General features: G+C 59.1%; 48 protein-coding genes and 1 pseudogene (1 of these 49 running past the window's edge). 28 read left to right on the forward strand and 21 right to left on the reverse strand.

What is annotated here, in order from left to right; genetic code table 11:
* The 9 genes from FZE95_RS16745 to FZE95_RS16790 form a co-directional block, all read left to right on the forward strand.
* A partial coding sequence (locus FZE95_RS16745; RefSeq protein WP_190324595.1) for a T6SS phospholipase effector Tle1-like catalytic domain-containing protein occupies positions 1-2,025 on the forward strand: 2,025 nt, incomplete at its 5' end.
* Positions 2,018-2,674: a DUF2931 family protein gene (locus FZE95_RS16750; protein WP_150302030.1), complete on the forward strand. Its 657-nt coding sequence runs from the start codon at positions 2,018-2,020 to the stop codon at positions 2,672-2,674. The genes FZE95_RS16745 and FZE95_RS16750, both read left to right, overlap by 8 nt.
* Before the next feature lie 565 nt (positions 2,675-3,239).
* Positions 3,240-4,436 carry a type VI secretion system-associated FHA domain protein TagH gene (tagH, locus tag FZE95_RS16760; protein ID WP_150302031.1) on the forward strand — a complete coding sequence of 399 codons (1,197 nt, stop codon included), beginning with the start codon at positions 3,240-3,242 and terminating at the stop codon, positions 4,434-4,436.
* A gap of 5 nt (positions 4,437-4,441) precedes the next feature.
* Positions 4,442-4,903 carry a type VI secretion system lipoprotein TssJ gene (tssJ, locus tag FZE95_RS16765; RefSeq protein WP_150302032.1) on the forward strand — a complete coding sequence of 154 codons (462 nt, stop codon included), beginning with the start codon at positions 4,442-4,444 and terminating at the stop codon, positions 4,901-4,903.
* A 3-nt stretch (positions 4,904-4,906) separates the two neighbouring features.
* Positions 4,907-6,241, forward strand: coding sequence for a type VI secretion system baseplate subunit TssK (gene tssK / locus FZE95_RS16770; RefSeq protein ID WP_150302033.1), 1,335 nt, complete (start codon positions 4,907-4,909; stop codon positions 6,239-6,241).
* A gap of 1 nt (position 6,242) precedes the next feature.
* Positions 6,243-7,124: a type IVB secretion system protein IcmH/DotU gene (gene icmH / locus FZE95_RS16775; RefSeq protein ID WP_150302034.1), complete on the forward strand. Its 882-nt coding sequence runs from the start codon at positions 6,243-6,245 to the stop codon at positions 7,122-7,124.
* A gap of 1 nt (position 7,125) precedes the next feature.
* A complete protein-coding gene (gene tssM / locus FZE95_RS16780) occupies positions 7,126-10,617 on the forward strand; it encodes a type VI secretion system membrane subunit TssM (protein WP_150302035.1) in 3,492 nt (1,163 codons plus the stop codon).
* 2 nt (positions 10,618-10,619) lie between these two features.
* Positions 10,620-11,348 carry a PP2C family protein-serine/threonine phosphatase gene (locus FZE95_RS16785; protein WP_223825110.1) on the forward strand — a complete coding sequence of 243 codons (729 nt, stop codon included), beginning with the start codon at positions 10,620-10,622 and terminating at the stop codon, positions 11,346-11,348.
* 59 nt (positions 11,349-11,407) lie between these two features.
* Positions 11,408-12,343 (forward strand): serine/threonine-protein kinase, encoded by a 936-nt coding sequence (locus FZE95_RS16790; protein ID WP_223825113.1) that lies wholly within the window; start codon positions 11,408-11,410, stop codon positions 12,341-12,343.
* A gap of 134 nt (positions 12,344-12,477) precedes the next feature.
* Here FZE95_RS16790 and FZE95_RS16795 read toward each other — a convergent pair whose 3' ends face one another.
* On the reverse strand, positions 12,478-13,155 hold the full coding sequence (locus FZE95_RS16795; protein WP_150302038.1) for a type 1 glutamine amidotransferase domain-containing protein: 678 nt from the start codon (positions 13,153-13,155) through the stop codon (positions 12,478-12,480).
* 257 nt (positions 13,156-13,412) lie between these two features.
* The gene (locus FZE95_RS16800) at positions 13,413-13,931 is read right to left on the reverse strand and encodes a DUF2141 domain-containing protein (RefSeq protein WP_150302039.1); all 519 of its coding nucleotides are present in this window, start codon (positions 13,929-13,931) and stop codon (positions 13,413-13,415) included.
* A 297-nt stretch (positions 13,932-14,228) separates the two neighbouring features.
* On the opposite strand from FZE95_RS16800, the gene FZE95_RS16805 reads away from it, so the two are divergent.
* Positions 14,229-15,869: a VRR-NUC domain-containing protein gene (locus FZE95_RS16805; protein ID WP_150302040.1), complete on the forward strand. Its 1,641-nt coding sequence runs from the start codon at positions 14,229-14,231 to the stop codon at positions 15,867-15,869.
* On the forward strand, positions 15,866-18,196 hold the full coding sequence (locus FZE95_RS16810) for an ATP-dependent DNA helicase (RefSeq protein WP_150302041.1): 2,331 nt from the start codon (positions 15,866-15,868) through the stop codon (positions 18,194-18,196). Before FZE95_RS16805 ends, FZE95_RS16810 begins: the two co-directional genes overlap by 4 nt.
* Positions 18,197-18,202: 6 nt before the next feature.
* Here the strand turns inward: FZE95_RS16810 and pelG are convergent, their stop codons facing one another.
* The 7 genes and pseudogenes from pelG to FZE95_RS16845 all read right to left on the reverse strand — a co-directional run bounded on the left by pelG (position 18,203) and on the right by FZE95_RS16845 (position 30,248).
* On the reverse strand, positions 18,203-19,573 hold the full coding sequence (gene pelG, locus FZE95_RS16815) for an exopolysaccharide Pel transporter PelG (protein WP_150302042.1): 1,371 nt from the start codon (positions 19,571-19,573) through the stop codon (positions 18,203-18,205).
* Positions 19,574-19,584: 11 nt separating this feature from the next.
* Positions 19,585-21,099: pseudogene (gene pelF / locus FZE95_RS16820) on the reverse strand (GT4 family glycosyltransferase PelF); the annotation flags it as partial.
* Positions 21,099-22,103 carry a HEAT repeat domain-containing protein gene (locus FZE95_RS16825; protein WP_150302043.1) on the reverse strand — a complete coding sequence of 335 codons (1,005 nt, stop codon included), beginning with the start codon at positions 22,101-22,103 and terminating at the stop codon, positions 21,099-21,101. The pseudogene pelF and the gene FZE95_RS16825, both read right to left, overlap by 1 nt.
* A complete protein-coding gene (locus tag FZE95_RS16830; protein WP_150302044.1) occupies positions 22,081-23,445 on the reverse strand; it encodes a PelD GGDEF domain-containing protein in 1,365 nt (454 codons plus the stop codon). The genes FZE95_RS16825 and FZE95_RS16830 overlap by 23 nt, the downstream gene beginning before the upstream one ends.
* On the reverse strand, positions 23,445-23,963 hold the full coding sequence (locus FZE95_RS16835) for a penicillin-binding protein activator LpoB (protein WP_150302045.1): 519 nt from the start codon (positions 23,961-23,963) through the stop codon (positions 23,445-23,447). Before FZE95_RS16835 ends, FZE95_RS16830 begins: the two co-directional genes overlap by 1 nt.
* 20 nt (positions 23,964-23,983) lie before the next feature.
* Positions 23,984-27,529 (reverse strand): tetratricopeptide repeat protein, encoded by a 3,546-nt coding sequence (locus tag FZE95_RS16840; protein WP_150302046.1) that lies wholly within the window; start codon positions 27,527-27,529, stop codon positions 23,984-23,986.
* Complete coding sequence (locus tag FZE95_RS16845; protein WP_223825111.1) at positions 27,507-30,248, reverse strand: bifunctional glycoside hydrolase 114/ polysaccharide deacetylase family protein; 2,742 nt, start codon at positions 30,246-30,248, stop codon at positions 27,507-27,509. The genes FZE95_RS16840 and FZE95_RS16845 overlap by 23 nt, the downstream gene beginning before the upstream one ends.
* A 543-nt stretch (positions 30,249-30,791) precedes the next feature.
* Between FZE95_RS16845 and dusA the strand changes: the two genes are divergently transcribed.
* Both dusA and tal read left to right on the forward strand, forming a co-directional pair.
* On the forward strand, positions 30,792-31,826 hold the full coding sequence (gene dusA, locus FZE95_RS16850; protein ID WP_150302048.1) for a tRNA dihydrouridine(20/20a) synthase DusA: 1,035 nt from the start codon (positions 30,792-30,794) through the stop codon (positions 31,824-31,826).
* A 48-nt stretch (positions 31,827-31,874) separates the two neighbouring features.
* Positions 31,875-32,825: a transaldolase gene (gene tal, locus FZE95_RS16855; RefSeq protein WP_150302049.1), complete on the forward strand. Its 951-nt coding sequence runs from the start codon at positions 31,875-31,877 to the stop codon at positions 32,823-32,825.
* On the opposite strand, the gene rssC is transcribed toward tal, so the two are convergent.
* From rssC to FZE95_RS16870, 3 genes are all read right to left on the reverse strand, one after another.
* Positions 32,814-33,299, reverse strand: a complete 486-nt coding sequence (gene rssC, locus FZE95_RS16860; protein WP_150302062.1) for an anti-sigma factor antagonist RssC — start codon at positions 33,297-33,299, stop codon at positions 32,814-32,816. The two genes, tal and rssC, sit on opposite strands and share 12 nt — an antisense overlap.
* The gene (locus FZE95_RS16865) at positions 33,299-34,489 is read right to left on the reverse strand and encodes a SpoIIE family protein phosphatase (protein WP_150302050.1); all 1,191 of its coding nucleotides are present in this window, start codon (positions 34,487-34,489) and stop codon (positions 33,299-33,301) included. Before FZE95_RS16865 ends, rssC begins: the two co-directional genes overlap by 1 nt.
* Before the next feature lie 163 nt (positions 34,490-34,652).
* The gene (locus FZE95_RS16870; RefSeq protein WP_150302051.1) at positions 34,653-35,381 is read right to left on the reverse strand and encodes an MlaA family lipoprotein; all 729 of its coding nucleotides are present in this window, start codon (positions 35,379-35,381) and stop codon (positions 34,653-34,655) included.
* Between the two features lie 542 nt (positions 35,382-35,923).
* Here FZE95_RS16870 and FZE95_RS16875 point away from each other — a divergent pair.
* A complete protein-coding gene (locus FZE95_RS16875; RefSeq protein ID WP_150302052.1) occupies positions 35,924-36,202 on the forward strand; it encodes a DUF4404 family protein in 279 nt (92 codons plus the stop codon).
* A 56-nt stretch (positions 36,203-36,258) separates the two neighbouring features.
* Here the strand turns inward: FZE95_RS16875 and queF are convergent, their stop codons facing one another.
* From queF to FZE95_RS16890, 3 genes are read right to left on the reverse strand one after another with little or no spacing between them, the layout of a single operon-like run.
* Positions 36,259-37,095, reverse strand: coding sequence for an NADPH-dependent 7-cyano-7-deazaguanine reductase QueF (gene queF, locus FZE95_RS16880; protein WP_150302053.1), 837 nt, complete (start codon positions 37,093-37,095; stop codon positions 36,259-36,261).
* A gap of 60 nt (positions 37,096-37,155) precedes the next feature.
* Positions 37,156-37,932: an ABC transporter permease gene (locus FZE95_RS16885; RefSeq protein ID WP_150302054.1), complete on the reverse strand. Its 777-nt coding sequence runs from the start codon at positions 37,930-37,932 to the stop codon at positions 37,156-37,158.
* Positions 37,932-38,864, reverse strand: a complete 933-nt coding sequence (locus FZE95_RS16890; RefSeq protein ID WP_150302055.1) for an ABC transporter ATP-binding protein — start codon at positions 38,862-38,864, stop codon at positions 37,932-37,934. The genes FZE95_RS16885 and FZE95_RS16890 overlap by 1 nt, the downstream gene beginning before the upstream one ends.
* A 430-nt stretch (positions 38,865-39,294) precedes the next feature.
* On the opposite strand from FZE95_RS16890, the gene FZE95_RS16895 reads away from it, so the two are divergent.
* The 3 genes from FZE95_RS16895 (at position 39,295) to FZE95_RS16905 (ending at position 43,767) form a co-directional block, all read left to right on the forward strand.
* Positions 39,295-40,608, forward strand: coding sequence for a spinster family MFS transporter (locus FZE95_RS16895; protein ID WP_150302056.1), 1,314 nt, complete (start codon positions 39,295-39,297; stop codon positions 40,606-40,608).
* A 180-nt stretch (positions 40,609-40,788) separates the two neighbouring features.
* Positions 40,789-43,245: an acyl-CoA dehydrogenase gene (locus FZE95_RS16900; RefSeq protein WP_150302063.1), complete on the forward strand. Its 2,457-nt coding sequence runs from the start codon at positions 40,789-40,791 to the stop codon at positions 43,243-43,245.
* 108 nt (positions 43,246-43,353) lie between these two features.
* Entirely contained in the window at positions 43,354-43,767 is a 414-nt protein-coding gene (locus FZE95_RS16905; protein WP_150302057.1) for a PA2817 family protein, read from the forward strand.
* A 369-nt stretch (positions 43,768-44,136) separates the two neighbouring features.
* Here FZE95_RS16905 and arsH read toward each other — a convergent pair whose 3' ends face one another.
* Genes arsH through FZE95_RS16935 form a run of 6 tightly spaced genes read right to left on the reverse strand, consistent with a single transcriptional unit; the run spans position 44,137 to position 48,409 of the window.
* Positions 44,137-44,874 carry an arsenical resistance protein ArsH gene (gene arsH / locus FZE95_RS16910; protein ID WP_009876562.1) on the reverse strand — a complete coding sequence of 246 codons (738 nt, stop codon included), beginning with the start codon at positions 44,872-44,874 and terminating at the stop codon, positions 44,137-44,139.
* Positions 44,852-45,274, reverse strand: coding sequence for an arsenate reductase (glutaredoxin) (arsC, locus tag FZE95_RS16915; RefSeq protein ID WP_009876563.1), 423 nt, complete (start codon positions 45,272-45,274; stop codon positions 44,852-44,854). Before arsC ends, arsH begins: the two co-directional genes overlap by 23 nt.
* Positions 45,271-46,503 carry an MFS transporter gene (locus FZE95_RS16920; RefSeq protein WP_009876564.1) on the reverse strand — a complete coding sequence of 411 codons (1,233 nt, stop codon included), beginning with the start codon at positions 46,501-46,503 and terminating at the stop codon, positions 45,271-45,273. The genes arsC and FZE95_RS16920 overlap by 4 nt, the downstream gene beginning before the upstream one ends.
* Before the next feature lie 2 nt (positions 46,504-46,505).
* Positions 46,506-47,528 (reverse strand): ACR3 family arsenite efflux transporter, encoded by a 1,023-nt coding sequence (gene arsB, locus FZE95_RS16925; protein ID WP_009876565.1) that lies wholly within the window; start codon positions 47,526-47,528, stop codon positions 46,506-46,508.
* A 58-nt stretch (positions 47,529-47,586) separates the two neighbouring features.
* Positions 47,587-48,081: an arsenate reductase ArsC gene (locus FZE95_RS16930; protein WP_009876566.1), complete on the reverse strand. Its 495-nt coding sequence runs from the start codon at positions 48,079-48,081 to the stop codon at positions 47,587-47,589.
* Positions 48,082-48,085: 4 nt separating this feature from the next.
* Positions 48,086-48,409: an ArsR/SmtB family transcription factor gene (locus FZE95_RS16935; RefSeq protein WP_009876567.1), complete on the reverse strand. Its 324-nt coding sequence runs from the start codon at positions 48,407-48,409 to the stop codon at positions 48,086-48,088.
* Between the two features lie 725 nt (positions 48,410-49,134).
* Here FZE95_RS16935 and FZE95_RS16940 point away from each other — a divergent pair.
* The 11 genes from FZE95_RS16940 to FZE95_RS16990 all read left to right on the forward strand — a co-directional run.
* Positions 49,135-49,881: a hypothetical protein gene (locus tag FZE95_RS16940; RefSeq protein ID WP_011871432.1), complete on the forward strand. Its 747-nt coding sequence runs from the start codon at positions 49,135-49,137 to the stop codon at positions 49,879-49,881.
* A gap of 118 nt (positions 49,882-49,999) precedes the next feature.
* The gene (locus tag FZE95_RS16945; protein WP_009876569.1) at positions 50,000-50,212 is read left to right on the forward strand and encodes an AlpA family transcriptional regulator; all 213 of its coding nucleotides are present in this window, start codon (positions 50,000-50,002) and stop codon (positions 50,210-50,212) included.
* Positions 50,213-50,254: 42 nt separating this feature from the next.
* Positions 50,255-51,130 carry a ParA family protein gene (locus tag FZE95_RS16950; protein WP_011871433.1) on the forward strand — a complete coding sequence of 292 codons (876 nt, stop codon included), beginning with the start codon at positions 50,255-50,257 and terminating at the stop codon, positions 51,128-51,130.
* On the forward strand, positions 51,114-51,374 hold the full coding sequence (locus FZE95_RS16955; RefSeq protein WP_009876571.1) for a hypothetical protein: 261 nt from the start codon (positions 51,114-51,116) through the stop codon (positions 51,372-51,374). The genes FZE95_RS16950 and FZE95_RS16955 overlap by 17 nt, the downstream gene beginning before the upstream one ends.
* The gene (locus FZE95_RS16960) at positions 51,367-53,031 is read left to right on the forward strand and encodes a ParB family protein (protein ID WP_009876572.1); all 1,665 of its coding nucleotides are present in this window, start codon (positions 51,367-51,369) and stop codon (positions 53,029-53,031) included. Before FZE95_RS16955 ends, FZE95_RS16960 begins: the two co-directional genes overlap by 8 nt.
* Before the next feature lie 15 nt (positions 53,032-53,046).
* Positions 53,047-53,607, forward strand: a complete 561-nt coding sequence (locus tag FZE95_RS16965) for a DUF2857 domain-containing protein (RefSeq protein WP_009876573.1) — start codon at positions 53,047-53,049, stop codon at positions 53,605-53,607.
* 3 nt (positions 53,608-53,610) lie between these two features.
* Complete coding sequence (locus FZE95_RS16970) at positions 53,611-54,861, forward strand: STY4528 family pathogenicity island replication protein (RefSeq protein WP_011871435.1); 1,251 nt, start codon at positions 53,611-53,613, stop codon at positions 54,859-54,861.
* Between the two features lie 331 nt (positions 54,862-55,192).
* Entirely contained in the window at positions 55,193-55,972 is a 780-nt protein-coding gene (locus FZE95_RS16975; RefSeq protein WP_011871436.1) for a PFL_4669 family integrating conjugative element protein, read from the forward strand.
* Positions 55,969-56,496 (forward strand): DUF3158 family protein, encoded by a 528-nt coding sequence (locus tag FZE95_RS16980; RefSeq protein ID WP_011871437.1) that lies wholly within the window; start codon positions 55,969-55,971, stop codon positions 56,494-56,496. The genes FZE95_RS16975 and FZE95_RS16980 overlap by 4 nt, the downstream gene beginning before the upstream one ends.
* Positions 56,497-56,569: 73 nt before the next feature.
* The gene (locus FZE95_RS16985; protein ID WP_009876576.1) at positions 56,570-57,010 is read left to right on the forward strand and encodes a single-stranded DNA-binding protein; all 441 of its coding nucleotides are present in this window, start codon (positions 56,570-56,572) and stop codon (positions 57,008-57,010) included.
* Between the two features lie 279 nt (positions 57,011-57,289).
* Positions 57,290-57,671: the 5' end (the start) of a DNA topoisomerase III gene (locus FZE95_RS16990; protein ID WP_009876577.1), read on the forward strand. It continues 1,640 nt past the right edge of the window; 382 of the gene's 2,022 nt are visible here — the first part of the coding sequence; it begins with the start codon at positions 57,290-57,292; the stop codon falls past the right edge of the window.

The raw sequence follows: 57,671 nt of genomic DNA on the forward strand, positions 1-57,671 counted from the left end.
AACGAAGAACAGATCTTCATCCATGCCCAGCGCGACTGGGATCAGAACATCCAGCACAACCAGAGCATCCGCGTCGGCAACGAACGCCACGACCGCGTCGAAGCCAACAGCTACACCGAGCTGCTCGCCGAAGAACACCACACCACCCACAGCGACCGCCGCACTGAAATCAAGGCCGAGGATCACCTGACGGCCGCAGGCAGCCAGCATGTAAAAGTCGGAGCCGGCCAATTCATCGAGACCGGACACGAGATCCACTATCACGCTGGGAACACAGTCGTCATAGACGCCGGCATGGAGCTTACGGCAAAAGGTGGCGGGAGTTTCCTGAAGCTCGATCCCAGCGGAGTGACACTGAATGGAGCGAGCATAAAGATCAACTCCGGGGGCAGCGCCGGTAACGGAGCAGGGGTTGGCGTTCTGGGAGCAGCGCTGCCTTTCATGGCTGCGGTCGATCAGCCAGGCCACATTCTGGCGAAGCCCGCCTTTTTCGCCAAGTTTCCTGAACCAGAGCTTGATATGCGGGCCACCCCTGTCATCGAAGCCGAAACGGTCGAGGATGAAGAAGAGGAAGAAGAAACCGAGCTACCTCTCACGCAACTAATTACCTTGAGAATCGGCGTATTCTTCGATGGCACCGGAAATAACAAGGACAACAGCCAAAGCGTCGCTGGATGCCGCGCAGAAGATGTTGGCCTGGAAAGTATCGCTGAAGATATTCGGCAACATTGTGCTAGCCACGGTTTTGATGGCCAGGGTAGTTCACCTGACAACAGCTACGGCAACGATGTGACCAATGTGGCGCGATTGTACGATCTTTATCGGGATGAGAGCGGTACTGAAATCGAACCTCACGCACAAGAAGCATCCGTGAAAGTGTACCTGGAAGGAATCGGCACGCGCAGCGGAAGTTTGGACTCTATGTTCAGTCAAGGAACAGGACAAGGCGGCACTGGGGTGCGTGCGAGGGTTGAAGAAAGCCCAAGCAAAATATTAAGCGTCATACGCAGACTTTTCGAAGAGAACCCGAATGTGCTAATCGAGAACATCGAATTTGATGTCTTCGGCTTCAGCAGAGGCGCGGCCGCCGCCCGTGACTTTGTCAACGAACTGAAGAAAGGTAGCGACAGTTTGTTTGCCGCTGCTTTGCCACCAGGTTCATCCGCATTGATACCTTCCTTCAACTGGCGTTTCAACGCTGACATACGAATAGGATTTGTCGGCCTTTTCGATACCGTCGCTGGTATCGTATCGCTTGGCGGGTTGGATTTCAGTCCTCACAATGGCAGGAACCCAGGACTCAAGCTGGAGTTTGCACCAGACGTAGCGAAGAAAGTGGTTCAACTCGTAGCGCGCGATGAGCTCCGGCACAATTTCTCCTTGAACAGTGCGGGTTCAGCCGACCTAGTAGTGCCTGGAGTACACTCAGACATAGGCGGAGGCTATATGCCCCTCGCCCAGGAGAAAGTTTTGTTAAGTCGCCCTAGAAGCAGCCGGGTACGACGCACTACGCCCAACGAAGAAGCTAACGCATGCGTTCTGACGGTCGCGGACATGAACAAGCACCTCAGCCACCTCCAGCGATATGGTACGGCGATATCCGTGGAGAATTGGGCGATCGACCTCCCCTATAATCGACGAAACGACCTTTACCGAGAAAAGCGAGTCTTTTGTGCCATTAAAAGCGAACGCGAAGTGTCAGGAGCCCTATCTCTAGTTTACTTCCACGTCATGAGAGAGTTAGCCGTCCAGGAAGGCGTACCCATGGATGAGATTCCTGCCGCGCCACAGTTTGCTTTGCCTCAAGAATTGGAATCGATCTATGCCAAAATTTTGGACTTTGCAAGAGGGAAGACTGCGGCCCTGCGGTTAACTGACAAAGAGGAGGCGTTATTGTATAGACGCTATATACATCTCTCGGCCAATTGGAACGCCGCCAATGGCTGGAATAACAGCAGTCTCGATATTTTGTTTATCAACCGTCCAGCTCAGAATGGTAAGCGCGTGGAGTATCAACATGATTAAAATCCGGTTCATTGCGCTACTGACAGGTTTGATCATGAGCGGCTGCGTCTCTGGGTTGGACAAACCATTACCTTATGATGCTTGGTTTCTAGGCTTCTTTGCTCCCAACTATATGGAGGTCTGGATTGAAACTGCAGATGTGGTGGATATTGACGAGCGTGTATACCGACAAGCCATGAGCGGCTTCGCCTCGATACGGACTCCACCCGAAAACCGTGGAGACTCTAAGGGTTGGCCGAAGCGACCCGGCATGGGCGCAGGCAAGGATGTCATTGGAGCCAAGGTTCCCAGACTTGTCTATGTACGCTGGCAGTCACTGGCCGAACCCCAAACCTACGATGCTTATATCGAGATTTCGCAGCCGATCAGAGATCTGATGACGGAGCCCACTAAAACTTTCTGCAATGCAGACGGAAAGTGGATAACTGATTACCGCAAGATGCTAACCATAGGTCTAGCTCCAGGAGGCATAGCAAAAGCATGGGTTGCTGGGCCTTGCCTGGCGCCCTTCGAAGTCGCCCGGGTCAAAGGAGAAATAGTTACACGCGGGCCCTATCTGGGCGAAATGAACGGCGTGTATGCCGCCAAGCTGAGGCCCGAGTCCCAGGCTTACGTGGATGAATTCGGTATCCCTTTTGGCTCCTGGTAACAAGCCAGGCACAGCCAAGAGTAGCAACATGCTAAGGACGCAGCTCTTCTATTCTTGCTGGCTGCAAGCTCAGCAAATTCTGCAGTGCTGAGCGTAGCCAAGTCGAAAAACGTGCATATCGGTACTCCTTGGCAATTGCAGTGACTCGGAATCTGTAATCTGCGACCTGCGTCGCAGGCTTGGGCTGCAGGTGCCTTGGCCCGGTATGGCGTGGGTTGCTTAGAAAGTACTATTGGGCCTTCACGAATGATCGTGCGATGGATACTTTGGGATGGTCAACCTGGCCTCCCCTGACAGGGAAGTACAGCCATGAATCTGGCTATGAACACGGATGTAATGCCATCAGTCACAAGCGCTGTCGGCACGTTACAGACGGCTGTATCCCGACTGGTCTCCAACTCCCGTCTTTACCTTCCGGTTCGACTTCGTCGAGCCGCTTTTTTACTGGCAATGGCAATATCCGTTGCAGGTTGCAGCAACCACCGATTCAACGATGACGACTACCGCCCTCTCGGAGAGTCGCAAACGGTACAGCGCAGCAGTTAAGCGTAAGGAGCAAGAAACCATGGAATTGGTATTCGATGTGGTCAGCGCCCAGCCATTAACCGCTGGTTTTACCGCCACCATGACCTTCAGGAAAGCCGGAGGGATAATCGGCCGGGCCGAGACCTGCGACTGGGTTATTCCCGACCGCAAGCGTGTGGTATCGGGCCGTCATGCGTTGGTGACCTTCGAAAATGGTGCCTTCCATCTGACCGACACCAGCAGTAATGGGATACTGGTAAGGGATTCGGGGGCCCGCCTGCAGAAAAACGAGCCCCATCGTATCGAACATGGGAGCGTCTACTCTTTGGGCGAGTTCGAGATCCGCGCGCGCCTGATACAGGATCCTGCGGTATACGAATCAGACCTCGGCCGCCCCGAGGCGTCAGGCAGCATCATTCCGGACGATGCATTTCTGGATCTGGATCCGCTGAATGCGTTGGATCAGCAGGAAAGCGCCTATGCGCAGAAAAGCGATCTGGATTTATTCGATCCCCTCTCTCCCGACCATGACATCCAGCAGGACTACGCACGCATCGATATGGAAAGCCTGCTGGTGCCCGAGATGGTCGCTGCGCCCACCCCGCCATCGCAGCCCGAGCCCGTAACACCACCACCGCGCATGCCGTCGCGCTTCTGGGAGAAATACAGCGAAGCGCTCGGCGTGAACATGGACGATTTGGGCGATGATGAGAGAGAAGCGCTTGCGCTGGCCGCCGCGAAATTGCTCAAGCAAAGCATTGGTGGACTGCAGCAGAGCCTGAAAACCCGAAGCGATCTCAAGAGTGAGATGCGGCTGGCGTTGACTGCCGTTCAGGGCGCCGACACCAACCCGCTCAAACACGCCAGTGAAACCAGTGAGGCTCTGACCGGCATGTTGCGTAACCCGAAGCCGGGGCAAATGTCCGCCTCCCGAGCAGTCAGCCTGGCCTTCCGCGACATTCAGGCGAACCAGGTTGCACTTATTGCAGCCAGCCGGGCCGTGGTGAAGGCTGTGCTGGATCAACTGGCACCCGACCAGCTTGCCCTCCGTTTCGAAAGCGAAAACAAATCGCTGCTGCGCACAGCCGGCGGAAACTGGCGTGACTACAGTCGCCTGCATCATTCCATGCAGCGCGATGACGAATGGAGCAAGCGCCTGTTTGCCCGTGATTTCGCTATGGCCTATGAAGAACAAGTCCGCCTTATTGCCACCCTAAATACCGATATTCAAGGATGAATCCCATGCCCCGCCTCGCCACACTTGCTTTAATTTCCGCCCTTGCCCTGCTCGGCGGCTGCTCTGGACTCACCAAGATCGATCTCTCACTGGAGAGCAGCAACAAGCTCAATCCGGACCTGAACGGCCGGCCCTCCCCGGTGGTACTGCATTTGATCGAACTCAAGCACCCGGTGGCTTTCGAAAACGCTGATTTCTTTTCGATTTATCAGCATCCGCGAGAAACCCTCACACCCGACTTCGTTCGCCTGGAGGAGCTGGAAATGCGTCCGGGGGAGCGCCGCAACGTGAAATTCTCGGTGGCAGAGGACAGTCGTTACCTTGGCGTTCTGGCCGCCTATAGAGACCTGTCTGGTGGTGAATGGCGAACCGTGATTCCGCTTCGCGCCAAGAAAAAACACAAGGTTTCGCTGTATCTGGACGAACGCGGAATACGGGGTTCGGGCAACACTTCGGGCAGGGACTGAGCCATGAGCACACAGAAAGTCGTCTGGCAGGAAGGCATGCTGCTACGCCCGCAGCATTTCCAGCAGAACGATCGATATTTTGACAACCAGATCAAATCGCGCACCCAGCGCTTGGACATTTACCCCTGGGGGTTCTTCAGTCTGGAGATCGATATCCAGTTTCTCAGCATGGGTAAGCTGGTTGTCAGTCATGCCAGCGGCGTACTGCCTGACGGTAGCCTGTTCGAGCTGGGCGCCGAACGCGAGCCATTGGCGCTGGATATTCCGGCCAACACCTCTGACAAGCCGGTGTATCTGGCCTTGCCGCTGGTCACCGGTAACCACGTCGAAACCCGTCGCCCGGAACAAAAGGACGTACTGGCCCGCTTTACCGCGTATGACGCAGAAGTAGCCGATTCCAACGCGGGCGATACCAGCAGCAGTCAGGTGAGTTGCGGCTCGCCGGATTTTCGCTTGCTGCTCGGTGAGCAGCAGAGCGGCCAGGCCTATGTAAAACTCAAGTTGTGCGATGTCCTGGATACAACCCCCGACGGCGTAATCAGCCTGGACCCGGAATTTGTCCCGACCTACATACACTTCCAGGCCAGCAGCTTCCTGCAGTCGTGCATGAAGGAAACCATCAGCATGCTCGCCCACCGCGGCGATATCCTCGGCGAACGCATCCGCGCCACGGGTAAAGTGGGCAGCGCCGAGTTTGGCGACTTTATGATGCTACAGCTAATCAACCGCTATGAGCCCATCCTGCGGCATTACATGTGCATCGAGCAGATCCATCCGGAGCAGATCTATCGGGAATTGCTCGGCCTGTTGGGCGAGTTATCGACTTTCGCCAGCGAAACCAAGCGTCCACGGCTGGACAGCCGTTATCAGCATAGCGACCAGGGCTCAAGCTTCCGCAAGCTGCTCGATGCGATCCGCCAGGTGCTGTCGATGGTGCTGGAGCAGCACGCGGTTGAATTGCCTCTGCAGCAGCGACAGTACGGTATTCAGGTATCCCCGCTGCACGACCACAAATTGCTGGCCTCGGCCTCGTTTGTACTGGCCGCCAGCGCGCAGTGCGATTCGGAAGAGCTGCGCAAGCGTCTGCCAGCGCACCTGAAAATCGGTCCGGTCGAGCGTATTCGGCAACTGGTCAACCTACATCTGCCAGGCATCAAGGTCAAGCCGCTGCCCGTGGCGCCGCGCCAGATTCCCTTCCATGCCGGCAAAACCTACTTTGCGCTGGAGCTCGGCTCGGAAGATCTGGCGCAACTCGAGCGCTCCGGGGGCTTCGCATTCCACGTGTCGGGCGAGTTCTCCGCACTCGAGTTGAAATTCTGGGCGATAAGGAATCAATAACATGAACAACGAAATGGACTACCGCCAGGACGACCAGACCGTCATTCTCAACCGCAATGGCAACCTCCCAGCGCAAACGCCGCTGACTGATTTCGATGCCCCGCCGAAGTACGAGAAACTTGAGCAGCGCATGATCTATGCCGCGCGGATACGCCCGGCTGAAAGCTACAACTTCAGCCTGAATCCGCTGGTTGCGATGGCTTCCGGATTGCTGTCGGAGGTTGTTCGGCTCAAGCACAGCTACGACCGCGAAGACCTGCATGCGCTCAAGGAACGGCTCAGCGCCGAGATCAAGCTGTTTGAGCACCGCGCCCTGCAGAGCGGTGCCGAAAGCACCGAAGTGATGGCCGCCCGCTACGTGATATGCACAGCCCTGGATGAAGCAATTGTCACTACACCCTGGGGTAACGAAAGCGAATGGTCGCAGATGAGCCTGCTCAGCAGCTTCCATAACGAAACCTTTGGCGGTGAGAAATTCTTTCAGCTTCTGGAACGCCTGTCGCGCAACCCGGTGAAACACCTTGCCATGCTCGAATTGATGTATCTGTGCATTTCCCTCGGCTTTGAAGGCAAGTACCGCGTCATGCCACGCGGCATGATGGAGCTGGAGGTCATCCGTGACAGCCTGTATCGCCAGATTCATCAGATCCGCGGCGACATTCCCAGGGATATATCGCCGCATTGGGAAGGTCTGAAAGACGCCCGCCGCAACCTGATTCGCATCGTGCCCTGGTGGCTGGTCGTACTGTTCACCGCCGTGTGTCTGGCAACCCTGTTCACCGGCTTCAGCTGGGTGCTCAGCGAGCAGCGCAGCGCGGTGCTACAGCCATTCGAACAGCAGGATGCTGCTCCGCTCGTCACGCCGTTTTCAGGGATGAACTGACATGAAATCGCAACTGTTTCGCTTTGCCCGCTTCGCGCAAATCAACCAGCTATCGCGCCTTCCAAAAATATTTCGCCGCGGCTGGGCTCTAAGCCTGTGTCTTGTACTCGCACTGGCTGCGATGGTGTGGTTTGTCGGCCCCCTGCTGGCGGTCAATGACAATAAATTCTGGGCATCGGCCAGCAGCCGGCTGGTGACCATCAGCGTGCTGTTTCTGGTCTGGGGTCTGTCGTTGGTGTACTTCAGCTGGAAAGCAGGCCAGCAGAAAAAAGCCGACGAGGATAATGAGGACGCTCAAGAACGCCTGCGCCGTGAAGGGTTGATCGTCGAAGAGCAGGTTGAACTGCATAGTCGCTTCAAGAATGCGCTGCGAACCCTGCGCCGTTCGAACCTCTACCAGGGACGCAGCGAGCGGTGGCGTAATGAATTGCCCTGGTATTTGCTGATTGGCCCGGAAGGCAGCGGCAAGACCAGCTTGCTGGATTTTTCCGGCCTGGAGTTTCCGCTTAACCAGACCGGCCAGCAGCGCCTGACCCGTGACATCAACGGCACCCGTTATGCTGACTGGTATTTCGCCGAGCACGCGGTACTCATCGACACGGCCGGGCGCTACCTCAGCCAGCCGGCCGAAGACATCGATGGCATGGGCTGGCAAACCCTGCTCGGCCTGTTGCGTCGCCGCCGCCCTCGCCCACTTAACGGCGTGCTGGTGAACGTCCCGGTTGAACAACTACTGCAGGCAAGCGAGCAGGAGCTCGAAGTCCTGGCCCGGCAGACCCGGCAGCGCCTGCACGATATCAATCAACGACTCGGCGTAGATGTGCCTGTGTATCTGGTGCTCAGCAAGGCCGATCGTATTCTCGGCTTCGATGAGTTTTTCGATCAGTTGAGCCGTGAGGACAGTGACCAGGTGTTCGGCACCAGTTTCCGCAAGGAACAGGACGGCACCGATACCCAGGTGGTTCGTCGAGAATTCGAGGAGCTGTTACATCAGATCAACAGCCAGGTCATCATGCGGATGCATCAGGAGCGCGATCATCAGCGCCGCGGCCGCATCATGGATTTCCCGCATCAGCTGAGCCAGATTGGCGAGCCGCTGAGCCTGTTCATCGAGCTGGCATTCGCCGGCAATCGCTATCAGCGTGCCAGCCAGCTTCGCGGTTTTTACCTGACCAGCGCACCAGAGCTGCAGCATGGTCTGGACCCGCTCACTGCCAGCATCGGGCGCAATTTAGGTCCCGCCGGCAATGACCTGCCCACCTTCCGCAACGGTCGCGCGCGCTTCATTCACAATCTGATGAGCAGGGTGATTTTCCCCGAAGCCGAGCTTGCCGGTCTGGACGACCGCGAGGTCAAACGCATCGGTTGGGGGCAACGCTCGTTGTATGCGGCTGCGGTGGTATGCCTTGCCGTATTCGGCTTGAGCTGGGCCGTGAGTTTTTCGAGTAACCACGACCGCCTGGAACAGCTGCGCGATCTGGCCCAGGCCCTGAAAGACCAGCGGCATCAGGCCCGGGACCGACAGGATGCGCTGGACACCCTCGATACGCTTGATACAAGCTTTGCCGCTACCCAGGTATTTCCGCCCAGCGAAGGCGTCAGCTGGTTTCAGCGTGGCGGGCTTTATCAGGGCGAACCGGTGAACAGTATCGTCTATGGCACTTATAGCGATGATCTCGAATCCGTGTTACTGCCGCGGGTGGCACAGCAGATTGAGGAGCAGATTCGCGCCAGCCTGGATAACCGTGAAGGCCTGCTGGCCAGCCTGCGCGCCTACCTGATGCTCAACCTTGAAGGTCGGCGTGACCCCAAGTATCTGCAGGAATGGATGGCTGCCGACTGGTCGCTGCGCTACGCCGGCAACAGCGAAGCCCAGCAAGGTCTCAGCGCGCATTTCAGGCGGTTGCTGGAAGGCTCGTTCAAGCCCTATACCCTCAATAACCGGCTGGTCGCCGATGCCCGCCAGCAGCTGCGTAGCGAATCACTCGCCACCGTGGTCTATCGCATGCTGCGTGAACAGGCACGCAATCTGCCTGACTACCGGCTCGAACAACACCTGGGGCCGCAGGCCGCGCTACTGACCAGCAGTAATAACATCATCCCCGGTTTTTATACCAAACGCGGATACGAAAGCATGTTCGTCGCCCAGGGTGGGGATCTGGTCAAGAATATTCTGCGCGACAACTGGGTGCTGGGTGGCAGCGATACGCTAAGCCGCAATGATCTCAACCGTCTGATGGTCGAAATGGAAGAGCTGTATTTCCAGGACTATGCGGGTTACTGGACGGACGCACTGGCGAGGCTGCACCTGGAACCGCTCGGCGACACCGCGCAGGGTTCCCTGCAACTGGCCAGGCTGACCGCCTCCAACTCGCCCATCCTCGAGCTGCTGTCACAAGTGAAGAAAAACACATCCTTCAGCGAAGCACCGGAACCGGTCGATTCGCTGCAAGCCAAGGTCAATCTGTTGCAAGCTGAAAACGCTCGCAAGACATTGGAACGGCGCTTCGAACCCCTGCATCGGTTACTCGACATGAATGGCGGCCCCGCACCGGAACTGGCGAGCAGTCTGCAGGCTCTTGATGCCTTGCAGCTTCAACTCACCAGTCTGGCTCAGGCGAGCGTGCCGCAGCAGGCTGCCTTCGACATGGCCCGAGCACGTATGGACGGCCAGCGCGACGCTATCAACCAGGTACGCGCCAGCGCCGCCCCGCTGCCCCAGCCGGTGGGCAAATGGTTCGAGGCTCTGGCGGCAGACAGCTGGATGATGGTACTGACGGATGCGCACAGCTTCCTCAATCAGCGCTACCGCAGTGAGCTCTATGCCGCGTACAACGATTCACTGCATCAGCGCTATCCATTCAACGTGCAGAGCGAAAGCGATGTGGCGCTGACGGACTTCCGCGAGTTTTTCAGAGCTCAAGGGATTGCGGACAGTTTCTATGAGCGTTACCTGAAATCGTTTTTGAGCGATGCCAACGGAAGCTACCGCGTACGACAGATCGACGGCAGAGGTATGCCCATGTCACGGCAGTTCCTCGCACAGATGGGCAACATTCTCACTATCCGCAAAAGCTTTTTCGCCGAGAACCCGAACGAGCCGCAGATTCTGTTCAAGCTCGAACCCTACTCGCTGGATTCCAGCCTGGGCCGCGCCAGTTTCCGCTTTGGCTCCCAGCAAATGGAATACCGTCACGGTCCGATCATGCAGACCGCCTTTCAATGGCCGGCGCAGACAGAAGACGGTCGTGTGACCCTGCAGTTGGAAGATCTTGGTGGACGGCGTGTGAGCCTCGACGAAGAAAGCGGGACCTGGTCGCTGTTCCGCATGCTGGACCAGGTGGAAGTCGGCAAGCACTCAGAGCGAGATGTGCTGATGCTCAAGGCAGACCTGAGCGGTCTGCGGGCGAACTATCTGTTGCATAGCCAGCGCTCGCCCAACCCTTTCGAGACAGGCTCGTTACGCTCGTTCAACCTGCCCGCGAGGCTCTGAGAGTGGCGCCTGGCCGTTCCTGGCGCAGCGCAGGCCGTACCGATACCGGAAAGGTCCGCGCGCGCAATGAGGATGCCTTTCTGGCGCAACCCGAGAAGCGATTCTGGGCCGTGGCGGATGGCATGGGCGGACATCAGAACGGCGCGCTCGCCAGCAGACTGATTGTTGAGCACCTCGCAGAGCTGCCGCATCGGGACGACGTGGACCAGCGCGTCAAGGATGTACGGCGTTGCCTTCACCTGCTCAATCGCAGGCTCACTCAGGAACTCACGGTTACAGCTGAGCAGCCAGACCCGGTTATCGGCAGTACCGTTGTCGTGCTGTTGATTGAAGGGGACCACGCTGTGTGTCTCTGGGCGGGAGACAGCCGGTGCTATCTCTGGCGCGGGGGCACGCTGTTTCAGCTATCCAGAGACCATTCGTTCTATGAAGAACTGATACAGGAAGGCCGAATCGCTCCTGCTCAGGCGGCTCAGCATCCTTCAGCACGTGCGCTGACCCGCGCAGTGGGTGCCAACGAGACCCTGACGCTGGATCTGGTGGAGTTCACCGTTTATCCCGGCGACACGCTGCTGTTATGCAGTGACGGGCTCTACCAGGAGATGAGCACTGACACCATCGGGCGGGGGCTGAGTCAGCCCTCAGTCCGCCTGGCATTACAGCAATTATTTGAGTTGGCCTTGAATGGCCCTGCACGCGACAACCTGAGCGCTGTAGTGATACGTCAATAAACGAGATGGAGTTCTGTATGGATACCCCCCTCATGGACGAGGACGCTGACCTCACTCATATGGTCGGCGGCGCCCCGTCTGCGCTGGCAGATAATCAATCGGTGTCGCCCGTTGCGGCCTTACCGGAAGTGTTATGCAAGCGCTACAAAGTCGAACGGCTGCTGGGTGTTGGCGGAATGGGCGCGGTGTACCGTGCACGTGATCTGTTGCGCGAGCAATACGGCGATCCCGAACCCTATGTCGCACTGAAAGCGCTGAATGAAGAGTTCGCCCAGTATCCCGATGCCAGCGCCCTGCTCTACAGCGAGTTCGCTCTGACCAGCCGGCTGCGAAATTCAAACGTAATCCGGCTGTACGCCTTCGACATAGATCCGCCGAGCCAGCGCGCGTTCATGACCATGGAACTGCTCAAGGGCCCGACGCTGGATCAACTGTTGGCCGAGCGCCCGGACGGCCTCCCCTGGGTCGAATGCCAATCCATTGCGATACCCCTGCTTGAAGCGCTGGAATGTTCGCACAACCTGGGCGTGCTGCATGGCGACCTCAAACCCAGCAATGTCATGCTCGCCGCCAATGGCTTGCGGCTGTTCGACTATGGTCTTGGCCAGCCCACCAAAGGCCTGTTGACCAGCCTGCCCCGCCTCAGCCGCTCGCGCATCGCCGCCTGGACGCCACGTTATGCAGCATTGGAACTATTGAATGGCGAAGCCCTGGCTGCCCCGGCAGATATCTATGCGGTGGCCTGTGTGTTGTACGAACTGAGCAGCGGCCATCACCCGTTCAGCCGCCTGACCGCCAGGCAAGCCAAGGCCATGGAGCAGGACAAAAGCTTGCGATGCCCAGCTAACCTGCCACCGCATTGCTGGCCAGCATTACAACGCGCCCTCGCCTTCGATCCGGAGCAGCGTGATATTGACGCTAGCGGATTGCTGGATGCATACCGCGCTCCTGAACCGAGCCTGTTTGGGCGCATGTTTGGCCGTAAGCGGGGATAACGACCCGCTGGGTCGGAGCCGCGAAGCCTGTCCATCTTGGACAAGAGCCGGCGCCGAGAGAGACATAACGATCAAGCCCAGCGGCCGTTTATTGATCGCCATCGACATGACCTTCTATCCGCAGGCGGAGACCGTCAGCCCAGCAGTTTCAACAGCTTTTCAGCCACAGCGGCGGAACTGGCGGGATTCTGACCAGTGACCAATTGTCCATCAGCCATCACGTGCACCTGCCAATCGCCAGCCTTGGAGTAGCGTGCACCCAGACGCTGGAACTCGTCTTCAATCAAAAACGGCACCACGTCCGTCAGACCCACTGCGGCTTCTTCGCCGTTGGTGAAACCGGTTACTTCGCGCCCCTGAATCAACGGCTTGCCATCGGCGCCCTTAGCGTGACGTAGAGCCCCGGGACCATGGCAGACAAAACCATGCGGTTTGTTACTGCGAGCGAAGGCTTCAATCAGCGCGATTGAATGTTTGTCCTCGGTCAGATCCCAGAGCGGACCGTGGCCGCCGGGGTAAAACACCGCATCGAACGCCTCAGCGGTCACGTCGGCCAAGCGTCCGGTATTTGCCAGCGCCTGTTGCGCCTCAGCGTCATTGCGGAAGCGCTCCGTGTCGGCAGTCTGAGCATCCGGCTCATCACTTTTAGGGTCGAGCGGCGGTTGGCCGCCGGCAGGCGATACCAGCGTCACGTCGACTCCGGCATCCTTGAATGTGTAGTAGGGAGCGGCAAATTCCTCGAGCCAGAATCCGGTTTTGTTGCCAGTGTTACCGAGTTGATCGTGTGACGTCAGAACCATCAAGATTTTCATAGAGCACCTTAGGTTTGCCAGTTGTTGTCGGACTCACTCGTTTCGACACCCCGGGGAAAAACGATGAGCGTCCTGGGTTCAGGCTAAACTAGCCACCCGGCGAGAGCTCAGCCTTGCTCATTCAAGAGACAGAAACTGCTGCCCCCAGGAAATATGCGACTAGCTTATTGATTGGGGGTTCACCTCCGTGACCACGCCTCGATTTCAGGCACCTAATGGCCGCGCCCCGCTGGGGAGGCAGAAAAATGCAGCGTCGCTCAGTAATGTAGCTTGATAGCCATGTTCAGATTCTGACCATCGTAGGAAAAGCTCGCCTCCTCGAATGACGGCGCACTCATTGAGGCCCTGGCACCGCTTGAAAAACCCAAGCCTTCCCTGGGAATCCCGAGCCAGTTTCTGGCAAGCTTTCCATCTCTATCTTCATCATGAATAACGGCCAAAGCGTAGGTACCAGGAGAAATATCCAGAAAGCTGCAACGTGCCTGCGTATCTCGGACTTCCATCATCGTGATATGCGTTGCGGATCGCAAAAACTCGGTAGGGAAACCTTTTGACGATTCGAAAAGCGCGCAAGCTACCGTCCCGGTGCTGTTTCTGATATCCGAAATCCTCCCGTGAATTCCGGGACATGGTGGCTGGGCCAGTACAACGGCGGGAAAGCTGGCTAACGCCAGCATTAACCAGAACGCTACGCCGTAACGCCCCTTGAAGAGCAGCGCCAGCAGCTGCCGGACAGTGCGGAGTAACGCCGACAGCCAGTTAACTGGCTCACTCATGATCTTTCTCCTTTGGTTCCGAGGACGAATTCCGCAACTAGAACCAGGAACAGCTAAAAACTCGTCGCGCCCCTGTTCATGACGCTTACCGGCTGGTTCAGCCTGTAGGTCATTTTCAGTATAGATTCACCGAGACAGAGTCTGCCAAGATGGTTGGCGTAGCAGTCATCGCCTTCGACCGCTCGGAGCGCCGGGTTCGTCCCGCCACCGAAACCACCGGTCCAAAATCCTTCCCGCGGCTTGAACCCCGTACAGTCGGCGGGCAGAATACTGTATATATAACTAGCAAGTGGCTCTATGCAGACTCCCTCCGGCCCCGCATTTTACTATCTGGCCAATTTCCACACCGCGATTGACTGGGTCTCGTCACGCTATGACGACTTGCTTGATGAGCAGGAACGCCAGTTCATCGCGGATTTCCGCGCACTGGCGTTACCCGCCCAAGCACTGCTGGTGCGTTTGGTCATGCGTAAAGGTCCGCACTTTCGTCGTAGCAAGCTGGATTATGCCGAGATCGGTGACATCAACGTCGCTGCCGAACCCCTGCTTGAGCTCGGCTGGGTTAAACAGGACACCGCGCTGACCATTGAGGAAACACTGAGGTTGCTGCGCCGGGATGAAGCGGTCAGCTGTTTTGGAGAGCTTGCTCCGTTACGCTCGGCGCCAAAAAATGCAATGCATCAGCTGCTCGCGGATATCTGCCCTGACCGTCGTGCATTCGCTGAATGGTGTCCGACCCTGACTGATGCGCTGTACACGCTCGTCATCGGCGAGCTCTGTGACCGGCTGCGGCTAATCTTTTTCGGCAATCTGCGCCAGTCGTGGTCCGAGTTTGTTCTGGCGGACCTGGGTATCTTCCGCTATGAGCAGGTGCCGATCTCGCAGCATTCGCGCGGGTTCAGTTGCCGTACCGATATCGAGCAATACCTGCATATTCATCACTGCCGCGAGGATTTTGACGGTGGCGTGCCGGTGGCACAGGTGCTCGAGCGCCTCGGCAACCCTGACTGCGCTAATCCCTATGTTCACACCCGCTACGCCAAGCTGTTATTTCTGATAGCGCGCCAGCTTGAGCGGACAGATGATTGTGAGTTGGCACTTGAGATTTATCAGCGCAGCCAGTACAGCGGCGCGCGCCAGCGCCGTGTGCGCATTCTGGAGAAGCGCGGGCACAACACAGAAGCCCATGCGCTTGCGCAGCAGGCGCTTGCTGCACCGGAGAGTGATACCGAACAGCAATTGGTTGAGCGCGCGTTGGCCAGAATATCCCGCCGGCTCGGGCTCGCAGCCTCGGCGCGAAGCACCCTTCAAACCGAGCGCCGCATTGACCTGAGCCTGCCGGGCCCGGCACCTGTCACGGTCGAGTTGCTGGTACGAGAGCATCTCGCCAGCCCTGACGCACCGGTGCACTACGTTGAGAACGCGCTGATCAGCAGCCTGTTTGGTTTGCTCTGCTGGGAGGCGATTTTTGCGCCGCTGCCCGGAGCGTTTTTTCATCCGTTCCACAATGCGCCGATGGACCTGCACAGCCCGGATTTTCGGCAGCGCCGCGCCGAGCTGTTCGAGGCATGCCTGGACCAGCTCGATATGGGCATCTACAAGGAGACCATATTGCGAAACTGGCAAGCCAAGCATGGCATCCAGTCGCCCTTCGTATTCTGGGGCGCACTGTCGCCGGAGCTGCTTGAACAGGCGCTCGCCTGCCTACCGCCGGCGCATCTGCGCATCTGGTTCGAACGTCTGTTGTGCGATGTACGGGCCAACCGTGCCGGAATGCCAGACCTCATCCAGTTCTGGCCCGCTGAGCAACGCTACCGCATGATCGAGGTCAAGGGTCCCGGCGACCGGCTACAGGATAACCAACGACGCTGGCTCGCATTGTGTGCCCAACACGATATGCCGGTCGATGTCTGTTACGTACAGTGGGCCAACGCGTGAATTACAGGATCGCTGTACGTGCACTGTGCGAATTCACTGCCAAGGAAGGTGACCTGGACCTTCGTTTCACCCCCGCCCCCACCGCACAGGAAGGCATTGCCGGACACAGGATGGTCACCTCCCGACGGGGCGATCATTATCTGCGCGAGGTCGCGTTGGCGGGCAGCTATTCGGGATTGCTGGTCACTGGCAGGGCCGATGGTTACGACCCACTGCTGAATCTGCTGGAAGAGATCAAAACCCACCGCGGTGATGTATCGCGCATTCCACAGAACCACCGCTTGTTGCACTGGGCTCAAGCCAAGGTCTACGGCTGGCTGCTGTGCGAGACGGAGGAGCTGGAAGAAATCGATCTGGCAATCGTATATTTCAATGTCATCAGCCAGAAGGAAACGGTATTTCGCGAGCGCTTCGGCGCCGACAGTCTGCGTGATTTTTTCGAGCTACAGTGCCAACGATTTCTCGCCTGGGCCGAGCAGGAGACGGCGCACCGGGCAGCCCGTGACCTGAGCCTGGCATCGCTGCAATTTCCGCACGCAAGCTTTCGCAAAGGGCAGCGCCAGCTGGCCGAATCCGTGTATCGGGCAGCGCGAGACGGCCAAACGCTGATGGCTCAGGCCACCACCGGCATTGGCAAGACAGTGGGCACTCTGTTTCCGCAACTCAAAGCCTTTCCGGATCAGCAGCTTGATCGGCTGTTCTTTCTGACCGCCAAAACGCCCGGTCGCAGGCTTGCATTGGATGCACTGGCAACTCTGCGCGAACAGGACCCGGAGATGCCGCTGCGCGTGCTGGAACACGTCGCCCGCGACAAGGCGTGCGAATATCCCGACCGCGCCTGTCATGGCGAATCCTGCCCGCTGGCCCAGGGATTTTATGATCGTCTCCCTGCTGCCCGGTCTGCTGCGCTGGCACGGCGCGTGTTAACCCAGCAGGTAGTACGCGAGGTCGCGCTGCAGCATAAGGTATGCCCTTACTATCTCAGCCAGGAGCTGTGCCGCTGGGCCGATGTGGTGGTGTGCGACTACAACTATTACTTCGATATGGCTGCCCTGCTCTACGGGCTGACGGTGCTTAATGATTGGCGCGTCACGCTGTTGGTCGACGAAGCCCACAACCTAATTGACCGTGGGCGCGGCATGTATACCGCCGAACTGAATCAGGCCCGGTTCAATGACCTGCGCAAGCTGGCCCCGGTCGGATTGAAGACTGCTCTTGACCGTGTAGGGCGGCACTGGAATCAGCTGCACCGGGATCAGGAATCTGATTATCAGATCTACCCAGCTATCGCCGATCTGTTTATTGCCGCACTGCAAAAAGCCGTTAGCGCCATTACCGAACACCTGACCGACCAACCCACCGGCAACGACGGGTCACTGTTACGTTTTTACCTTGACGCCATGTTGTTCTGCCGTCTGGCTGATGCCTACGGTCCGCACTCGTTGTTTGATATTTCCCGTCATCCCGGCAACCACAAACGCACGTTGTCGACGCTCTGTCTGCGCAATATCGTGCCGGCACCCTTTCTGGCGCCGCGCTTTGCTGCCGCCCACAGCAGCACATTGTTTTCAGCCACGCTCAGCCCGCAGGACTACTACAGCGACCTGCTCGGCTTGCCCGAACAGACGCAGTGGCTGAACGTGCAATCGCCCTTTGCAGCAGAACAGCTCGATGTGCGCATCATCGGCAATCTGTCGACCCGCTACCGGGATCGCGAGACGAGCCTTGCGCCCATTGGCAGGCTGATGGCGGATCAGTTTCATGCCCAGCAGGGCAATTATCTGACCTTCTTCAGCAGTTATGCCTATCTGGAACAGGTGCTGGATCGTTTTAAACGGGATTACCCGAACGTTCCGGTATGGGCCCAGTCGCGCAGCATGAACGAAATTGATCGACATGCCTTTCTCGAGCGCTTCAGCGCTCACTCGGAGGGGATCGGCTTCGCAGTACTGGGCGGCGCCTTTGGCGAGGGGATCGACCTACCCGGCAACCGCTTGATCGGTGCCTTTATCGCCACACTGGGCCTGCCGCAAATCAACCCGATCAATGAGGAAGTCAAAACGCGCATGCAATCGATGTTCGGCAACGGCTACGAATATGCCTATCTGTATCCGGGAATGCAGAAAGTGGTTCAGGCTGCGGGACGGGTTATCCGCTCCACCGATGATCGTGGCGTGGTGTATCTGCTGGATGACCGTTTCGGCCAGGCAAGCATCCGTCATCTCTTCCCCGACTGGTGGCGGCCAGTCCGCCAGCTGATTGACACCAGTCCACGCGCCTCCAACCGCCATGAACCCGAAGTGGGTATCGGTCAGCTGTTTCCCTGAGGTGTGTCAGCGGTTAAGCATGAAGGTGTCGTACTTGAGATCATCCAGTGCGCGGTTCAAGCGCACCAGCGCGACGAACACACAGCACACCAGGGATACCGTGAAGCCGTAACCGAAAAAACTCGGGCCGAGATACTGGCTCAGCAGCGTCAACAGTGCATTGAGCACTACGAAAAGCGCGCATAGCTGCAACACCACCGTTCGTTTGTCGAGGTAGAAGAAGACATTCAACAACGCCATGAAGACCACCTGCACGCTGACGCCGACCAGATCAACGTAGAACAGCGGCAGGTAATACCGCGACATACCAAGCCAATCCAGCAAGTTCGGTGCGAACAGCAGGAGCAGGACCACCGTGAGCCCCTGAACTTTACAGATCTCCTGCAAACCCTGACGGATCGACAGCGTCATTTCGTTTTTCAGCTGGCCGATATGCTGCAACGTCTCGCCATCGCGGATCGCGCGAAACAACCGTTCGTACCACTCGGCAAAATCGGTTTCGATGCGCACCAGAAATACCGCCATGCCGGGGATAATCGCCAGATAAGCGAGGAAAATTGGCAAGTCGTACAGCATCGAGGCACGCAGCGGTCCAACGATCTGGTTGGAGGTCGCCGGGTTGAACCAGAAGATCAGCTTGTCTATCCAGATCCCAAGGTTGTAGCAAAAACCGGTCAACAGAAGGCTGAGGAAAACCTTGTTGCGGTCTAGAAAGTCGAAGGCAATCAAGCGGTCCGAATCGTAGTCGCGGACAATGTCGAAAAGGAAGATGAACAAAAGACAGCCGTGCCCGATCAGTAGCGCCAACAATAAACCGTCGACCGCCCAATGCCTGAGCAGGAAGGCGCTGGCAACCATGATCGAGTAGCCGCCGGCCATTATCAGCAGGATGCGGTTGTAGGCTTTCATGCCTGACAGGAAAATAATCACCAGCCACAGATTGCAGAGCACGACGAAATTGGCCAGCACCAGCAACCGGTACACGAAAGGCTCGTCAAACAAGGTGATCAGCACTGCACAGGCCAATACACCCGCCCCCAATGTCACCAGCAACAGGATGCCCAGCAAATTCGGCAGGATGAGCTCGGTTCGCTTTTGAAACAGCTGGTCAGAAACGAAACGCGTAAAGAACAGTTGCAACCCACCCGTAACGATCAACGAGCTGGCCATGAGATAAGTCACCGTGACCAGAAACTGGCGCACCAGGGATTGCGATCCGACCACCCCGACGCTCAGCAAACCGATCAGCATTACACTGATGATCGAGAGAACCCACGGCCCTGAACTGATCAACCCCGCATAGACATAGGCTCTAAGCGTTGCGGTGTAGGAGTCTCTGGAAAGGATCTTTCGTAATTCGAAGCCGATACCAGCCATTCGGTATTCTCCATGGCAGCGTAATAAATATCGCGATAGCAGGCGAGCATCATTGCTTCACCGTAGTATCGATTTACCCGAGCGAGCCCGCTGGCCTGAGCCGCCTGCCAGCGTGTCGGGTCCAGTAACAGGTCGAGGATTGCCCGTGCAGTAGCCTGCGGATCGGCAATCGCCACTGCCTCCCCTGCTGATCCGAGCGCCTGGTCCTCCCGCGTGCCTCCCTCTATCAACTCCCGACAGGAACCCACGTCCGTGCTGACCACCGGCGTGCCGGCACACCAGGCCTCGAGAATCACCAGCGGCTGGGCCTCACTGATTGACGTGAGCACCATGACGCCCAGTTGCGGAAGGATTTCCTGAATATTCTGGAACCCCAGAAAACGCACCTTGCCTTCCAGTCCGAGACTGGCGACCAGACTGTGACATTCAGCGGCATACGCCGGATCTTCATCCTCGGGGCCTACAATCCAGGCCTCGGCCTCGGGCATCGCGCTGACTACCCCGCGAATCGCCCGGATGAATGTTTTCAGGTCCTTGATGGGTACGACACGCCCTATGAAACCGACCACCGGCGCAATGCCTTTATCGCGCTTCGCCACCGCATCGCTCCAGCGTTGCAGATCAATGCCATTAGGGATGATGCGGGTCCGCGTCGGGTCGGCACCGTCGTTGATCTGCCGTTGCCGGTTACCCGCGTAGAGAGAGATGATCGGACTGGCCGAACGGTAAGTAAACAGGCCGATGCGCTCGAAATAACGAATCCACAACGATCGGATGTAGCCGGTACCCGAGTCGATCCCTCCACTCAGAGCTTCCATCGGGTCCTCGCCAATCCAGCTGGCCTGCGCCAGATCGATCTTGCGTTCCTTGGTATAAATGCCGTGCTCACTGAGCACATACTCACAGCCCCACAGTTGCTTGAGGATGCAGCCAAGCAGGCCCGCGTAACCGGTCGAAATGGAGTGCAGCACTCGCGCTTTCGGGAACTGGCGAGCCGCCTGGGCAAGCATTACCAGAGGTGCCTGTATGGACCGTAGCGTCCAGAAAAAATCAACAAATGACGGATCGCTGCAGTGGCTACGGTATCCCTCGGTGACGATGTCCCAGTTCTCATGACTGTGCAGCACATCATCAAGATCGATTTTTCCCGCGGCCAGGGAGGCCAGCAACGCCTCGCCAGTTGACTCGTCAGGCACGTCCGGATCATGCAAAAAGCGGTATAGACTGAGCAACTGATCGCCCGGTGCATTCCGTTTCGGACGTCCGCTTTTGCGCCCGTGGGGCTGCCAGGATTCTTCAATGTACAGCTCTTCGATATGCACTACGTTCGCAGGAACCTCATACCGCCGTTGAGGGTAGGCGTCGCGTTTCCCTCCGATGAAGACAACCGAAAAGGTCAGCTCCGGAAGCCCCAGAATCAGCTGATTGACCCAACTGGACACGCCTCCGCGGACGTAGGGCCAGGTACCCTCGAGCAGTAGACAAATATCTGCCTTGTGAGCTTCGTCAGTGGCAAGCGAACGCATCATAGCCAATACCTCGCCAATTCGGTGAAGGGTGGACGTCTGAGTACATCGCTCGACAAACTGGCAAGCAGCCCCGGCACCTCGGCGTAATCGGCACAAAGAAAGGCTGCTTCGGCACGAAAGGGTGTGAGTTTTTCCGTCGCGATGCCGCCCTGCTCCGCCCGTCTCAAGAAAAGTCTGGCCTCGTGCGGCAGCCCTTGCTCCAGCGCAATACGGGCGCCCAACAGTTCCAGTTCGGGATTTGGTGATGATTCCAAGGCCGTTTCGAGGTGTTCACGAGCCTGCATCAGTACGTGCTTCAATACACTGCCTTGAGCCAGCCCCAGATAGCTCAGCTCCCAGTACCAGTGCGCCAGCGCGGCATGCAGCGCGCCCTTTTGTCTATCGTCAGCGGTGGTCAGCCGCGTCAGCAACGCCTCGATCCGCTCGTTAATGCGGGTTTCCTGCTGATCAAGCATGGAATAAGCGAGCAGCCGAACGTCATCGACCGGGTCTCTCAGCGCCAACTTGAGAATTGGCATAGCGGACTGTCCGGCCATGCGTCGGGTGGCCAGTATGGCGGCAAGGCGTTGCTCCGGATCGGTGGAAAGTCTGAGCACATCCTGCAGACTACCGTCATTGAACAAGGGGGATAGCTGCTGCATTGGCGGACGAAACGGTAGTTGCGGTGCGCTGAGTGCCCGCCAGGATTGATTTTCTCGCCTACGCTGAAACCACAGCGCCGGCGTCAAAGCCAGCAGGATTCCCAGCGCGCCGAGCCCGGGAATGAAGAAAGCCAGACTGAACAACAGTAGCGGCACCCACGGCCAGGGGCGCTGATAACGCGCCGGCAACAATTGCCATAGCCCCGTGGCCAACAACACACATGCTAATGTGTGCAGTAGTAAAAAATACCGGAGTCCATCGGCCAGCAGTGGAGCCAACCCAAGATGCGTCCAGCCGCCGAACTCGATCACAATGGCGCTGAACACGAGGGCACCGCTAGATAGCAATCTGACTTTCATTCAGCTCGCACTCCTTGAACAGGAAGTCACGCAATGCATTGCGTGAGCCTGTGGGTTGCAACTCGAATTGCCTGACCATAACCCCGAGTTCCAGCAACGTGTAGCCTGGGCCAAATCGCTTCGTCAGCAATTGCTCCAGGCGTGCTGCAAACCCACCAACGCCCATTTGCGGCGTCAGCGGCATAAGGATCAGCAAGCAGTCGTGACCGCGTCCATTACGTACGCGCAAATGCAGATCCAGGCCTCGTTGGCTCTCGATGAACAGTCGCATCAGGTCCTCATCGACCTCCGACAGCTCAAGCAGACACAGCGTACCGGGTAATCGATGGCGTTCGGTGTCCATCAGCGAGCGATGCAGATGCTGCGAAAAAGTCTGCATATCAGCACCCGGTAGCTGCAGCGCGCGCGGATCGCTCTGTAGCAGATCTGCAGCGTGCCCAGCCAATAAAACCAGCAGGCTCAGCGTCTTGTCGTTGAACAGAAAAAACGGCATCTGACGAACTGCCAGCACTGCCAGCAGGGTGCCGTGGGTATCGATCAGAGGGATGCACGCCTGCAGCGAAGAGAACCCCTGCTCTTCTCCATGCTCGATAGAATCGGCGCCCACGCTAACCAGATCGCCGCGATCGATGCACAGCCTGATCATGCGATCGTCTGCGTCTACCTCTCCCATCTCGCCTATAGTCGCAAGGGGCCAGGGCAGCATCTGCCTCTCTTTGTTCACGGCGTACAAGCCAGCCACCCTCAGCGAGCCATACTGACCAAGCAGGCCAATTATCGGCTCCGCCATCCATATCAGAGTCTCGCCGGGCGTTTTCACCTCGCGCATACGTTCACGAAGCAGCAGCAAGGAGCTGCGCAAACTCTGGTCACTCCCAGCCACCCGCTGTTCCAGGCGATCATGGGAAATACGCAGCATCTGATGTGCCCGAGTAAACTCGTCGAGTCGATACTGTCGATAATCGTTGGCCATCTTCAGACGCTGCAGGCGACGGCCCCAAAGGTCGCGAAATTCCCCTACCAGCATACTGCTGACCAATACACCGATGATGTAAGGACCCGGCAGTGCGTCATAGAGCGGCCCGTAATAACGTAGCAGTAACAGCGTAAAAACCAGCAACGAGGCGCTCACCAGGGCCTTTACGAAGCCGTAGCGCACCCCAAGCAACAACGGCGCAAGCATGGGCCAGGGGAACCCGAAAACCTGAAGCGGATCGTCAGGCGTCAGCCAGAAACCCAGAATCAGTGCGAGCGCGGTGAATCCAAGCGTTTCAGTCCAGGCAGTCGCGCTGCCAGCCTGAGGAGCAAGGCTGTCTTCCCTGTGCGACAGATCGGTATCCATCATTCAATCCGCAGGTCATCAACCAGTTCGCCCAATACTTTCTGTGCAGTGCCCGCCAGGCTTTCCCGGGACCAGCCAGCACGTGCGGCACTATTGCTCCAAAGTACCTTGCCGGTGGATGGCTCTAGCACACGCAGACTGATACCCACGGCGGGCTCGCCGTCTAGGCCGTTCTTGTATTGCCATTCTTCCACGCTTCCGCTGACCAGATAGTCGAAATCCCGCTGGCGTGCCCAGGTCATGGCTTCAGCGAAACGCTCACGATCATCCAGCAGCACTGCATCCTGGTTGCTGGAATGAGGGTAAACCTGAGGCTGAATATTCTGCTTGCTCAAGATGCTGATCAGGATCTGTTCGCTGCGTTCACCCGCTTGTGGGGCCTGCGAATAATTGACGATCGGCATGAGCGCCCAGCGGGCGTCAGCCGGCAACGCAGGGCTTTCCTTGCTGGTAATGCTGGTGCAGCCAACAGCAAGCAAAGTTGCCATTGTCATGGTCAGACAACGTATGGATTGCATGGTCTTTCTCCTTGATAGGGTCAGCGTCCGAAACGCCGGCTGTAAGTTATTCCCAACGACCCGCCTGATGATCCGTCACTGCCCCGCGGCGTAGACTGATAACCCAGGGTTATCGCCAGTTCGTCATCTCCCACGACACCAGTACCTACACCGGTGGAAATACCGTAGGTAAATTCGCTCTCTGTCCATTCCCAGCCAGCCTGAACATCAACCAACCAGGTCAATTGCGGCTCGGTCCGATTCAGCGCGCCCGGCATCCCGCGCCTCAGGGTGCTGCCCACATACACACGGCCATAGCGACTTTGCAGAAGATCTTCGGTCACTGGTTCGTCAAAGGTCAGCAGGCCGCCGGCCTCAGCCAGGGATATATCGCGTAACCGATTGTTCTGATAATCGACGCCAACCCGCGTGGTCCAGGTGGGCCCCCGAAACTGCTGAACCTGGTTGAATTCGAGATTCACGGCTTCTCCTTCACCTAGGCTTTCACCGGAGCGAGTGGAAAATGCTCTATGGGCAACCCACCAGGACAGCTGGTCGCGTGCCGAAAAACCGTGGCTGCCAGCCAACCAGAGCGAATCCGCCTGTCCCAGAGCCCGCATCAGCCCGCTGTCCTGACTTTCGCGCTGCCAATCCAGACCCAGTTCCACTTCGTCCCGCGCGCTTAACTGCCACTGACGCGATACGCCCAGGCCATGACGGTCATGATCCCGGCGCGAGCTGCTGTCCAGCATGATCGAGAAACGCCCGTTATCGAGCGGCCGCTGCAGCGTCGCGAATGCATTGGTCTCGGTTCCCAGCAGGCTTTCATTCAAGCTGACAGCCTGGTAACGATCGCGGCTGAGCTTAAGACTGGCATACCAGGTGTCGTTAAGATGACGTGCCATCAGCAACTCTGGACCTGTGAGTTCGAGATCGCCGAAATCCCGGCGGAACCACCCCAATCGAATACCCTGGGGCTCCTGTTCTAGAAGGTCGGTGGCCATCAAGCGCAGAGGATTATTAATAACGGGGGACGGATTACTGCCGAGCTGGCTCAACGCGCTACCCAGTGCATGACTGTTGCGTCGCAGCAAACTCAAGGCGCCGGTTTCCTGGACCGGGTCAAACTCGTTGCTGACCAGCGCTCGCTCCAACATGTCACGGTTGTACTGGCGTAACCCCTGCTGCAGTTGTTCATAGCGATCAATCTTCAGGCCGCGCCCGCGGGCCCATGCCAGCCATTGATCCTTGGCCACCTCCTGATTCGACTCGTCCAGCTGCGCCAGTACCCGGTCAAACCAGACCTGCAGCATCAAGGTATCGGCACCACGATTGCTGGCCGCCAACTGCTGGGCATGCAGCCCCGATCGGGTGCTGGCAACCAGGCGCAGCCAGGTCGCGTAGCGTTCCGGCGATTCTGCCAAGGTCTCGTCTTCGAACCGGGCAACGAGGGATTTGCGCAACCGTAGCGCCTGATCGAGTCGTCCTGCGCCCTCCAGCGCGTCGGCATAGGCAGCTCTGACCAGTAGATCGTCCGGTTGCCCTCTCAGATAGAAGTGATACCAGGCCAGCGCCTGATCGTAACGCCCGAGCATTTGATTGCCCGCAGCGAAGGGCAGCCACAGGTCACCAGACTTCAGCGCAACGATGCGCCACTCTTGCAGCAGCTCAGCCAACTCATCTGTGCGCCCGTGGTCAATCAGAAACCATATGAGACGCTCACGGAATACGGCCACCGCTGGCGAGCGCTTGGTGCCCAATCGATAGATTCGCTCTGCATCGTCAAGACGATTCTCATGTACAGCCAACGAGCCCCGGGCAAGCATCACCGTAGGCAGATTCGCCACTGCCGGATCACCTTTTGCGTCAGCCAGCAACTCTGCGACCAGCTCAAAATTGCTATAGGTCTCGGCCAGTTCCAATGCGCCCACCAGACGCTCTGCCCGTCGGTGGCTGCGCCAGCCGGCGACCATGAGGCTCAGCGCCTTGCGCGGGGATTCGAGTCTATAGAGCTCAATCAGCTCCGACTCTTCGCTGAAGAACAGATCAATATTCCTTTGTCGCATGGTCTCGTATGCATGCTGCAGCTGGTCGTCGCGTTCCAGCTCCCACGCCAACCCGGCGCGGGTACGCCAGTAATCGGCGTCGACTATGCCATCGGTGTCAATATCCAGAACATGCCAGGCATGATCCGGTTGATACAGCCGCCAGTGCACGCCGGCCCACTCGACGCGTTCCGCAGCGCTCAGCTGGAACTGCTCTGCCATGGCCTGCCAGGTCTCAGCTTCCGCCTCATATTGCAAGGTGTTCTCGAGATTCTGGATCAACCGGACCCACCCCAGTCGGTGTTCAGGGTAGGCTTGCAGATAGTTTCTTAACCACTCTTCAGCCTTTGCCGGGGTTCCACGGGACTCATGCGCGTAAATCAATGCATCGAGCTCCTCATCGCTTAGCTGTCGTTTGTCCGTCAGCTCGGTAAGCAGCGGCAGGCCACGCTCGAAATCGAAAATCTGGAACGCCCGACGCCAGACGTAATCCTGTAGCTGCGTATCGGGACGTAGTCGAAGATAGGAGATCCACAACGTCAAAGCCTCGGAGTTGAGACCATTCCACTCGGCGACTTTAGCCATCTGACGTTTCAGCTCAGCATCATCCGGGCGCAGCAGCAAAAGTTGACTTCCCGAATCCCAGGCGGCCGACATGTCCCCGGAGGCGAGGGCGAAATCAAAGGAAGCCTGGACCGCGTCGGGATCCCGCGGATGAAGCTGCCGCCAGCGCTCAACGATCGGGGCCGCGAGATCCAGTCTCGCGATCGACAACGCTACATTGCGGCCCTGCTCTAACCACAGTCGGTCAGGCGACGAGGTAGTCAATTGCTCAAGCTCGGCGACCAACATCAAGGTCGCATCCTCTTCCCGCCCGATCTCGAGCATCGTCGAGTAGGCCTTGCGAACAAAACCCAAACGTTTTTCCGGATAGCGATTTTCTTCCAGCAGGACCAGATACATTTCGCTGGCCCTGCGAGGCTGGTTGCTCGCCTGATACCACTGCGCTGCCGCTTCGAGATATTCGCTCCGATGATCGGGCTGCGCCTGGGCAAGTTCGTAATAGATATCCGCAGCCAGCCAGGGTTGCTCGAAGCTGAGCGCCAACTGCGCCAGTGTAAGCAGGCGTGACGTCGGTAACCGGCTCCGATCAAAGGCAGGCAACTGATTCTGAACGGCGCGAATCCGATCGGTTTGGTCAAGCTGCATCGCCGTTTGCGCGTCGATTACCAAGCGAAAAAAGTCCGCCAGCAGTGGCTCGGTTTGTTGCCATTCAAGCAAATGAAACCGCGCTCTATCGTACTGATTCAGGTCGATGAGTAACTGCACCAGCTCCTGACGCAGCTGTGTTGCCTCGGGACTATGAGCAAGCATCAATTCGGCATAACTGGCGGATACGGCATCTGCACCCCGGCCATCTGGCAGAAAGTCTTCTTCCTTGGCGAGCACCAATACCAGCAACACCAACACAGCGACTCCGGCCAGCGCCAATGTACGAAACCGCAATAGCCGTACCGGCTTAGTCGCAGAGGAGTAGCGCATCGCTGACCTCGCTGGTGTCGAAATCGAACTGCCAGAGATCCTGTACAGCGCGACCGGTGTGACGTGTGCCGCCGGCGCTTACCTTGCAAGGCTTGGCTGAACGTACTGAGAAACTGACCGGAAACTCACCAGCAAAGCCAAAGCGCACCCTGCCTTTATCAAGGTACTCCCACTGCAGCAAGGGAACGTTTGCCTCTTCAAGCGCGGGTGTCGGGTCCCGCTCGGAACGAAGCACCAACCGGGCGCGATCGCCACTGAGATGAACATAGCGTCCCTGGGGCAGATCACGCACGCCAGCGACCCCGGAGGATTGCCGCAGGTCGGGCCAACCGAGCGCAGGATCAAGCCGCACGGTGCGCAGCCCTCGCATGGCGCGTATATGCCATGAGCCGTCTACAGCCAGCCCCAGCGAGGCGTCATGCAGTCCAAACACGCGTTGCAAGTAATCGCTCATCCAGAGCGATATCGGCTCCTGTTCGAGCATGTACTGGTAGATCTCATCCATGACCTTGATCGAAGCCTGCTTGGTTCCGGAATAAAAATGGTAGTACAGATGCAGACCACGGAATCTGCGCGGCGCATCGGTCAACTCAAAGGTTTCGATGACGCCGCGGAATCCGTAATAGGGGCCATGCCACAGATTGGTATAAACGTTCTCGTTGATAATCGGTGCATACACATGCAGGCCGCCGGCAGTAGGTCGCAGCAAGGGATACAGGCCGGTCAGCGAAGGCTCGGCGTAGGTCAGCTTGGTCGTCCCGCCATTGACGTTGAGCAGGCCTGCGTTATACGTCAGGCGCAACGTCTCGGCGTCCGGCATCGCATCACCGCTCCAGAACATTACTTTTACCGGCTTTCCAGGGGGGGCAAGCTGTTGGTTGATGTATTGCGTCGAACCGATGATTTCTCGCTTGAAATCCAGCTTTTCATAGCCGGGAATTTCCATATGGAGCCCGTACTCCGGATTAAACCCCTCCCGCTTACTCGCTACTTCCGGTTGCCAGAAGAAAGGATGGCTGAATGAATGAGAAGCCACTTCTACCCGCTTTTCGGCAAGGATCTCCCTGGCGATAGGTTCCAGCTCGTCCGCTAGTTCAGGAAAGGCGCCAGCGGAGCTGACCTCCCCTTCCACTATCGATACGGAAGTGAGCAATGGGTAGGGCCTGATAAAGGCATCCAGAACCTTCTGACCGGCGAAAGGCGTGCCAGGTATCTCTGCGCGGGATGGAAACCCGTCGCCGTCGATATGTACCGTGGCAATACGCCGACCATTTTCGGTAGTGACGTCGGGCGCCGGGATAGGTGCCAGGCGCAAGGTCCGCTGAAGGAATTCGAAAGGGTCGAGAATCCATCGGCGGGTTTCGCCGCCCTCTTCCAGAACGTAGGGATCCAAGGCCATGCCGCCCCAATCTGCGACGACCACCGGCGCATACTGGGTGCCGGAGCCATCGCGTATCAACAGCGCGGCTCTGGCTTCTTGCCCTCGTACGGAGACCGGAACAAGACCGCGGGTACGGGGCGCTAGTGGCGCCTCGAATTGACCCAGCAACTCGGCATCGTGCTCGGCGATTTCCGCGCCGGTATGCACGATATCGTCGGTTCGGCGCAATCCGAGCCGACGCAGCAACGCAGCATCCTCGACCGGCAAGCCTGCCATGAACGCCAGGGGGACTTTCTCGTCCAGTCGCGCCGTAATCCAACCATGGAAATTGTCGGAGGGCAACGGCACGCCGCTTGTCATCCACACGACGATGCCCGCATAAAAACCAATACCCCGGTTCATCGGCAGCGTGCCATCCACAGGCAGATAATCCACGCGGTAGCCAAGATGCTCCAATAATCCGCCGAGCAATAGATGACCGGAGCTTTGATCCAGGGTACCTTCGCGCGGATCATAAAGCATGGCGATGCGGCGCGGCTGAACCTCCACATTGCTGATACCCAGGTAGTCGAGTTCGGGGGTGCTTACAAAGGGAACATAGCCTTCATCATGCAGCCGTTTGGCCAGTTTGCGTGCTTCGTCACGACGATGTGGTGGCAGGTAATCAATAGCGATAATCGGAACGCCACGCTGGCGCAATGGTTCGAGCTGATCGATCAACCATTGTCGATCCAGCTCAGGCACCTTTCGATAACGTTGCGTGCTGGCATCCCACCCCTGGTAAAACGACTCCGCCGCGACAGCTGCGACGCTATCGCCGACATCACCTATCACTTCAAAACCGCGGTTAAAAACCAGCTGGAGATGCGGGAAGCGCTTTTTCATGCCGATCAGCAACTCGACCAGCGCGTCTCTTTGGGCCTTTCGCTCGGCCTCAGGTAGCAGCGTAAAGCTGTCTAATGTATCGAGGAATAAACCTGTGTATCCCTGTTCGTAGAAGTTTCCGGCCTCAGCCATCAAGTGATCACGCCAGCCTGGGACAGTCAGGTCCATGACCTGACTGTCCCAGGCTGCATTGCGTGTTGAAGAAGCGTATTCCCGAAGCTCTGGATTTTTGTCGGCATCATGCGGATCCAGTTCGCCGACAGACAAGTATGCGAAGGGCTGCGATCCCTGGCTGCGAATAAAGGATACGTCTTCGGCTTTGAAATGCTCCGGCTCAACAACCAACCAATCGAACTGCACCAGTTCTGACAGGGGGGGACGATCGCCGTACCAGAAGCCAATACTCGCCGGAGCGAGTGGTTCAGCTCGAATGGACAGCGAGGCTAAACACATAACGAATAGCGTTCCGACCCATAAGCCGGATCGTCCCTGGCGTAACCGCCTTTCCATTGCCGTGCCTTTTGTTGATCTGTGATTGGTCTGAAAGCATTTTCACTCACGCCCGAGCGAGAGCAGGCGCCAATAAACTACCCATCTCGATACCGCTCAAGCATAGATGTCAAAATACCAGCAACAGTTCAAAATTTGGCTAAAAATCATGAAATATTTTGAATCCTATTCTTGTAAGCCCCACTACACGGGCTTTGGGAACTGGTTCACATATTCACCACCGTTCGGCTGCCGGATGATTCAATGGCATCAAAATGATGCCAACCTCCGCTAGCCGGCTGGCGTGGAACGGCTAGCGCTATAAAAAAATGCTGATATTTCAATGGGCTGAACACACCCATCCAGACGCCCCCCGTGCGAGGAAAAAAACCCCATTGCTGATACACTAGCGGCCCTGGCGTCTATTCAGACGCAGCACCACAACTGAACCACGTCGCTGGCACTGCCAATGTCGACTCCGGTCATATCCTTAGCAGGCTTCACGAAATGCCCCTGGAAACCTCGATCGAGCCAACCATTAACCACCCGGGACCGTCCCGCCGCTTCTGCGTAGCGCCGATGATGGACTGGTCTGACCGTCATTACCGTTACTTCGCCAGGCTGATCAGCCGGCACGCGCTGCTCTATACCGAGATGGTGACCACCGGAGCAGTGATTCATGGTGATCGCGAACGGTTCCTCGGGTATAACCCCGAAGAACAACCGCTGGCGCTGCAACTGGGCGGTAGCAATGCGCAGGAGTTGGCGACCTGCGCCGCATTGGCGCACGGTGCCGGTTTTGCCGAGGTAAACCTCAACGTTGGCTGCCCCAGCGACCGTGTTCAGAACAACCTGATCGGCGCCTGCCTGATGGCTCGTCCTGAGTTGGTGTCAGAAGGCGTCAAGGCGATGAAAGATGCCTGTGAGCTACCCATTACGGTCAAACACCGCATTGGTATCAACGGGCGGGACAGCTATGACGAGCTGTGTGACTTTGTCGGACAGGTGCACGAGGCGGGATGCGAAACCTTCATTGTCCATGCACGTATCGCGATTCTCGAAGGGCTTTCGCCCAAGGAAAACCGTGATATCCCGCCCCTGCGCTATGAGGTCGTGCACCAGCTTAAAAGGGACTTTCCTGCCCTTGAAATCATTATCAACGGCGGCCTGAGCCAGCTTGAGACAATGACCGAGCAGTTGCAGCACATGGATGGCGTAATGGTTGGGCGCGAGGCCTATCACAATCCTTATCTCATGGCTGAAGTGGATCGTCTTTTTTATGGTGATGATCGCCCCGTCCCTTGCCGGATCGACGTGCTGACCGCGATGCGCCCTTATATTGAGCGGCATCTTGAGCGTGGCGGAATGATGAATCACATCACCCGACATATGCTCGGACTATTCCAGGGCCTGCCCGGAGCCCGGCATTTCCGCCGCGAGCTAAGCAGCTCCCTACACCGTACCGACCAACCCCTTGCGCTCTATGATCGATTGATCGACGAGATGTCACAGTGGCTCGTGCCGCGGGATTGCTCCGCCTAATCGCCATGGGGTAAGGTCAAGGCATATTCGTCTCTCGCGGAAACGTCCATGACCAGCAAACTAGACAGCCTCAAGAAGCTCACTCAGATTGTCGCCGACACCGGCGACATCAATGCCATTCGAACCCTGCAACCGGTCGATGCGACCACCAACCCGTCACTGATGCTCAAGGCTGCCAGCCAGGCCGAATACAGCGGCATGCTCGAGCAGGCAGTGACGCAATCGGTTGATAGTGCTGACCGTGCCAGCGACGCTTGCGACCACTTTGCCGTGGCCATTGGCTGCGAAATCCTCAAGCTTATTCCCGGCAGAGTATCCACCGAAGTGGACGCGCGACTCTCCTTTGATCGCGAAGCGACGCTCGACAAGGCGCGACGGATTATTCAGCGCTACGAAGAAGCTGGCGTCACCCGGGACCGCGTGCTGATCAAGATCGCCTCGACCTGGGAAGGCATTCAGGCCGCTGCCGAGCTGGAGAAAGAAGGTATTCAGTGCAACCTGACCCTGCTATTTTCCTTCGCCCAGGCCCAGGCGTGCGCAGATGCAGGCGTGTATTTGATATCGCCGTTCGTGGGCCGTATCTATGACTGGTACAAGCAGCACGAACAGCGGGACTATACCGGCCAGGACGACCCGGGGGTGCAGTCGGTTGCGCGTATCTATCGCTACTTCAAGCAGCACATGTACGAAACCGTGGTGATGGGAGCCAGCTTCCGCAATGTCGGTCAGATCGAGGCTTTGGCGGGTTGCGACCGCCTGACTATCAGCCCTGCCCTGCTGCAACAGCTGTCAGAAGAGCAAGGCGACCTGACCCGTTCGAGCTTGCTTGAAGCCGGCGCGGGCGAGCCGCGGATAGTGCTCAACGAGCCCGACTTCCGCTGGTCGCACAATGAAGATGCCATGGCTACCGAGAAACTGGCCGAGGGCATTCGTGCATTTGCTGCGGATCAGATCAAGTTGGAACGACTAATGGCCGAGCGAGCAGGATCAGTTGCCTGATTCAAGTGTGCTGACGAGGTCACGGAAGGCCTCGCGGTTATGATCGTTGAGGTTCATCAGGATCCGATGCGCCTCGAGAACCTTGTCCTTCACGACCTCCTCTGAAAGCACCTGTCCGGGCAGATCTTCCAGCTCCACTATGGTAGGCGCGCCTTCCGACAGGATGTTGAACACCTGGTCGAAACCCATGCTCTGCAACAGCCGGTTCATATCTTCGTGGTTGGACACCAGCGTCGGCAACAAACCCACCTTCTGTCTGGACAGATTGGATAGTTTTGCCAGCAGACCCAACGAGGTGCTGTCGATATTTTCCGTTTCTGTCAGGTCGATGATGATCGAGTCGAAACTGAGGGCGCTGAAAATCTTCTCGATATAAGCATCAAGCGCTGCGCACAAGGTCAGGCGTACGTCACCTATGAACTTGAGAACAAAGGTGCCCTCCGACTCCGCGAACTGGATCTTGCCAGTAGTCATCATCTCGGGTTCCTGCTTAGCACCAGTAGGGAAATATCATCCGGCATCGCTTGGCCGGGTACCAGGCCAAGTTCGGCCAAAATCGTGGAAAATTCGCCTTCAGCCTGCTCGACAAGACCGGGCAAGCGAGCTTCCTTTTCCCTAAGGGTAGCCCCTTCCAGACAATCCAGCACTCCGTCAGAGCACAGCGTAAGGCTAAAATGCTCAGGCAGGCTGATCTGATAATTATCGTACACTGCGTCATCGAACAGACCGACAGGCCGGCCTTTTCCCTGCAGATATTCCGCCTTGCCATCAATGTAAAGTATCGGCAACGGCAGATGCCCGCCAATGCTGTAAGTCAGCGTATGAGAGGTTTCGTCAATGACCCCGCCAAGCATCGTGACATGCTTGCCGAGCTTGCAGCTGATCAGACTGCGGTTGATATGCCCAAGAACATCCGAAGGCTGGAACGCAATCGGCCCGCTGGTTTCCTGTCGACGTTGCTCGTACAACAGACGCGTTGTCATGAACTTGAGCAGGACCGTAACGAAGGCTGAAGAAGCACCGTGTCCGGAAACATCCGCCAGGTAAAATGCGAGCTGGGTCTCAGATACCCGGAAATAATCAACGAAGTCACCCGACAGATACAGAGAAGGGATAATCCGGTGTTCCAGTCGATACTGACCACTGGACCAGGGGCTGGCCGGCAACATGTTCAGCTGGACCTGCCGTCCGGCGGCCTGATCATCCTTGAGCTCCTGCAAATGATTCTCGAGTTCGTGGTTGGCCCGTTCGAGGCGCTCGCGAATGCGCTGATTCTCGACCCTCAGGCGCGCACGATCAAGCGAGCGCTGGACCGCATGGTCAAGCACCGCCAGGTCAGTGAAAGGTTTGATCAGATAATCGCTGGCACCGACGCGCAATGCTTCGACTACGTCGTCCATAATGCCCGCAGCAGACACTACGATAACAGGGGTGTCAGGCGCATCTTCGATAAGCTGGCGAATCAGTTCGAAACCGCACATATCTTCGATATGCAGATCGCACAGGACAAGCTCCGGCCTGTGTTTTGCGAACAGTTGAAGGCCCTGCTCCGCTTGGCTTGCCTGCAATACATCAAAGCCGCTGTTTTCAAGATAACCGGTAACGTGCTGACGCGCTGCATCGTCGTCATCAATTACCAGCAAAGTCGTGCCAGGAAGCTGCATAGAGTCCCTACGTCAATACCATGGTACAAGGTGAGTCCCACAGCCACAGGGTGTGTGCCGTGTCAGGATTCCCTGACGCTTTCAAGGGGCAAACAGTACTCCCATCCAATGCGCCAGGCAACCGCTGCCAGGCGACGAAAACCGAGTGCACAGCTTTCGCATCTCAGAATTCGTCCACCACCTCCCCGTCACGCACGCGGTACTCACGATTTTGCAGAAAGGCATTGCGAATAAAGGCGTAACGATCACCACGGATCAGCCTCTCCTGACTCAACAATGCCGCCCGGGTATCCAGTATGTCGGTACCCAATGCAGTATTGCGCGTTGGGACATGATCGACCTGACCCGTATAGGTGTATCCGATGAAACTCTCGGGCACGCGTGAACCGGCATCACGCACAGTCGAGGGGCCAAGCAAGGGCAAAACCACATAGGGACCGCTTGGCGTACCCCAGCTACCGATGGTCTGCCCCAGGTCTTCGTCATTGCGCTGCAAACCCATGCGAGTGGCGACGTCAAAAATGCCCACCACACCCAGGGTCGAATTCAGCAAAAACCGGGAGAGATCCACGCTTGCATCATGAAATTTCCCTTGCAAGGTGTTATTGACCAGATTTCTGGGCTCGCCGAGGTTACTGAACACATTGGTAACGCCGTCGTCGAGAAACTCAGGCATGACCGCGTTATATCCCTTGGCCAAGGGTTTGAGCGTGTAGGTATCTATCGTGTCGTTGAAGCGAAAAACCACACGATTGAAGGGTTCCCATGGATCCGGGTTGGTATATTCGTCAGCGTAATCATCGTAGCCTTCCTGCGCGGACGCCGATGTAATACACAAAAGCGAGGCTGTGCAAGCCAGGGCCCAAGGGGTAACGGACTTCAATTTGTTCATTCAACGTCTCCAATTGCGGGGATACCCTGGCCTGCCAAGGGGGTCCGCGGTCCGCGAACTGTAATTCAAATAACCGAAGCAGAAGTGAATCCCGTCATAAGCGAAAATGACAACCGCCTCTCCATAAAGCAAAGATTACCGCTCCCGGAGCGACAGACCAATATATTGAAGAAACGAAAATCGAATAACTGGGGCCGAGCACTCAGCCAGGAAGGGACAGGAGCAGATGCTTCTCACTGATTTTCTGCGCGCCGTAGATCATCCGCCGACAATGCTGGTCTGATCGTATGCCGGTGAGGTTGTCGCAGCCGCCTGACTTTCAACATTGATTCTATAGGGAACACGCCGAACCCGTCGGCCCTGAAACCGAAGAACCGGGACAGTTCGGAGTCGAGCGTCACTGGTCCATTCCGGCGCCTGATAGCCTGCGCATAGCAAGGGGTATCCGCTCGGCAAACCGAACCGGCATGATCGGCCGGCGCGACGCTGGCCGAAAAGACAGGTTATAGTGAAACAAGACCGCCAACGCAGGAGTAGTCAAGATGGCCGAGCAGCACCTGAGAGAACAACTGGAATCACTGGAGGAGATGCTGGGTGACCCCGAAGCGCCTTTGTCGGCTGAAGAACGCGAGTCACTTCAACAACTTGCAACAAATATTAAAGCTAGATTGATAGCTAAAGAGGCTAACGAGGAAGCTGAAGCTGACCCAACGCTGGTGGACGGGGTCAACTTGATGGTCGAACGGCTGGAAGCCCGTCACCCGACCACGGCCGCGACCTTGCGCAGCGTTATGCAAACGCTAGTGGACATCGGCGTCTGAGGCGATTCAGCCCGGCATCCAGCAACCGCCGGGCTCGCTGATAAATCTCTGGCCGCTTATTGCCTGGCCAGACGGAAGTTGTCTGGTGGGCCCGGCTCGGTAGAACGGTATGGATTGATATCCAACCCGCCGCGCCGTACATAGCGAGCATATACCGTCAGTTCGCAGCGACTGCCCAGTAAGGTATACAGATCGGTGAAGATGCGCTCCACACACTGTTCGTGGAAATCCGCCTGCTGACGGAATGACAACAGGTACTTCAGCAGGCTCCTCCTGTCCACCCGGGTTCCCGCATAACTGATCATCACACTGCCCCAGTCGGGCTGACCCGTCACCGGGCAATTGGACTTGAACAGATGCGTGTACAGCGTCTCCCGGGTGCGTCTGGCATTCGGAGCCAGCGTCAGGAGGTCCGCATTATATTCGTATTGCTCGACGTCCACGACTAGATCATCAAGACATTCGCCTGGCAGTTCGACCATCCCGGCGCGGTACAACTGATCCATCGTCAACAGCTTGACCAGTACCGGCCCCTGCGCCGCTACGGACAGATCGGACTCGAGCGTACGCAGCACTTCGTGCCGGTCCCTGAACACCGTCTGATTGAACGAGTTCAGGTACAGCTTGAAGGATTTTGATTCGACAATACGCTGAGCGGTGATCGGAAAAATAAACTCGGCAGCAGCTATTTCCGGCTTACCCGACGGCGTGAGCCAGGACAGCTCGTAACAGTTCCAGACGTCCGCGCCATTGAAAGGCAGATCGTCGGGATTAAGCCCAAGCTCACGCCACTTGGGCAGCCGTGAAATCGGAAATAGTAGAGATGGGGTGTAGACACTTACGTAAGCACTTGATTTCCCAAGCGGCGATTGCTCTGCCGGATGCTCATTCATACATTTTCTCCATGCCGGGCCGGCAGCATACCCTGCCGCCGTCCACCCGGCCAGCCAAGGCTACTGACGCATCCCAATGCCGCGTTTGAGCAACCAGTAACTGAAGCAATACAGCACGGCTACGAATACCAGCATCAGTACCAGAGCTACACCAATGTGGATGTCCGATACCCCGAGGATGCCATAGCGGAAAGCATTGACCATGTGCAAGATCGGATTGATCAGCGACACCTTCTGCCAGAATTCGGGCAGCATATTGATCGAATAGAACACGCCCCCCAGATAGGTCAAAGGCGTCAGCACGAAGGTCGGCACTATCGAAATATCATCGAAGTTGCGCGCGAAGGTCGCATTGATGAAGCCGCCCAGCGCAAAGACCAGCGATGTAAAGAACACCACCGTGATAGTCAGGCCAATGTGTTGCACCTGCAACCGCGTGAAGAACAGCGACATCAGCGTGACAATCAATCCGACTGCCAATCCCCGGGCTACGCCACCGAAGGTATAGCCAAGCAGGATGACGTGCGGTGATACCGGCGCCACCATCAGCTCCTCAATCGAGCGCTGAAACTTGGTACTGAAAAAGCTCGACACTACGTTGGAGTAGCTGTTGGTGATGACTGACATCATGATCAGCCCGGGTACGATGTAGTCGATGTAAGGATAGCCATCCATCTCGCCGATACGGCTGCCTATGAGATTGCCGAAAATGACAAAGTACAGGGCCATGGTGATGCCCGGCGGCAACAGCGTCTGCGGCCAGATGCGAGAAAAACGCCGGACTTCCTTTGACAGGATGGTGACAAAAGCGACCCAGCCGCTACGCCAGTGAGACATCAGGCCGCTCCTTTTTCAGCATTTTCATCCACCAGGTTGAGGAACAGCTCCTCGAGCCGGTTGCTCTTGTTACGCAAACTCAGCACCTCGATACCCTGCCCCGCCAATTCGGCGAACAGACCATTCATGCCCTGCGCCTTGTCGATCTGCACTTCCAGCGTGTGCTCATCGATCAGCCGGCATGGATAGGCATCCAGCACGGGCGCTTCCTGCAGGGTTTCACGGCAATCGAGCAGGAAGGTTTCGACATGCAGCTCCTTGAGCAGACGGCGCATGCTGGTGTTATAGATGATGCGGCCCTGATCGATAATCGCGATGTTCTTGCACAGCTGCTCGGCCTCTTCCAGGTAATGCGTGGTGAGGATGATGGTCACTCCCTGGGCGTTGATCTCCTGCAGGAACTGCCACATCGAACGCCGAATCTCTATATCTACCCCCGCGGTCGGCTCATCCAGAATCAGCAGACGCGGTTCGTGAATCAACGCGCGGGCGATCATCAACCGCCGCTTCATACCCCCGGAAAGCATGCGCGATGCAACATCACGCTTATCCCACAGGCTCAAGCGCTTGAGATACTTTTCTGCGCGCTGCGCGGCTTCCCCGGCAGGGATGCCATAGTAGCCGGCCTGATTGATCAGGATATCCATCGCCTTCTCGAACTGGCTGAAATTGAATTCCTGCGGCACAACGCCAATGCAGCGCTTGGCCGCCATCAGGTCAGTATCGATGTCATGACCGAAAACACTGACTCGGCCCGCTGACTTGGTAACCAGCGATGAGAGAATGCCAATAGTGGTGGATTTCCCGGCCCCGTTGGGTCCCAGCAAGGCAAAGAAATCACCTTGCTGCACTTCCAGATCGATACCTTTGAGGGCGGTAAAACCGTTGCCGTAGGTTTTTTCCAGCCCCTTGATACTTATAGCTGCGGTCATGCAAACGTTTCCGGCCTTGAGAGTCGATGGCTAATAATGGGGGCGCGCGCCGGAAAATCAAGACCTTGCGCCAGACGGCGATGATCTGCGCAACGCGTCTCGAGATTACAAAACCACTACAAATGTCCGCCATTCGTCAATTGTCGATGCCTCCGGCCAGCCCGTATGCTCCTAGGGTCTGTTGCCGTTTCGTCGCGGCCGCGACGGAGGCCCGTTTGGTGCAGAACAAGGCGCGAGAAGTGAAGTTTGGTTGTTCCAAATGAATGACGAGTAACGCAGTGCTGCGCTAAACGGGCCCCGTCCCTTCGGGTTGCGTGCAACGCGGCTCGCGACGAAACGGCAACAGACCCTAGCACAAAGACAANCAACGCGGCTCGCGACGAAACGGCAACAGACCCTAGCACAAAGACAACAGCCCATGGAGAGCCCGATGGCAAATACGCCCGAATCAGCGGCAGTAGAACAGGATGACGTTGCCAGCCGCATCACGCCCGCCTACCGACGTTATGCGTTAATAGTACTGCTCGCGGCCTACACCTCGAGCCACGTCGACCGCAATATCGTCGGCATCCTGATCGAACCGTTGAAAGCCGACCTGCTGCTCTCTGATACACAGCTGGGCTTCCTGTCAGGCATAGCATTTGCCTTGTTCTATGCCACGCTGGGCATTCCAATCGCAATATTTGCCGACCGCTCCAACCGCCGAAACATCATTGCCTGGTCCATCGCGATCTGGAGCGGCATGACGGCCTTGTGCGGTGCGGCGCAGAATTTCTGGCAGCTGGCAGCCGCCCGGATCGGTGTTGGTATCGGTGAAGCCGGTTCGAGCCCGCCTTCGCACTCGATGCTATCGGATTTGTATCCGAAGGAAAAACGCTCCGGTGCCATGTCGATCTACTCCCTTGGTGTGTACTTCGGCATCATGATCGGCTTCCTGGTTGGCGGGTTCGTCACCGAATGGTGGGGCTGGCGCGCGGCGTTCCTGGTCGTTGGCCTCCCCGGTCTGCTGATTGCCGCACTGGTCCGTTTCACCATGATCGAACCGCCGCGCGGGTTCGCCGACGGGGTCAAGCCGCCGCCGCTGGGAAAAGTCAACGTACGTGCAGGATTCGCGGTGCTATGGCGGGTGCGTACCACTCGGCACGTGGTGCTCGGCCTGACCCTCACCAGCCTGGTCGGTTACGGCAGCATCATCTGGAGCCCTGCCTTTCTGATGCGCAGCCACGGCCTGACGGCGAGCGAAGTCGGCCTGTTTCTTGGTCCGGTAATGGGCGTGATCGGCGGCGTGGGAGCGTTCGTTGGCGGCATGCTCGCCGACAGACTTGCCGCGCGCGATCAGCGCTGGAACGCCTGGATCGTCGGCCTGGCCAAGTTTCTGTCTGTCCCGTTCATTGCCGCCTTCTATCTGATCGACAGCACCATGTGGGCACTGATCGCCTATATGCCTGCCGTGTTCCTCGGCGCCTTCTATCTGGGGCCCAGCTTCGCCATGATCCAGAGCCTGACGCCACTGCGTAGCCGCGCGCTGGCATCGGCCATCATGCTGCTGGTACTCAACCTGGTCGGCCTGGGACTTGGCCCGCAAGCTATCGGCATCGTCAGTGACCTGATGCGCGTCTGGTTCGAGAACGACAGCCTGCGCTACGCACTGCTTGGCGCCGCCATCATCAACTTCTGGTCGGCTGCGCACTACTACCTGGCAGGTCGCACTATCAAGCAAGACACCGCCAACCTCGAAAGCTGATCTGCAATACATTGCTGCCCGCTCGGGGCAGCAATGCCCCCCTGCTTTCCTTCTACTATCGTCCGGTCCCCGCCAAGGGCATCATGTTTGGTCGCGATCACCGCAAACCCCAACAGACCCTTCCGCTTTAAACAGCTATGCTGGTTGCTGGACATTTCTCAATCGAAGGAGCGCTAAATGGTGACCCTGCTTTGGCTCATCGGCCTGATACTTTGCGTAACCGTGCTGGCTCATGTGCGCAGCGGCTTGCTGAATGGCTGCATAGCCACCGCGGTCTATCTGCTCGCGATGACCGTGTTAAGTCCCGCGCACTGGTTATTGATGCTGGTTCTGTGGGTAGTATTCCTCGGCATCGCAATACCTCTGAACCTTCCCGATTGGCGGCGCGCCAACATCAGTACGCCGACCTTCCACTGGTTCAGAAAAGTGCTGCCGCCTATATCCGATACCGAACAGGAAGCACTCGAAGCCGGCACCGTGTGGTGGGATGGCGAACTGTTCAATGGTCGTCCTGACTGGAACAAACTGCACGCGTTCCCGCGTCCGGCCCTGACGACGGAAGAGCAGAACTTCATCGATGGTCCGGTCGAACAGCTATGCACCATGACCCGGGAATGGGAAGTCACTACGGCCTTTCAGGATCTGCCACCGGATGTGTGGGATTTCATCAAGGACAACGGCTTCTTCGGGCTTATCATCCCTAAAGAACACGGCGGCAAAGGCTTCTCGGCCTTTGCCCATTCGCAGATTGTCATGAAGCTTGCCAGCCGCAGCGGCGATCTCGGCTCTACCGTCATGGTGCCCAATTCGCTCGGCCCCGCTGAGCTGCTGTTGCAATACGGCACCGACGAACAGAAGAAGCACTATCTGCCGCGCCTCGCAGCGGGCAAGGAAGTACCCTGCTTTGCCCTCACCTCGCCTGAAGCGGGTTCCGACGCAGGAGCCATGCCCGACAAAGGCATCGTCTGCATGGGGGATTGGGAAGGCAAGCAAACCCTGGGGCTGCGCGTCACCTGGGAAAAGCGCTATATCACCCTTGGCCCGGTAGCCACATTGCTGGGGTTGGCGTTCAAGGTATACGACCCTGAACACCTGCTAGGCGAAGAAGAAGAGCGCGGCATCTCGCTGGCTTTGATTCCAACCGAAACACCCGGCGTCGAGATCGGCCGCAGACATTTCCCGTTGAACGCAGCCTTCATGAACGGCCCAAACTCCGGCACCGATGTGTTCATCCCCATGGAGTATCTGATTGGCGGACAGGACATGATCGGCCAGGGCTGGGTCATGCTGATGAATTGCCTGTCGGTAGGCCGCTCCATCTCCCTGCCAGCTGGCAGCACTGGCGCCGCCAAGATGGCCAGCATGACCACCGGCGCTTACGCGCGCATTCGCCAGCAGTTCGGTCTGTCTATAGGTGAGTTTGAAGGCGTACAGGAAGCCCTCGCCCGGATCGGCGGCAACACCTATGTCATGGACGCCGCGCGGCGCATGACCGCTGGCGCCATCGATCAGGGTGAAAAGCCATCGGTCCTGTCTGCAGTGGTCAAATACCATCTGACCGAGCGCATGCGTCAATGCCTGAATGATGCGATGGATGTGCACGGCGGCAAGGGCATCTGCATGGGACCCAAGAACTACCTGGGCCGCGCCTATCAGTCGATACCGATCTCGATCACCGTCGAGGGTGCCAACATCCTTACCCGCAGCATGATGATTTTCGGGCAGGGGGCAATCCGCTGCCATCCGTACCTGCTGCAGGAAATGGCCGCCACGCAGGATCCGGATGTAAACAGCGGGATTCGTCGCTTCGACAAACTGCTGTTCGAGCATGTCGGCTTCGGCGTGAGCAATGCCGCCAGCAGTCTGCTGCTTGGACTCACCGGTGGCATGCTGGCCAAAACGCCCGGCAACGCCGAGACCAAAGGCTATTACCAGCAGCTGTCTCGCCTTGCTGCCGCATTCGCCACGCTGGCGGACACCACCATGCTGATGCTCGGCGGTGAACTGAAGCGCCGTGAGCGGCTCTCGGCGCGGCTGGGCGATGTGTTGAGCAACCTGTATCTGGCCAGCGCCACGCTCAAGCATTACCACGACCAGGGCTCGCCCGAAGAGGATCTGCCCTTCGTACGCTGGGGCGTTGAGGATCTCCTCGCGCGCACCGAGCAATCCATGCATGAAATATTGCTCAATTTCCCGAACCGGGTAGCCGGTGTGCTGCTGCGCATCGTGGTATTCCCGCTGGGGCGTCACCTCGCTCCACCCAGCGATCGGACCGGTGCAGAGATAGCCCGACGCCTGATGATACCCGGCGCGTCGCGCGACCGGCTGCTGGCGGGCTGCTACCGCAGCAACGACCCTGACGATGTCACCGGCCTGCTGAACAGCACGCTTGAGCAAGTGATCGCCGCCGACGCGTTGACCTCGCGCATGCGCAAGGCGAACAAGGCAGGTGAAATTGAAGGGGACGGGCAGGAAGATCTGGTGGCCGCTGCCTTAACCAGCGGAACGATCAACGAAGCCGAGGCAGAACAGCTCAGCGCTGCGATAGCCGCGAGACGCGCGGTGATCGAGGTCGATGACTTTTCTGCCGAGGAAATGAACCCCCAGCATGATACCTCGGTTCCGCTCAAAACCTGAGCCCTACGGAACGATGCCGGCCAGCGTGCCGGCATCGTCTTTACGCGCCCCACCGCACTCACCCTGCACGTCTTCTGCTAGACTCTCGCGCTTGTTTAGGAGACACCGATGAACACTTCACTGCCCTACCACACCTATCATCTGGCGCTTTTGAAAAGCCTGTTCGATACCCTGCGCGCCCAGTCCGTCCTGATGGAGCAAGTCCCCGAGGAAAGTAACATCCTTTTCCTCGAGCGCTTCGACGAACTGATCACCGAACTCGAAGCAGGCAATGACGACGCGATGCAGCAAGGACAGGAAATTATCTGTCAGATCATTTCACGCTATCCGCAGATCGCGCACATGATTCCCCGCGACCTGCTGTGGTATTTCGGCGGTGATTGTCTGCACTTCATGCCAGATGAGGAGATCGCTCTGTACCAACTGCTTGACGAGCACCAGGCCGCTGCTGAAGCGCGTGGCGAAACCTTTGACTGGGCCCAGGCCAAGCAATTGCTTCTGAGCAGCCAGAGCCAGAACTAAGCCGACCCAGGGCCGGGCGCGACAGACGCGCTCTGCTCTGCTCAAGACTGAAGCCTGAGGCCAAATCGCAGGCACAAAAAAGCCGTCACATGGACGGCTTTTTTGATGAATCTGGAGCGGGAAACGAGTCATGCACTAGAGCGATAAGTCTCTGTTTCCCAATCACTTTCTCCGCTGTGGTGAGCAGCGAAGGCCTGAATTATAGCCTTGTTTTTCGCCCTCGGCAACAAAGTTCATCCAACGACTTCCATTGAAGTCCAAGGACTGCTCTTTTCGCAGTCGCACCGCCCTACGATGCTGTCGCGATGCAATGGGGCCTCCAGTGGCCAAGGCCGTCGTGCGGCGATAGGCGAATGGAATCAGGGGTTATCAGATTACCGCCTGCTGCATGCGCTTGGTCAACGCCTCGGCGCTTTCCTTGCGCTCGCTATACCTGTCCACCAGATACGGCGACGCATCGCGCGTGAGCAGCGTGAACTTCATCAGTTCCTCCATCACGTCCACAATGCGGTCGTAGTAGGCCGACGGTTTCATGCGTCCCGCTTCATCGAATTCTTGATACGCCTTGGCGACCGAGGACTGGTTGGGGACGGTCAGCATCCGCATCCAGCGGCCCAGCACGCGCATCTGATTGACAGCATTGAAAGATTGCGAGCCGCCCGACACCTGCATCACTGCCAGCGTCTTGCCCTGAGTCGGACGCACCGCGCCGACTGACAGCGGAATCCAGTCGATCTGCGTTTTCATCAGGCCGGACATCGCGCCATGGCGCTCCGGCGAACTCCACACCATACCCTCGGCCCACTGCGCGAGTTCGCGCAGTTCCCTGACCTTGGGATGATCCTCGGTCGCGTCATCCACCAGCGGCAGGCCCGACGGGTTGAACAGCCGCGTCTCGCCGCCCAACGCCCGCAGCACGCGGGCTGCCTCTTCGGCGGCCAGTCGGCTAAACGAGCGTTCGCGCAGCGAGCCGTAGAGCAGCAGGAAGCGTGGCGCATGGGTGGAACGTTCGGGTGCCAGTAGCCGTTCCATGTCCGGCGGCTGGAGCAATGCGGCGTCGATGTTCGGCAGGTCGAGACGGGATTCAGACACGACGGCCCTCCACATCCACTACCGGCTCGCCGTCTTCCTTGTTGAACGCGCCGCGCTGCGGTTGCGGCAGGATGTCGAGCACTGTTTCCGACGGGCGGCACAGGCGCGTGCCCAGCGGCGTGACCACGATAGGTCGGTTGATGAGGATCGGATGTTGGAGCATGAAGTCGATCAATTGCTCGTCGCTCCACTTCTGATCTCCCAGGCCGAGTTCCGCATACGGCGTGCCTTTCTCGCGCAGCACCGCGCGTACCGGGATGCCCATCGCGGCGATCAGCGCCTTCAGCATGTCGCGGTCGGGCGGTGTCTTCAGATATTCGATGACAGCCGGTTCCTCGCCGCTGTTGCGAATCAGGCTGAGGACGTTGCGTGACGTGCCGCAATCGGGATTGTGGTAGATCGTGATGTGGCTCATGTCGAGGTGCCTTCGTTCGAGAGAAGCATGGATTGCTGGCGCAGATGCCTGATCACATAGCCGAACAGGATCGCGCCCGCCGCGCTGATGCCGGTCAGGGCCAGCAGCGTGCCGGGATAGCCGTTGCCGGCGGAATACAGCAGCGAGGCCACGAAGGGGCCGGCGGCCACTGCGATCTGCACGGGTGTCGCCATCGCGCCGCTGATGGCGCCATAAGCGGCCCGACCGTACAGCTCGGCGGGCAAGGCGCCTCGTACGATCGTCATGACGCCATTGCCGATGCCGTAGAGCGCGGCAAACACGACATACACCGGCAGCCACTGCTCGGAAGCAAAGAGCAGGAGCAATGACAGCGGCAGCAGACTGATGGCCGCCATGCCGACCTGGCGCGTGCTGGCCCGCTTGCCGACCGTGGCTTGCACCACACGGCCGAGTACCTGCATTGGCCCGATCAGCGCACCGACCCAGGCCGCATTTGCGGCAGAGATGCCATGTGCCTGCAAGACTGGGATCATGTGCAGCGACATCGCCGCGAACACCAGTGCATTCAGCGTCACAGCCGCCGTGACGAGATAGAACACCGGTTCGCGCATGACCGCGGTGAGATTGCGGGATCGGGTTTCCGTCCGCGCTGGGGGTGTGCCGTGTGCCGGGCCGCGTCCCTTTGGCAGGCTGGCATGGATGGGCAGGCAGATCAGCAGGTTCGCGGCCGCATAGATCAACCAGACCTCGCGCCAGCCGACGTGTTGCAACAGCGTTTGCGTCAGCGGCCAGAATACCGTGCTGGCGAAACCGCCGAACAACGTCAGGTGCGTGATCGCCCGGCGATAGTTGCTGCCATGGACCTGCGTGATGACCGCGAAGGCCGGCTGGTACAAGGTCGCGCTCATGGCCACGCCGATACCGGCCCACACGAGGTAAAGCTCCGTCGCGTTGTGTACCCGCGAGAGGCACGCGAGCATGACGGCGGCCAGCAAGGCGCCGCTTCCCATCAGCAGACGTCCACCGATGCGGTCGATGATGCTGCCGGCCGCGGTCGAAAGCAGTCCCGAGATCAGCAAGGCCACCGAATAAGCCCCGACGATGGCGGGCTTGGACAGGCCGAGTTCGTCCTGCATGGGCTGCATCAGGACGCCGTAGGCGTAGAACATCGACCCCCACGCGACGATCTGCGTCAGTCCGAGCGAGGGAATCAGCCAGCCGCGAGAGCGCGGGATGGTGTTGTCCATGATTACGCTTGGCGCTCGTACCAGCCGCGCGAGCGGTTGACCACGCGCACCACCAGCAGCATCACCGGCACCTCGATCAGCACGCCAACCACGGTGGCCAGCGCCGCGCCCGAGTGGAAGCCGAACAGACTGATGGCGGCGGCCACGGCCAGCTCGAAGAAGTTGCTCGCGCCGATCAGTGCCGAGGGGCCGGCGATGCTGTGCTTCTCGCCTACCTTGCGGTTGAGCCAGTACGCCAGCCCGGAATTGAAGAACACCTGGATCAGGATCGGCACCGCCAGCATGGCGATCACCAGCGGTTGCCGGATAATGGCCTCTCCCTGAAAGGCGAACAGTAGCACCAGCGTCAGTAGCAGCGCGGCGATCGACAGCGGGCCAATACGTTCCAGCGCCCGGTCGAACGCAACCTGACCCCGGCGCAGCAGCGCCCGGCGCCAGAGCTGCGCGAGGATGACAGGAATGACGATGTAGAGCGCGACCGACACCAGTAGCGTGGCCCATGGCACGATGATCGACGACAGGCCCAGCAGGAGGCCGACGACGGGCGCGAAGGCGAACACCATGATGGTGTCGTTCAGCGCCACCTGCGACAGCGTGAACACCGGATCGCCGCCGGTCAGCCGGCTCCACACGAACACCATCGCCGTGCAGGGCGCGGCGGCCAGCAGGATCAGCCCGGCGATGTAGCTGTCCAGCTGCCCGGCCGGCAGCCACTGTGCGAAGACATGGCGGATGAAGATCCACGCCAGCAGCGCCATCGAAAACGGCTTGACCGCCCAGTTCACAAACAGCGTGACGCCGATGCCGCGCCAGTGTCGCCTGACCTGGCCGAGTGCGCCGAAGTCCACCTTCAGCAGCATCGGCACGATCATCACCCAGATCAGCAAGCCCACCGGCAGGTTGACCTGGGCGACTTCCAGCTGGCCAATGGCCTGGAACGCGCCCGGCGCGAACTGGCCCAGCGCGATGCCGGCAACGATGCACAGCAGCACCCACAGGGTCAGATAGCGCTCGAAGCTGCTCATGGCAGATGCGGCCGGCGCGTGACCGGCCGCTTCGGTTTCTGTAGTCATCGCGCCGCCCTTACTGGCGGCCGATGTCGCGCAGCTCGCGCTGCAACGACATGGCGTCCAGGCGCTGGAGCGGCAGCGACAGGAACAGTTCAATGCGTCGGCGCAGCGTGATCGCGGCGTCGAGGAACGCTTTGCGCTGTTGCTCCTCAGTGCCCTCGACGGCTGCCGGATCAGGGACGCCCCAATGCGCCGACACCGGCTTGCCCGGCCACAGCGGGCAAGCCTCCCCAGCAGCGTTGTCGCAAACTGTAAAGATGAAGTCGAACACCGGCGCACCCGGTGCCACGAACTCGTCCCAGCTCTTGCTGCGGTAGCCGGTCGTCGGCAGGTGCAGCCGCTCCAGCGTGGCAAGTGCCAGCGGATGAACCTCGCCCTTGGGGTGACTGCCCGCCGAATAAGCGTGGAAGCGGCCCTTGCCCAGCTCGTTGAGCATGCCTTCGGCAAGGATGGAGCGGGCGGAATTACCCGTGCAAATGAACAATGCGTTGTAGATCGTGTCGGTCATGGCGTCAGCAGTCGCAGCGGGTGGATTCGGAAACCTCGCACACTCCGCCTTGGCAGCAATGCTCGGTCAGGTAGCCGATCAGGCCGTTCATGTGGTCGTATTCGGCGCGATAGATCAGGTTGCGGCCTTGCTGCTCGATGCTGACGAGGCCGGCGTGGGCCAGTTCCTTCAGATGGAAGGACAAGGTGTTGCGGGCCACGTCGAGCTGGTCGGCCAGCACGCTGGGCGTGAGTCCTTCCGGGCCGGCGACGACCAGGGCGCGGAACACACGCAGGCGCTGGGTGTGCGCCAAGGCGCTCAGGGCGGAAACGGCTTGATCTTCGTTCATGATTCGATAGTACAACAATTATTGAATTAATGGATAAGAATCAGCGGGCAAGTCATTCATGGCTTCGCGGCATACCGCCGTCGAGTTCTTGGACTATGTTCCGCGCATCACGCCCATCAAAGTCATCGCGGCAGCAAGATGCTTCTATCAAGAGCGGCGGATGCCTTCTCGCACCACGGACTAGTTCAAGGGAAGGCAGGATGCCTAGCGGGCGATAGAACTGCACTGCATCCTGATGCGATGTGACCATGTTTGGCCCACACCGCAGGCGCGTGAACGCAAAGTGCGTTGGATTGAACCAAGCAAAATGCTTCGCCGCAAGATGCTATGTCGATATATCAGGATGCCGAAACAAGCATGACATGCGCGGATTTCTCCAGGTCCCTCTGGACGTGGAGCAGCGGATGCAATCCCCTGCGCCTTGTGAAACCGTGGGGATATCAGACCATATCGAATCGGTCTTGATGTGCTTGACGCACCCCATGACGCTGGCACCGTGAGCGCAATTGTCGAGCGTGCTTCTTCCTTATTACTCGACGGACCGGCAACTGGTCAATTCTTGCATATCGAGCAAGAGAGAACCACCTGTGACGGGTGCCATGATCTCTTCCGTCCATGTTCCAGGGCATCGCCCCAGGCATCAGCCACAGGCATAACGAAAAAACAGCCCCTTGGTGGGGCAAGAAGGAGCCGGTGATGTAGCGCTTCCGAAAGGAGACGAAAACATGCACAAGGAGCCACCACTATCAAAGGTGTTCTATCGTCCCATCGAAGCTGCCATACGGTGGGCTGGGTTGTTGCGGTACGAAGCGGTGATCGTCGCATCGATCGCATCACCGCGTTGTCTGCCGCAGATGTTGGACTGCCCGCGATGGAACGAGTGTCGGCTGTACTCGGAACGCATCTACGACGGTATCCTCAACGCCGAACTACCCTTCGGCAAGAACGGGATCACACTTAATGACCCAGATCTGGTGAGTTCACTCGATCTGACCGTCCGCCATGTCGATCTGAAGCGGTGGATGCGCACCCACTATCCCGAGCATCGGCCGGGATTTCTGTTCAGTCGCGGCGAGCGCATGGTGCATCCCTTCATCACCATCGAGACAGGACAGGCAATCCTGCTGGAACGGCTGGCTCTGCAGGCCGCGCTGGACCATAGCCGACGCGAGATGCGCGAACTGCAACAGCAACACGAAGTCTTGCTAAAGCAGTCCGCCGTACTGCTGGCTCCCAAGCAGTGCGTGATCAGTGATCGGGCGGAAACTACATACCTGAACATCATCGGCGGCATGCTGACGCTGATGCTGAGCCAATCCCCATCCGGCGTGCCGTACTCCAGCTTCAAGACGCAGGAGGCCATCGTCACCGCATTGCTCGCCCACTATGGCGGCACCATGGGCATCACGGAGCGAACCTTGAACGGCAAGTTCGCCAATGCCAGGAAGAATGTCCGTAGCGCAGCCGCGTGAATTCTTCCATCTTGTATGTGCAGTCGCGGAGATTGCATTTGCAATGTTTTTCCGCAGCCATGTCTATTGAATAGAGGTCACGCCAACAAACGCTACTGAGCGTTCAGGAGTGACCGCCATGTCGCAAATACCTGTACTGCCACCGCACGAGCGCCGCATCCTGCGGCTCGATGAAGTTGAAGCGAAGTCCGGCTTCAAACGCGCCCACATCTACAACCTGATGAAGAAGCGCCAGTTTCCGCAGGCGTTGCGCCTGGGCGTGCGCGCCGTGGGCTGGGATTCGGTCGAGATCGACCAGTGGATCGCCGAACGCCTCAACAACCGGACCTGACCCGCTCCCCCTCGATTTTCCCATCGCCAAACGGAGAGCGCCATGCAGGTCGTATCCATAATTTCAACGAAAGGCGGCGTAGGCAAGACGACTACGGCCGCCAACCTCGGCGGCCTCGCCGCGGACGCGGGGCTGCGTGTGCTGCTGCTCGATCTCGACGTGCAGCCGACCTTGTCGTCCTATTACGAGCTGGCACACCGCGCTGCCGGCGGTATCTATGAGTTGCTGGCGTTCAACGAACGCGCCCTCGATCAGTTGGTGTCCCGCACCATCATCGCGGGCCTGGACCTGGTGCTCTCGAACGATCACCGGGGTGAACTGAACACGTTGCTACTGCACGCGCCAGACGGACGCCTGAGACTGCGGCACCTGCTGCCGGCGCTGGCGCCGCTTTATGACCTGGTGCTGATCGACACCCAGGGTGCACGCTCGGTGCTGTTGGAGATGGCGGTGCTCGCCTCTGACCTGGCGCTGTCGCCCGTGACCCCGGAAATTCTCGCTGCCCGCGAACTGCGACGCGGCACCATGCAGTTGCTGGAGGACATCGCGCCATACCGGCACCTCGGCATCGAACCGCCATCCCTGCACCTGCTCATCAATCGCGTCCACCCCGTGTCCGCGAATGCACGGATGATCCAGCAGGCGCTGCGCGACCTGTTCCAGGACCATGCCGGCATATGCGTGCTGGGCACCGACGTGCCGGCCATCGAGGCCTATCCGCGCGCCGCAACCCGCGGCCTGCCGGTGCATCGCGTCGAGCATCGCCAGCCGCCGGGCAGAGTTGCGCCCGCCGCGCTCGACACCATGCGCGCGCTCGCCGGCGAACTGTTCCCACAGTGGCAAGACAGATTTGCCCTCGTGTCCGGCCGTCCTCCTCGTTCCATTGAAACCGGGAGGTCACATGGCGAACGCACATGAACTGGCCCGCGGCCACAAACGGCTGCGCGCCCTGATTGAGTTTGCGGTGAGCGAAGGCTGGCACGTCAAGCGCACACGGGGCGGACACCTCAAGTTCACCAAGGCCGGCTGCGCCGCCATCTACACCAGCTCAACAGCGAGCGACTACCGGGCGGATCTCAACGCCCGTGCACAGATCCGCCGCGCCGAGCGCGAGGCCCGCATGGCCCGGGCCGTCAACGCCGAGGGATGTGGTCATGGCTGAGATGACCTCCCAGGACATGGCCGGCAAGCTGCTTGCCGCCGGGTTCGAGCGCAGTGGGCCATCGGCCACGGCCTTGAGCGACCCGATCGCCGACACGCCGATGGTCGTGACGCTGGACCAGTTGCGGCCCTACGACCACGACCCCCGCAAAAAGCGCAACTCGGCCTACGATGAAATCAAGGCCTCCATCCGAGAGCGCGGCCTGGACGCGGCGCCAGCGATCACACGCCGTCCTGGCGAGGCGCACTACATCATCCGCAACGGCGGCAACACCAGGCTGGCGATCCTGCGTGAACTCTGGGCGGAGACCAAGGACGAACGCTTCTTCCGCATATCGTGCCTGTTCCGGCCGTGGCCTGCGCGCGGAGAGATCGTCGCCCTGACCGGGCACCTCGCCGAGAACGAACTACGCGGCGGCCTCACGTTCATCGAGCGCGCCCTGGGCGTCGAGAAAGCCCGCGAGTTCTATGAGGCTGAAAGCGGCACCACCCTGAGCCAGTCCGAGCTGGCCCGCCGCCTGGCCGCCGACGGCTTCCCAGTCCAGCAGTCGCACATCAGCCGCATGGCTGACGCGGTGCGCTACCTGCTGCCCGCGATCCCGACCGTCCTATACGGGGGCCTCGGCCGCCACCAGGTCGAGCGGCTGTCGGTCATGCGCAAAGCCAGCGAACGCACGTGGGAGCACTATGCCAAAGGCCGCTCCCTGCCGCTGGACTTCGACAGCTTCTTTCTGGAGGCGCTGTCGCAATTTGATGTCCAGCCCGACGAGTTCTCGCCGCCGCGTGTGCAGGACGAGTTGATCGGTCAGATGTCCGAGCTGCTGGGCATCGACTACGACGTGCTCGCCTTGGACCTGACCGAATCCGAGAGCCGCCACCGCGCCCTGGTCAGCGACCCAACCCCGCCATCGGCGCCGCCGGCATTGCCCGAGCCTGGGGCCATCGCACGGCCGCCGATCGAACCGGCACCGCCCCCCACTACAACTGCACCTTCTGCGGGCCACTCTGCCGACGCGCCGACAAGGCCCCGGGACGATGGGGCCCCGAGCGAGGCATCCGCAGCCAGCCCTGCGGCAGCGAATGGCGGTCTGCTTGACGAGCACATCATCTCTCCGGCACCCACGACGGAGCGGCTCCAGTCCATCCAGCGCATGGTCGCCGACCAGTTGGGCGATGCGCTGCCGCCCGACTTCTCGGCCAACGTCTTGCAGTCGATTCCCGTGCAGGCCGGTGGCCTCTATCCCATCTCGGACATCTGGTATATCGACCCTGGCCTCGACACACCCGACCGCCTGCGCATCCACATCGCGCAGTTCGCGCGCGAGATCGCGGGCGAGGCCGACCTGGACGCGTGTGTCGAGGATCGTTCTGATGGCATCGGGTTCACGTGTCGTGCCCCAGCCCAGGCTTCGTCGCCGCTCGCACGCGCCGTGCTCGCACTACTGGTTTCCCTGGCCGGTCAGCAGCCAGCCGGCGTCGGCTTGGACAGCGGGCAACTCATCACAGACCTGCCAGCGCTGTTGCACGGCCAGGGTCAACGTCGTGACGGCGGGGCCCGGCGATTGAGCGACACCGCGCTGGTCAAGCTGTTTCGTCTGCTGCGGCTGGCCCGGCGCCTGCTGGATCTGGAAGCCGGCGCTGTCGGTTCTGGGATCTGAGCGAGGGAGGCCTGCATGTCCGCACCGAACCCACTCAACCAGGCCGTCATCGCGCAGGCACTCTACGACCTACGCAACGGGCAACTGCGTCGCTGCAAGGCGATGGGGTTCGGCGAGGAAGAGCTGGATGCGCTCAAGCATCCGGCGCTGATCAGCGTGCTGGCCAATGCCAACGTCTCCTGGTGCTCTGTCTCGGTGAACCGGGAAGTGCTCCGGCGATTGCTCAAACAGGCGCAGGACGTGGAGAAGGAGATCGCCACCGTCGATCGCATGCTGCGCCTGGGTGCCAGTACCGAAATGGTGAGCCGCTTCTACGGGCTGACACATCAGGAAGTCGCACTTCGGCGCGAAGTTCTCGGCCTGCCCAAACGCAAGGGGCGCCATCCGGTTCTGGACGAGGAGCAGGACACCGAGCTGTGGCGGCGCTGGAAGGTCGTGACCAGCAGCAGGAACGTCGAGCTGGAGGATGAGACCTCGGTTCTTGATGCGGCAATGGACCTCGCCGAAGGCATGGAGCTGCCGCTGTCGGTGGTCTGGGCTGCGATCAAGAACTGGATCGATCAGGGACTGGGTTGAATCATGGCCGTGGACGACGCTGCACCACGAGCACCACGCCAAGGTCCGGTCGCCCTCGCTGATCTGTTCGACAGCGCGCTGAAAGACCTTGCACCGAAACCTCGCCCACTAGCACCGGCTCCCGCCTTCGCATCCGCGACGTCTCCTGTGTCTGCAACCGGCGACGGTTTCCTGTTCAGTGGAAATCGGCACGAGAGCGTGCCGCGACGGCTGTTCCTCGACCGACGCCTGACGCCGCTGGAACGCAATGCCTGGCAAGTCTTCCGGATGATGCTCAACGAGGATGGCGTCACGGCGTTTCCGACGTATGAGCAACTTCGCCCGTGGCTCGCGTCAATGCCCTGCGCCGGACAGGCCTCCCACGAGACCGTGGCACGGGCGCTGACGCTGTTGCGCCTGACGCGCTGGTTGAGTCTCGTGCGCCGCAGGCGCGACCCCAAGACCGGGCGCATCCTCGGCAACCTCTACGTCCTGCACGATGAGCCCCTGACCCCGTTCGAGGCGATGCAGCTCGACCCGGACTACCTGCAGCTCGTCAGCCAAGCCCTGGGCCATTCGGCCAGGGCCGTTCAGGTCGTGGGCTTGCACACGCTCAATGAGATCGCCGAAGACCCGCTGCTGTCTGGCCGCATGCTGCCCTCGCGGCTGCAGGTCCTTGCCGAACGCCTCGCAAGCCAAGGCATTGGGTCGCAGGAGAGTTATCCACAGGAGGACACGGTTCACGATTCCGAAGAAGGGGCGCCGAGCCTTCTTCGGAATTCTGATCGGCCCTCTTCGGATTCCGAAGCAGGGCCAAAACACGCAGCAGACGGCGCTCTTCGGAATCCGAAACAGGACCGTACTGTACGTAGTAGTCGTATTAATGAAGTACGTACTACCGCGCGTGAGCGTGGGCAGGCGCGCGCGATGCCGGGAGTTCGTCTGCCTGATCGCTTTCTCGGCTTGAAAGATGAACAGCAGGCCGGCGCCATGGTGGCATTGCAGCAGGTCGATGCCCCGCTACGCCAGGCCGTGCTGGACGAATGGGCGGATCGCTGTCGTGGCAGCACCATCCGCAACCCGGCAGGCTACCTGTTCGGCATCATCCAACGTGCCATCCGTGGCGAGTTCAACGCATGGGCCAGGCAAGCTGGGTCAGCACCGCCACCTGCCCCTGCACGAGATGCACCGCCTGAGCCACCGCGCAATGTAGTTCCGCCCGAGGTAGCCCGGCAGCACATCGACCGGCTGCGCGACCTTCTGCGCAGTAGCTGAGCGCGACGAGCGACAAGGGCGTGAAGCAGACGCCCGTGGCCGTCAGTAGAGCTATCCCCTGGGGATAGATGTGATGCAAGGCGTAACACCGAAAGACACAGGCTGGGTGCTTCTGTCCACGGTGCTGCAGTGGCGTCCGGTTCCTGAGCGCACCCACCATCTGCGCGAGCAGCGCTCTGTGGCGTTTGATGGAGCTATCCCCTGGGGATAGCTCGCATTGCGGGCCGCCACCACCACGACAACCGGGGACCAGTTCATTTCGGTTTGTTGACTGACTGCCTTCCGCTGCATGCCGATCCTGACCGCTCCTTTTCCCAAGCGAGCGGACACCATGGCAACCAACGAACCTCTGCAACTCAATCTCGGCTCTTTGCGCAGCGCGATGTCGCTGACGCTTCACACCCACCACGCATCGCGCATCTGGCATGGCCGCGCCGCCGCCGAGGGGCGACCCGGCATCGTCGGCCTGAACGGCTACATCGCCGTGATGAACAAGATGAAGCGCGGCTCGGAACAGGATGACCCGTACAGCGACTGGTGGATGTTGCGCATCGAGGAAAAGCTCGACCAGGCCAAGACCACGTTGCAATCGCTGCGCGAGCAGGTGGACCAGGCATTGGCCGGCGTGCCAGCGGCGTTGAGCCTGGGCGAGAACCTCAACGTGCAACCGGTGAAGCTCCCCTTGTTCGTGAACGCGCAGCTCGGCTTTGCCGCGGTCTATCTCCTGGCCGACTATGACGACATCGCCCGCAAGCTGATCCTCGCCCATCACACCGCGCTGATCGATCGCTCGACATTGGAGCGGTGGCTCAACGAAGGCGCTCACACGCTGCGCAGCCTGTTCAGCCTGGCCCAGCAGTACCGCTACTCGGGATGCACCCGCGACGACTTCGCGGCCAAGAACGCCGCAGCGCGGGCGGCGCTGGAGAAGTTCGGCGACTTGCCGCAGGACGTGCTCGAAGGCGCTCGCCGCTCGAAGTTTGCGCCGCCCGTCGTGCGCCGCGGCCTGCAACAGCGCAGTGATAGCGCTGCCGCAGCCGCACCTCCCAGCGACGAAGGCACTGCCGCCGATCCGGCCGAGGCCAGCACCGGCGAGGACGAACAGGCATGAGCGACCCGAACCGCGAACCTCGCTACTTCCGTGGTCTGGAACAGCCAGCCTTCATGCGGCTGGAACACGCGGCCTCTCTAAAAGGCCTTTTAAAGCCTTTTAAAGGTAAAGGGGACTTCGAGGCCTGGGCCAGCCAGTGCTTCGCCATGCGCGACGAGTTGATTGCCCTGGCGCAGCGACAGGTGCTGCCACAGGCGTGCGGGCATCCCTTCCACCTGCTTCCCGTCGAGCTGGCCCAGCAGATAACTGGCGCGGGAACGACGTTCCTTCGCTGGCGCAAGCACGACCGCTCGGCCATGGGCGTGGCGCTGTGGCAGGAACTGGTGGCGAGCACCAGCACGCCGGTCAACCTGCTGGCCGACCTGCACGCGATCGAGTTACAGCGCATCACGTTGAACATGCAGATCAGCCTGCTGCACACCTTGGGCAGGCAGGCGCAGGAATGCGCCAGCAAAGCGGCCGAAGCGGACAACGCATACCTGCGCCGGCTCAAGTCCACCCCAACCGCAATGCGCGATCGGTGATTGCGCCAGACATCCCAGCACGCACCCGGCGCCGATGAGGCACGGGTATTTCAACCACCACGGAGATCACATCATGAGCACGCATTTTTCTGGCGAAGGCAATATCGGCTCGCCACCGGAGTACCGCGAATTCCCCAATGGCAACGACGAGCCCAACCGCCTGCTGCGCCTGAACGTCTATTTCGACAACCCCGTTCCCAAGAAGGATGGCACCTTTGAGGACCGTGGCGGCTTCTGGGCGCCGGTGGAAATCTGGCACCGCGACGCCGAGCACTGGCAGCGCCTCTACCAGAAGGGTATGCGGGTGCTGGTCATCGGCCGCATGGAGCGCGAGCCCTGGACGGACAACGAAGATCAGCCACGCGAGACCTGGCAAGTCAATGCGCGCAGCGTAGGCATCTTGCCGTACCGCATCGAGTCTGTGGTCCTCAGCCCGAAGCCACAGGAGGCAGAACCGAAGCCGCAGGCCGACCAGGAATCGACCGCGCCGAAAGAGACGAAGCGCCGGAAGTGACCCGGCATGGAGGGCGGCTGCCGCAGCGCTTCGCCGCCCTCCATGCGCCGCGAGCTATCCCCAGGGGATAGCTCCATCAACGTCCACCGACTTCCACGCGTTCCCGCGAATCGCCGCTCCCGAACCGCATACCTCCGGCCACTCGCCATTACCGCACAAGCCCTTCCATCCCGTGAAAGCGGTCGCCGCCGCGTGCCGCTTGTTTGCTGCTGCCCCCGGTGGTGCTCGGCATCCTCGATCCCAGCAACTCCATGAACCATGGGAATCGGATGAACGGATATGCGGCTGTTCTTGTGCGAGAAGCCCTCCCAGGGCAAAGACATTGGCCGGATTCTCGGCGCCACACAGCGCGGTGAAGGCTGTCTCAACGGTTCCGGCGTCACCGTCACCTGGTGCATCGGCCATCTCGTAGAAGCCGCTACGCCCGAAGCCTACGACGAGCAGTTGAAGCGCTGGTCCATCGAGCAGTTGCCCATCATTCCCCAGCATTGGCGGGTCGAGGTCAAACCGAAGACCGCCACGCAATTCAAGGTCGTCAAGGCGCTTCTGGCGAAGGCGACCCAGCTTGTCATCGCCACCGATGCCGACCGCGAAGGCGAGTTGATCGCCCGCGAGATCATCGAACTGTGCGGCTACCGCGGCCCCATCGAGCGGCTGTGGT

The organism is Pseudomonas profundi (assembly GCF_008638305.1).
Lineage (GTDB): Bacteria > Pseudomonadota > Gammaproteobacteria > Pseudomonadales > Pseudomonadaceae > Halopseudomonas > Halopseudomonas profundi.

Excerpts from the sequence above, each read along its gene's own strand:
- FZE95_RS16750 (WP_150302030.1), top strand. The coding sequence starts at position 2,018 with ATGATTAAAATCCGGTTCATTGCGCTACTGACAGGTTTGATCATGAGC.
- tagH (WP_150302031.1), top strand. The coding sequence starts at position 3,240 with ATGGAATTGGTATTCGATGTGGTCAGCGCCCAGCCATTAACCGCTGGT.
- tssJ (WP_150302032.1), top strand. The coding sequence starts at position 4,442 with ATGCCCCGCCTCGCCACACTTGCTTTAATTTCCGCCCTTGCCCTGCTC.
- tssK (WP_150302033.1), top strand. The coding sequence starts at position 4,907 with ATGAGCACACAGAAAGTCGTCTGGCAGGAAGGCATGCTGCTACGCCCG.
- icmH (WP_150302034.1), top strand. The coding sequence starts at position 6,243 with ATGAACAACGAAATGGACTACCGCCAGGACGACCAGACCGTCATTCTC.
- tssM (WP_150302035.1), top strand. The coding sequence starts at position 7,126 with ATGAAATCGCAACTGTTTCGCTTTGCCCGCTTCGCGCAAATCAACCAG.
- FZE95_RS16790 (WP_223825113.1), top strand. The coding sequence starts at position 11,408 with ATGGTCGGCGGCGCCCCGTCTGCGCTGGCAGATAATCAATCGGTGTCG.
- FZE95_RS16795 (WP_150302038.1), bottom strand. The coding sequence starts at position 13,155 with ATGAAAATCTTGATGGTTCTGACGTCACACGATCAACTCGGTAACACT.
- FZE95_RS16800 (WP_150302039.1), bottom strand. The coding sequence starts at position 13,931 with ATGAGTGAGCCAGTTAACTGGCTGTCGGCGTTACTCCGCACTGTCCGG.
- FZE95_RS16805 (WP_150302040.1), top strand. The coding sequence starts at position 14,229 with ATGCAGACTCCCTCCGGCCCCGCATTTTACTATCTGGCCAATTTCCAC.
- pelG (WP_150302042.1), bottom strand. The coding sequence starts at position 19,573 with ATGGCTGGTATCGGCTTCGAATTACGAAAGATCCTTTCCAGAGACTCC.
- FZE95_RS16825 (WP_150302043.1), bottom strand. The coding sequence starts at position 22,103 with ATGAAAGTCAGATTGCTATCTAGCGGTGCCCTCGTGTTCAGCGCCATT.
- FZE95_RS16830 (WP_150302044.1), bottom strand. The coding sequence starts at position 23,445 with ATGGATACCGATCTGTCGCACAGGGAAGACAGCCTTGCTCCTCAGGCT.
- FZE95_RS16835 (WP_150302045.1), bottom strand. The coding sequence starts at position 23,963 with ATGCAATCCATACGTTGTCTGACCATGACAATGGCAACTTTGCTTGCT.
- FZE95_RS16840 (WP_150302046.1), bottom strand. The coding sequence starts at position 27,529 with ATGCGCTACTCCTCTGCGACTAAGCCGGTACGGCTATTGCGGTTTCGT.
- FZE95_RS16845 (WP_223825111.1), bottom strand. The coding sequence starts at position 30,248 with ATGTGTTTAGCCTCGCTGTCCATTCGAGCTGAACCACTCGCTCCGGCG.
- dusA (WP_150302048.1), top strand. The coding sequence starts at position 30,792 with ATGCCCCTGGAAACCTCGATCGAGCCAACCATTAACCACCCGGGACCG.
- tal (WP_150302049.1), top strand. The coding sequence starts at position 31,875 with ATGACCAGCAAACTAGACAGCCTCAAGAAGCTCACTCAGATTGTCGCC.
- rssC (WP_150302062.1), bottom strand. The coding sequence starts at position 33,299 with ATGACTACTGGCAAGATCCAGTTCGCGGAGTCGGAGGGCACCTTTGTT.
- FZE95_RS16865 (WP_150302050.1), bottom strand. The coding sequence starts at position 34,489 with ATGCAGCTTCCTGGCACGACTTTGCTGGTAATTGATGACGACGATGCA.
- FZE95_RS16870 (WP_150302051.1), bottom strand. The coding sequence starts at position 35,381 with ATGAACAAATTGAAGTCCGTTACCCCTTGGGCCCTGGCTTGCACAGCC.
- FZE95_RS16875 (WP_150302052.1), top strand. The coding sequence starts at position 35,924 with ATGGCCGAGCAGCACCTGAGAGAACAACTGGAATCACTGGAGGAGATG.
- queF (WP_150302053.1), bottom strand. The coding sequence starts at position 37,095 with ATGAATGAGCATCCGGCAGAGCAATCGCCGCTTGGGAAATCAAGTGCT.
- FZE95_RS16885 (WP_150302054.1), bottom strand. The coding sequence starts at position 37,932 with ATGTCTCACTGGCGTAGCGGCTGGGTCGCTTTTGTCACCATCCTGTCA.
- FZE95_RS16890 (WP_150302055.1), bottom strand. The coding sequence starts at position 38,864 with ATGACCGCAGCTATAAGTATCAAGGGGCTGGAAAAAACCTACGGCAAC.
- FZE95_RS16895 (WP_150302056.1), top strand. The coding sequence starts at position 39,295 with ATGGCAAATACGCCCGAATCAGCGGCAGTAGAACAGGATGACGTTGCC.
- FZE95_RS16905 (WP_150302057.1), top strand. The coding sequence starts at position 43,354 with ATGAACACTTCACTGCCCTACCACACCTATCATCTGGCGCTTTTGAAA.
- arsH (WP_009876562.1), bottom strand. The coding sequence starts at position 44,874 with ATGTGGAGGGCCGTCGTGTCTGAATCCCGTCTCGACCTGCCGAACATC.
- arsC (WP_009876563.1), bottom strand. The coding sequence starts at position 45,274 with ATGAGCCACATCACGATCTACCACAATCCCGATTGCGGCACGTCACGC.
- FZE95_RS16920 (WP_009876564.1), bottom strand. The coding sequence starts at position 46,503 with ATGGACAACACCATCCCGCGCTCTCGCGGCTGGCTGATTCCCTCGCTC.
- arsB (WP_009876565.1), bottom strand. The coding sequence starts at position 47,528 with ATGAGCAGCTTCGAGCGCTATCTGACCCTGTGGGTGCTGCTGTGCATC.
- FZE95_RS16930 (WP_009876566.1), bottom strand. The coding sequence starts at position 48,081 with ATGACCGACACGATCTACAACGCATTGTTCATTTGCACGGGTAATTCC.
- FZE95_RS16935 (WP_009876567.1), bottom strand. The coding sequence starts at position 48,409 with ATGAACGAAGATCAAGCCGTTTCCGCCCTGAGCGCCTTGGCGCACACC.
- FZE95_RS16940 (WP_011871432.1), top strand. The coding sequence starts at position 49,135 with ATGCACAAGGAGCCACCACTATCAAAGGTGTTCTATCGTCCCATCGAA.
- FZE95_RS16945 (WP_009876569.1), top strand. The coding sequence starts at position 50,000 with ATGTCGCAAATACCTGTACTGCCACCGCACGAGCGCCGCATCCTGCGG.
- FZE95_RS16950 (WP_011871433.1), top strand. The coding sequence starts at position 50,255 with ATGCAGGTCGTATCCATAATTTCAACGAAAGGCGGCGTAGGCAAGACG.
- FZE95_RS16955 (WP_009876571.1), top strand. The coding sequence starts at position 51,114 with ATGGCGAACGCACATGAACTGGCCCGCGGCCACAAACGGCTGCGCGCC.
- FZE95_RS16960 (WP_009876572.1), top strand. The coding sequence starts at position 51,367 with ATGGCTGAGATGACCTCCCAGGACATGGCCGGCAAGCTGCTTGCCGCC.
- FZE95_RS16965 (WP_009876573.1), top strand. The coding sequence starts at position 53,047 with ATGTCCGCACCGAACCCACTCAACCAGGCCGTCATCGCGCAGGCACTC.
- FZE95_RS16970 (WP_011871435.1), top strand. The coding sequence starts at position 53,611 with ATGGCCGTGGACGACGCTGCACCACGAGCACCACGCCAAGGTCCGGTC.
- FZE95_RS16975 (WP_011871436.1), top strand. The coding sequence starts at position 55,193 with ATGGCAACCAACGAACCTCTGCAACTCAATCTCGGCTCTTTGCGCAGC.
- FZE95_RS16980 (WP_011871437.1), top strand. The coding sequence starts at position 55,969 with ATGAGCGACCCGAACCGCGAACCTCGCTACTTCCGTGGTCTGGAACAG.
- FZE95_RS16985 (WP_009876576.1), top strand. The coding sequence starts at position 56,570 with ATGAGCACGCATTTTTCTGGCGAAGGCAATATCGGCTCGCCACCGGAG.